The sequence below is a fragment of the Sphingomonas sp. P3_C6 genome, from assembly GCF_056402595.1.
Map to the genome: position 1 here is coordinate 1 of NZ_JBFUHB010000018.1, position 57671 is coordinate 57671.

The window sequence follows — 57671 nt, forward strand, 5'->3', positions numbered from 1 at the left end:
CCGACCCGTCCGAGGCGGAAGGGCTTCCGTCCGCACCATCCTCTTCCTCGTCGCCAATATCGCCCGCAAGTTCGACCCGACCCTGAACGACTTCCATCAACGACTCAACCCAACAGGGAAAACCAAAAATGGTCGTCCGCATCGCCCTTGCAAGAAAACTCCTCGTCAGACTCAATTCAAAGGCACGCGAAACACGCGCACAACTCGCCATCGCTCTTTGAAATCGTTGACACGCCAGATAGTCGCTCACCGTCACAGAAATGTTCGAGGATTCACCGCCGCCGAACAGCGGAAAATCATCGCAGGATCGGCATTAATTCCCGCTGTTATGGCGCCGTTTTTCCTCTGTTACGCATAACAGGGAAAATACTCCCAACCGCTTGGCAACACGTCGGAAAACTGCCTTGAAATCCAACATAACAGCGGAAGAAAAAACAAAAACGGAAAACCCGAGTCGCTATCGGAGATGTCAGTCCAGCTTGCGTCCTGCGATCCAGACCTGCTCCAGGCTGTGCGTGTTGCGGATATCGGCCAGCGGGTTGGCGCCGAGCACCAGCAGGTCGGCCTGACGGCCCGGTCGCAGCGTGCCCACCATATCGTCGATCCGCATCACCTTCGCCGCGCCCCCCGTTGCAGCGAAGATCACCTTTGCCGGGGTCATCCCGGCCTCGACCATCATCTGCATCTCCAGATGTTCGAAATAGCCCTGCCAGCGCCCGGTCGGCGCCCCCGTGTCGGTGCCCATGGCGATCTGGACGCCGGCATCGGACAGCAGCTTCAGGTTACGCTTCGCCTGTTCGAGCGCCGGCTTGATCGCCTGCGCGCTGGCGCTCGCCTTCACTTTCGCCTGCGCCTCCGGGTCGAGCAGCGGCTGAAGCGGCTCGCGATAGGCGGCCTCTTTGGTGAAGAAGGGATCGCTCACGAAATCGGGCGTCGATTCATAGACGAACACGGAAAGATCGCGGGTCAGGGTCGGGATATAGCCCACGCCGTTGGCCTTGATCGCGGCGATCAGTTCCGGATCTGCATCACGATCGCGGATGCTGTGGGCCAGGATATCGGCGCCGGCATCGACCACACCCTTGGTCTCGTCGGCGGTGAACATGTGGACGGCGATACGCAGCTTGTCGAGATGCGCCTGGTCGATCATCGCGCCATAGACGGCCGGGGTGCGGATCGGCGCGTCGGGTGGCCCTTCGAGGCGGATCTTGATGATGTCGACGCCCCGTGCCGCATTGGCCGTCACGGTCGCGCGGCCTTCCTCGGCGGTCCTGGCGGTCAGCACCGGGCCGGAGACATAGAGCCGGGCCATGCCGGGACCGAAGGGCGCGGTGCGCAACTCGTCGCGCAGCTTCACCGTCTCCACCCCGTCATCGCCCAGGCTATAGACGGTGGTGACGCCGTACCGGGCATAGAGCGCAAGTTGATCGGTCAACTGGGTGCGCGCCGGAACGGCCGATTTGGCGTCGAAGAACAGATGGCCATGCGCATTGACGATGCCGGGCATGATCGTCTTGCCGGTCACGTCGATCCGGGTGGCACCGGCAGGGACCGGGGTGCGTGCCCTGGTGCCGACGGCGACGATCTTGCCGTCGGTTACGACCACCACTCCATTTGCGATCGGCGCCTTGCCCGTGCCGTCGATCACGCGCGCACCGGTAAAGGCGATGGTTTCGGCGCCGGCCGGCACAAATGCCAGCAAAGACAATGCCCATAGGCCGAGACCGCTCAGGAACCGCATGCTCTCACCCTCATCTTGCCAAGCTCTGCCGGAGCATAGCATCACCGCCCGACTTGGGTAGCGCGACCGGTCTCTCGACCCGACCCTTCCGGCCGGATAGTGAGGGCGGGTGACCCAACCACCCCGCTCCCCCCTGATTCCCGTCGCCGAAGCCCAGGCACGCCTGTTCGCCCTTGCCGTGCCGGTAGAGGCCGAGACGGTGCCGATCCGCAGCGCGGCCGGTCGCTGGGCAGCGGCCGATATCATGGCCGTGCGGACTCAGCCGGTCAGCGACCTGTCGGCGATGGATGGCTATGCGATCCGCTTCGCCGACCTGCCCGGCCCATTTACCGTGATCGGCGAGAGCGCCGCCGGCAGCCCGTTCTCCAGCGTTGTCGCCGCGGGCGAGACGGTCCGGATCTTCACCGGCGCGGCGATGCCCGAGGGCGCCGATACCGTGCTGATCCAGGAAGAGGCCGCACGTGACGGCGACCGGATGACGCTGTCGGGCGAAGGGCCACGCGCCCGGGGCCGGAACGTCCGCCGCAAGGGCCTCGACTTCTCCACCGGCGATCTGCTCGTCGCCAGGGGTGAGCGTCTCACCCCGGCGCGCATCGCCGTGGCGGCGACCGGCGGGCATGGCGCCCTCCCAGTATGCCGCCGGCTGCGTGTCGCGATCGTCGCGACCGGGGACGAACTCGTCGCACCCGGCAGCGCCCTGACCGAGGCGGCGCTGCCTGAATCGAACGGGGCAATGATTGCCGCCCAGCTCGCCGATCTGCCGGTCGACATCATCGATCTCGGCATCCTGCCCGACCGGCTAGACACCATCACAGCAGCCTTCACCGCAGTGGACGCCGACATCCTCGTCACCACCGGCGGCGCCTCGGTCGGCGATCATGACCTGGTCCGCCCGGCGCTCGATGCGGCGGGCGGCAGCATCGATTTCTGGCGGATCGCACTCCGCCCCGGCAAGCCGATGATGGCCGGCCGGCTGCGCGACACGGTCGTGCTCGGCCTGCCCGGCAATCCGGTCTCGGCCTTCGTCACCGCCTTTCTGTTCCTTCGCCCGCTGATCGCCACCATGGCCGGCGCGCTCGATCCCTTTCCCCGGACAGCCACGGCGATCCTCGGCGATGCGCTGCCCGCGAACGATCATCGCCAGGATTATCTGCGCGCCGTCACCCGCGACGGCCATGTCTTCGCCGCCGGCACGCAGGACAGCTCGATGCTCCTCACCCTCGCCCGGGCCGACTGCCTGATCGTCCGCGTACCCAACGCGCCGGCACTCGATGCGGGCGAGCCGGTGGAAATCCTACCCTTGGCTTGACAGAGCGGCGGAACATTGCATAAACGTTCCCAGTCTGTTCCGACGGAGGAATTGGGATGCTTACCCGCAAGCAGCACGAGCTGATCTGCTTCATCAACGACCGGCTCGAGGCGAGCGGCGTTTCGCCCTCGTTCGAGGAAATGAAGGAGGCGCTCGACCTCAAGTCCAAATCGGGCGTCCACCGCCTGATCAGCGCGCTGGAGGAACGCAAGTTTATCCGCCGCCTGCCCAACCGCGCCCGTGCGCTCGAAGTGCTGCGCATGCCCGAACGACCCGAGGTCGCCGCGCGCAAGAGCGTTGCTGCCGCCGCGGCTGCCCCTGCCGGCCCCGCCCCTACCGGTAATGTGAAGAAGATCCCCGAGCCTGCCAACGACGTGATCGAGATCCCGCTGCACGGCCGGATCGCGGCCGGCGTCCCGATCGAGGCGTTCGAGGGCCAGTCGATGCTCGCGGTGCCAGCCGCACTGCTCGGCGGCGGCGAACATTATGCGCTCGAAGTCTCGGGTGACTCGATGGTCGATGCCGGCATCCTCGACGGCGACTATGCCCTTATCCGCCGCGCCGACACAGCGCGCGACGGCGAAATCGTCGTGGCGCTGATCGACGACAGCGAGGCGACGCTCAAATATTTCCGGAAGGAAGGCGCGATGATCCGCCTCGATCCGGCGAACCGCGCTTATGATCCGCAGCGCTATTCCCCGCATCAGGTGCGCGTGCAGGGTAAGCTCGCCGGCCTGCTCCGCCGCTACGTCTGACCGGCACCGGCGCCGTCACCCGCCAGGGGTGATGGTCGCCCGGCTGCAGCACGGTGGCGACATGGCCGGTGCGAAGCGTCACCGCGACCCCGCCGGTCTTCGCCAGCATGTCGCGGTCGAGCCGTAGCCAGCGCGGGCGACATCCGTCGGGCAGCCAGCGTTCGCTGACCACGATATCGGCAGTGCCGCACGCCGCGATCAGCTCGCCCGCCGGCACTAGATAGGCGCTCCGTGTTGCGAGGATTCGCCAAGTCCGACCGCCCGCCTTTTGCTCGACCAGACACAGGTCGCGGCTGCAGCGAGCCTCGGGCTGATCGGACAGGAACAAGGGCTCGCCATCCACGCCGCTATTCTCGGCAAGCATGTCCGACGTGTAATCCCCGACCCGTTCGCGCAGCAGCGCGAGCCCACTCCGCGGCGTGCGAATGGCGACATGCCGCCCATCGCCAGTGACGAGCAGGTCAGGCGCCGGCGTCGTCAGCGCCCAGGCAGCGCCCATCGCGAATGGTACGGTACCGAGCCGTCGCCAACGTGTCCGCCATAAGGCGATCCACAGCCCGCCAAATGCCATCAGCCCGAACGCCCCGCCCGGCATCGCAGGCAGTGCCGCGATCGATCCGGGTATGCTGGCGGTCGCATGGGCGATCCACAGCAGCAGGTCGAGTGAGCGCGCCGTGAGCCACCACAAGGGCGCGCCGATACCGACAAGGTCGAACAGCAGCGCCAGCGCTTCGAGCGGCATGGTGACGAAGGTGGTCAGCGGGATCGCGACGATGTTGGCGAGGGCGCCATAGATGCCGGCCTTGTGAAAATGGAACAAAGCGATCGGCATCAGCGACAGCTCGACCACCACGCCGGTCAGCAGCAGCGACAGCAAGGTCCGTCCGAACTTCTGCCACCAGGCCTGCTCGCGCGGCGCGAACCAGGCCTTCACCCGCGGATGCTCGTGCAACGCGACGATCGCCGCCACCGCGGCGAAGGAGAGCTGGAAGCTCGGCCCGGCCAGTGCCTCGGGAAAGAGCAGTAGCACGATGAACGCACCCGCCGCGACCAGCCTGAGGGTGATCGCCTCCCGCCCCATCGCCATCGCGACCAGCACCAGCAGGGCGGCGACGCAGGATCGGATCGTCGGCACCTCGGCGCCGGTCAGCAGGGTGTAGCCGATCGCCGCCACGGCTCCCGCTCCGGCGGCGATCAATGGCAGGCGAAAGCGCAGCGCGAGCCACGGACTGAGCGCCAGCAGGCGCAATACCAGCAGCATGACCGCGCCGACCACTGCGGTGATATGCAACCCGCTGACCGACAGCAGATGGGCAAGCCCGGAGCGCCGCATCGCCTCGGCATCCTCTTCCGAGATGCCGCCCTGGTCCCCCGTCGCCAGCGCCGCCGCGATGGCGCCGGCGCCACCCGGCGCGCTCGCCTGGATATGTTTCGACAGCCTTTCCCGCAGGCCGCTCGCGCCCGACGCTCCGGGTCTGACGATGGTGACAGGCCCGAACCCGCGCCCGGTGCCGCCGATCCCGTCGAACCAGGCAACACGGGCATAGTCATAAGCCCCCGGCACCGCCGGCTGGGGCGGCGGCATCAGCCGGGCCCCAAGCCTGATCGTCGCGCCTCGCGACAGCCCTCCCGGCACATCCGCCTCGGCCAGATTGACGCGGACATGCTTGGGCAGCGTCGGCAGTTCCCGCTTGCGTCCATCCTGTTTGCCGCTGCGCCGTTCGCCCTTCCGGACCGGTCGCGCGGGCACGGCAACGACGCGGACCGGCGTCAGCCGGAGCCTTACCAGATCCCGCGACGGCAACGGCTCGACCCGCTCGACCTGTGCCTCGAAGGTCGCGATCACCGGCCGGGCCAGTACCTGCGCGTCGGAGCTCGCCGCTCTCCACCAGATCAGCGCGAGGCCGGTGGCGGCGAGCAGCGCCCCTACGGCCACCACACGCCCTGCCCGTCCGCCGCGCCCAATGGCGATCGCGAGCAGCGCCACGCCCGCAAGAGAAAGCAGCGCCGTCGACCACCAGGAAGGGTCGGGCAGCACGAACCAGGCGGTGATGCCCGCCCCGAACGAGACGGGCACCCAGAGGAAAAGCTGGTCGCGTTCGGCCTCGAGCCAGAGCTCTATTGCCGCCTTCACCTTGCGCACGTGTCCAACGGCCGCCATTTGAAGCCTACGGGGTCGCGTGCTAGGGGCCTCGGCGGCTGTACTGGCCATCGATTTTCATGTCTGGGAGCAAGCGCGTTTGGGCGCAAGGTCTGATACCGCGGCGGCCGATACCGGCACGCCCGACACGTCCGCAGTGGTGACTCGCTTCGCGCCGTCACCCACCGGTTATCTGCATATTGGCGGCGCACGCACTGCGCTGTTCAACTGGCTGTTCGCGCGCCATCACGGCGGCAAGTTCCTGCTGCGCATCGAGGATACCGATCGGGCCCGCTCGACCCAGCCGGCGATCGACGCGATCATCAGCTCGATGAAGTGGCTCGCCCTCGACTGGGACGGTGATACCGTATTCCAGTTCGAGCGCGCCAAGCGTCATGCCGAGGTCGCCTATCAGATGGTCGAGCAAGGCAATGCGTATCGTTGCTACGCCACGCCCGACGAGCTGACCGCGCTGCGCGAAAGCCAGAAGGCTGCCGGCAAGCCGATGCGCTATGACGGCCGCTGGCGTGATCGCGCCCCTTCCGAGGCGCCCGAGGGCGTGCCGTTCGTCGTCCGGCTGAAGGCGCCGAAGGAAGGCGCGACGACAATCGTCGACCAGGTCCAGGGCTCGGTCACCGTGCAGAATGAAGAGATCGACGATCTCGTCCTGCTGCGGTCCGACGGCACGCCGACCTATATGCTCGCGGTGGTGGTCGATGATCACGACATGGGCGTAACTCACGTCATCCGCGGCGACGACCATCTCAACAATGCCTTCCGGCAGTTGCCGATCATCAAGGCAATGGGCTGGCCGGAGCCGGTCTACGCCCATATCCCCATGATCCATGGCAGCGACGGCGGCAAGATGTCGAAGCGCCACGGCGCTGTCGGCGTCGAATATTATCGCGACGAACTCGGCATCCTGCCCGAGGCGCTGAGCAATTATCTGCTCCGTCTCGGCTGGGGCCACGGGGATGATGAGATCATCAGCCGTGAGCAGGCGACCGAATGGTTCGACCTGGCCGACGTTGGAAAATCACCAAGTAGGTTCGATCTGAAGAAGATCGAGAACCTGAACGGGCATTATATTCGCGGTGCAGACAATGCCCGTCTGGCGGAGCTTGTGGCCCCGCGACTCGGTTTAGAAATCAGCGAATCGCAGGCCGAATTGCTTCAGCGCAGCATGGAATCGCTCAAGCCGCGCGCGGCCAATCTCAACGAGCTTACGTCCGGCGCGGCCTTTCTTTTTCGCACTCGCCCTCTGGAAATGGACGGCGATGCAGCATTGCTCGTCTCCGGCGACGCACCTGCACTGCTGGGGCGCCTGCATGCCGCTCTTGACGCGGTTGCCAACTGGGATGCAGAGGCTCTCGAAGACGCGGTCCGCCGGGTCGCGGAGGATGCGGGTGTGAAGCTTGGCCAGGTGGCACAGCCGTTGCGGGCTGCACTTACCGGGCGCAAAACGTCACCCGGGATTTTCGACGTGCTCGAGCTGCTCGGGCGCGAGGAGAGCCTGGGCCGCATCGCCGACCGGATGGCTGCCTAGGGTTCGAGAAAGGACTGATCGATGACCGACACCGCGACATCGCGTATCAATATCGGGAATCATGACTATGCGGTGATGGACGGCAGCGTTGGCCCCCAGGTCATCGACATCCGTAAGCTCTACGCCGACACGGGCATGTTCACCTACGATCCCGGCTTCACCTCGACGGCAAGCTGCGAATCCGCGCTGACCTATATCGACGGTGACGAGGGTGTGCTGCTCCACCGCGGCTATCCGATCGGTCAGCTCGCCGAACAGTCGAGCTTCATGGAAGTGTCCTATCTCCTCCTGAACGGCGAGCTTCCGTCCAAGGACGAGCTGAACCACTTCACCTACACCATCACCCGCCACACCATGCTGCACGAGCAGCTCGCGACCTTCTATCGCGGCTTCCGTCGCGACGCGCATCCGATGGCGATCATGTGCGGCATCGTCGGCGCCCTGTCGGCGTTCTACCACGATTCCGCCGATATCACCGACCCGCACCAGCGCATGATCGCCAGCCACCGGCTGATCGCGAAGATGCCGACGATCGCGGCGATGGCGTACAAATATTCGGTCGGTCAGCCCTTCCTCTACCCTGACAACAGCCTGTCCTACACCGGCAACTTCCTGCGCATGACGTTCGGCGTCCCCGCCGAGCCTTATGTCGTGAACCCGGTGGTGGAAAAGGCGCTCGACCGCATCTTCATCCTGCACGCCGACCATGAGCAGAACGCGTCGACCTCGACCGTCCGTCTCGCAGGCTCTTCGGGCGCGAACCCGTTCGCCTGCATCGCGGCCGGCATCGCCTGCCTGTGGGGCCCGGCGCATGGCGGCGCCAACGAAGCGGCGCTCAACATGCTGCGCGAGATCGGCACCGTCGATCGCATCCCGCATTATATCGAGCGCGCCAAGGACAAGAACGATCCGTTCCGCCTGATGGGCTTCGGCCACCGCGTCTATAAGAACTACGATCCGCGCGCGACCGTGATGCAGCAGACCGTACGTGAAGTGCTTGGCGCGCTGGGCGTCAACGATCCAGTGTTCGATGTGGCCCTCCACCTCGAGGAAATGGCGCTCAACGATCCGTACTTCATCGAAAAGAAGCTGTTCCCGAACGTCGATTTCTATTCGGGCGTGATCCTGTCGGCGATCGGCTTCCCGACGACGATGTTCACCGCGCTGTTCGCCCTTGCCCGCACCGTCGGCTGGGTCGCTCAGTGGAACGAGATGATCTCGGATCCCGCACAGAAGATCGGTCGCCCGCGCCAGCTCTATACCGGGCCGACGCAGCGCGATTACCAGCCGGTCGACAAGCGCTGATGCGCGCGGCAGTCACCATCTTCGGCATCCTGGTGCTGCTGATGGGGCTGCTGTGGATCGGCCAGGGCACCGGCTACATCCAGTGGCCGGCGTCCAGCTTTATGATCGACCAGCGCATCTGGGCCCTCTGGGGCGCATTGCTGGCGGTCGTCGGCATCGTCATCATCCGGATCGGACGCCGCTGATCGATCCCGCTACTCGGCGGATCGATTCAAATGACCGCAAGGTTACTGCAGGATAAGGCTGTACGGAGCATCATTGGTGCATCGTCCTGCTCCTTCTCATCGCCGGCGACCGATTGCATGTTCGAGCAGAAATTCCCTGTTACGGGGCGACAATTCCCTGTTCCGAATAACAGGGAAGTACACCATAGAGCGTTGTTATAACAATAATTCTGGAGCAAGACCTCCTGAATTCAACGCAAAATAAAAATTCCCTGTTATTTTCCCTGTTAATCGCCCGGAACAGGGAATTCGGCCCGTACACGATACCGGCCAGAATCGGCCATCGTGCCGCCCTATGATCCTGTGAGAAACGCTCATGTTTCCCTTGTTCCAGAGGCAGCATGAAGACTGTAGCGCGTTTAGCGATCGCCCTGTGTTGCGTTGTCCTTGCCGGGTCCGCCTATGAATTCTGGGCGGAACGCCGCGACAGTCAGTTATTTCCTCATCCCGGCCGCCTCGTATCGGTTGGCGATCACAGGCTCCATCTGTGGTGCGTCGGGCAAGGGACGCCTGCGGTCCTGCTGATCTCCGGCGATGGCACACCGTCGGTGACGATGTATGCGGCGCAGGACCGGATATCCAAATTCACCAGGGCGTGCAGTTATGATCGCGCGGGCCTCGGCTGGAGCGACGCGCCTGCCAGGCCGATGAGCCTGCCGGATCAGGTCAGCGATCTGCGGCAAATAATAACCAGAATCCACGCTGATGCTCCCTTGATCTTGGTGCCGGAGTCGGGTGGCAACCTGATCGCGCTGGCGCTCTTCATCCGCTCGCCCGGGACAGTCGGAGGAATGGTGATGGTGGACGGATCGGAACCCGATCTGTGGTTTCGCGGCAGTCCGGACGAGTTCACGTCAATGCGCCTGATGGATCCGCTATATCAGGCGGGTTGGCATCTGGGTTTTATACGCATCCTGCTCCCCTTGGCGGTGCCTGATTGGGTCGATGCCCTGCCGCCGAAGACACGAGGCCAGTTTGACGCGGTCTGGTCTAAACAAATGCCGAGCTACACGCGTGACGCGATCGATCGTTGGGAGCTGACTGGAGAGGCCGACCGTCCGAAGCTGGTCCCGGGACTGTTCGGAAACCGGCCGCTGGTGGTTATCCGGCACGGCAAAACGGGCGGAATGGGCATTCCGGAAAAATATGAAGCGGAATGGCCCGCGGCCCAAGCGAAGCTGGCATCCCTCTCGGCCAACGGCAGGATCGTCGTCGCGAAGGACAATCATCATCCTGTCGCGGAAGAGAATCCCGACCTTGTCAGTGAACAGGTTCGTTCCGTCGTGGATCAACTGCGTGGGAATCATCCAATCGGCCGATGATCCGGGGATTATCCGCACAGTTTCGGCGGCGGGCCGGCGCCAGACGGCGGTACTATTCCCGATAGGGCAAAGTGAACACGAACCGGGCGCCCTGCCCTGGCGCGCTGTCGACCGTAACGTCACCGCCCATCGCGCGCGCAAGCTTGCGCGCGATATAAAGCCCAAGACCGCTGCCGCCCGGCTCGCGCGGATCGACACGTTCGAACTTCTCGAAGATGCGGGCCTGATCCTCGAGCGCGATGCCCTTGCCCTGATCCGCCACGATCACCGCGGTGACACCGTTCTCGCGTTCGGCGCGGATCCACACCATGCCGTCGCGCGGCGAATAGCGCACCGCATTGCCAATCAGATTGACCAGCACCTGGAGCGCGCGGCGGAATTCACCGGTCGCGGGCAGCACGTCGAGCGGCGCCGGCTTGTCGATCCGCACCTGCGCCTCCGATGCGCGCACGCCAAGCAGCCCGGCCGCGCGCCGCGCGACATCGGCAAGGTCGAGCGGCTCCTTTGCAACGATGAAATCGGCACGCTCGATCGCCTGGAGGTCGACGAGATCGTCGACCAAGCCCATCAGGTGCCGTCCGGCGCTCGCGATATCGGCAGCATAGTCGGCATAATCCTGGCGCAGCGGCCCTTCCGACTGGGCGTTGATGCTGTCGGCATTGGCGATGATCCGGCCAAGCGGGCTGCGCAATGCCTGGTCGAGCCGCGCGGCAAAGACATCGGTGAGGTTTTCCGGACTCGCCTGGGGCTGTTTCGGGGCGACGGCTGGCGTCTCGTCGATCATGTGCACCGCGCCGACAAAGCCCGCAAAGGCGCCACCCGCATCGGTGCGTGGCGTCGCTGACAGGCGAACCGGATGACCGGTCGCCCTGATCGTCGCGCTCTGCCCGTCGAAGCGCTGGTGCATGGCAAGGCCGCCCAGGATCGGGAACGATCCTTCATTGTCTTCGCCCAGCGAGAACAGGCGGGTCAGTGGCTGGCCGAGCATCGCCGCCGAATCGAAGCCATGCCTGGCGCCGGCGCTGATCGACAGGAAGGTGAGACGCAGCGCCGAATCCGTCTCCCATGACCAGTCGCCCGCGCTGCGCAGGAAATCGCCTTCGCGTTCGCCCAGCGTCGCCTCGGGGTGCCAGGCGGAGCGGCTGCGCCAGCCGGTGATCATCAGGCGAACGCCGCGGGTTTCCGGCTCGGCACGCACCCATAATTCGACATCGTCATCGCCATCAGCCGCGACCACGCCGCGCGAGACGAGGATACCAAGGCGCTGCGCGAGCCGGGTCAGTGTCGCGATCTGCGGGATCGCGATCGGCTGACCGATCCCGCCGCCCGCACGGATGTTGAGATCCATCAGCCGCTGGTCGGCCTCGACCAGCCGGCCGGAACGATCGACCAGCCCGCGCACCGGAGGCAGCATCGGATCGGTCACGTTCATGCCCGTGAACCTCGGGCCAGGGCAAGCATGGCGCTGCGATAATCCGGATGCAGCAACAGCGGGGCGAGTGCGGCACGCGCATCTTCAGCCGGGGTGGCGGCTATATCGTCGAGCGCCTCGGCGAAGCTGTCGAGGTCCCGGCGCGGGTCGGCTTCGCTCAATGCCAGCCCGATCCGGGCGATCGATTCACGATCGAGCTCGAGCGCGCGCAGGACAAGCCACAGGCGATCGCCGGAAGGCTCGAGCACGATCTCGCGTGCGTCGGCATACTCCAGGCCCAGCGCATGGCCGATCAGTGCGACGAACAGCGACAGGCGCCGATCCGCCAGCGTCTCCACCAGCAGCGGCGCGAGTTCGTCGGCACGCGCGTCGAGTGCGGCGGCGAGGCGCATCGCCACCGCCTCGGGTCGGTCCCCTTCGTCATGCGATCCGATGCTGCGCATTGCCGCGTCGATCAGTGCCCGGTCGAACACGGGCAGGCTGTCGTCCGCCATCTCGATGAAATGCTCGCGGAGCGCAGCCGCGGTCCACCAGGTCAGGCGATGATGAAGTTCGGCCGGAAGGTCGGTTCTCGCCACCGTGTCCGGATCGCCGTGGCGGCGATTCTCGGCGGCGAGTAACGCCATGGCGGCGGCGGCGACCACGGTGTCAGGGTTCTGGATCAGCCGCGCCAGCAAGCTCGCACGGTCGGGATCTTCCGGCGCGACGACAGGCAGTGCCTCGGTCAGCACTTCCTGACGGGCACGGCCGACCAGTTCGCGCATCAGTTCACCATCCCGCAACAGCCGGGACGAGGCAAGCCGGCGCAGGACCACTGGTCCGCTGCTCGCCAGTGCCTCGGCCAGAAAAGGTGAGTCGCGGGCGGCGAGCAGGCGGGCTGCATGCTGGCTGATCGCGCTCTCGACGGCGGCGACGAGGCCGCCAAGCGCTCCCGCCAGCGCCGATCGCGAGCGTTCGTCGAGCCGTGATTCGGCGGGCAGGAAAAAATCGTCGATGGTGACCGCCAGCCTCTCGTCGGCACACAGGTCCGCTGCCGCCGCGCAAGCGAGCAGCCGGCCGACTCCCCATCGGGTGCCATCATCCATGTCGCCAACATCGCTCGACATGCGCCTCTGCTACGAGATTTGTCGTTAAGACGAGCCTAAGGCTTTTCGCGAAACGCCTCAATGGCGGCGCCAAGTGTCGTAAAAGCGTAGAGTCCTGCCGCGACCAGCGCCGCAAGCGGCTGTCCCAGGGCGATAAACGGCAGCATCACCATCGGATAGGCGGCCGGGCTCGCCCACCAGCGCCGGCGGATTCGGACATTGCCCGCCCGTTCGACCAGCCCCGCCGCCAGGATCGCGCCACCTGCGGCGATCAGGCCTGCGGTCGAATCCCGCCCGAGCAGAAGTGCCGCCAAGGCCGATACCGCCAGCATCGCCCCGTGCTGGATACGGAGCTCGATCGTCTCGTCCCGCAGGGCCGAAGCGGTGCTGCCGACCGTAAACCCCGCCAGGGCGAGGATCGTCAGCGCCAGTCCGGTGAGCGGCCAGGTGAAGAACAGGGCCGCAAACCCGGCGAACGCCAGCACAAAGCCAAGCGCCGTGACCGCGATGCTCGGAACGCTCCGCCCGACCAGATGCGGCAGCGCAAGGCGTGCGAGCGGCGCCAGCACGAACCGGTCGGCCCAGGGCGTCGGGACGGGCGCGAGCGCCGACAGGATCGCCTTGCCCCGCTCGGCCAGCCGGCGCGAATCGCGTTCGATACCGTGCGCCCCGCCAGCCGCACCAGCCGGCAGGCGAACCTGTGCCGGGCCAGCCTGTGCCGCGACCCGCAACAGGGTCGACTGGAAATCATAGTCCTTCGGCATCGCCGCCACTTCGGCGATTCGTTTCGGGTCGAGCAACGCCAGGCCGGCCCACGCGGTCAGCGCCCCGACCCGCTCGAAATGGCTGCCCCCGCCCTGATCGTCGGTGACGAGCAGGGCATCGGCACTCTCGCCCGCAAGCGACGTCACGACGTCGCCCGTCGTCATCACGCCGTCCGCGACGACCAGCACGCGGGACAAGGGGTGCAGCTTCTCCATCGCCTCGGCTGCGGTGCGCACCGCGTCGACCGATGCGCCGCGCCGTCCGATCCGGTTGATCGCGCCGAGCAACTCGGGCGTCAGGCGCGCAATCACGAGCACGATCTGCGACGCACCGGCGGCTACGAGCAGTCGCGCCTGGAACTCGATAAGGGTCAGCCCGCCGAACGGCAGGGTCGCGGCAAGCGTACCGGGCCGGTCATCGGCATCCTCGGTCGCGAAAATCAGCCCGGCCAACATGCTGGGCTGTTAGGCGGAACGACCGCCAATGGCAAAGGTGTCTGTGATCAGAGGCGTTCGGCCGCCCGGCGCAGGCGGCGAAGCAGGTTCACATCCTGCGGCACTGCATCGGCCGCCTCGGACGCGATCGCCATCAGGCGGATCGCCCCGAAGCTCGCGGCGAGGCCCTTGAGACGCGCGGCAGAGCTGCGCCATTCGTCTGCGCCGCGGGCACGCTCGAGATTGTCGAGGCCGCGTCGCACGCCGTCGAGAAAGGCTTCACGCAGCTCTGCGATAAGCTGAGGCTCGTCGCCCACCGCCGCCGCCAGAGTCGCATCGATTGCACCAGGATCATAGGCCATGCCTGTATTTCTACAGGGCAGCACTTAAGACAAGGTTTCGCTATTCGCTTCACGCAGGCCGAAATCATGGTAAACAGCTGATATGAACGGGGGTTCGCGCATCATCGATCTTCGGCCGGGTAGCGGCAGCGCTACGCCTGACGAGAATGTCTCCATGCCGTCCTCTGCCGAGGCGGAGCCGATCGAGCTTCGCCAGGCGATCGAAGACTATGATGACGACGAGCCCGAGCCACAGCGCGGTCGCTGGGTCATCCCCGCCTTCGGCGTGCTGGTATCGCTCGGCTGGATCGCCGGCATGCTCTGGTTCGCCTGGCCGAGCCTGCAACGCGCCCTGCCGATCGAACTCACCGGTTTCATCGCTGCCCTGTGTGTGCCCCCCGCCCTGATCGGCATCCTGATGCTGCTTGCCCTGCGCACCAGCACCGCCGAGGCGCAGCGTTTCGGCCGCACCGCCCGCGCCATGCGCGCCGAAGCGGCCAGCCTCGAACGCACGGTCGCTGCCCTGTCGCAGGCGATAGAGACCAACCGCGCCAACCTCGCCGAACAAACCGCCAGCCTGCTGGCAATGGGCGACGGTGCAGTGGCGAAGCTGGCCCAGATCGGCAACGGTGTCGCGGAACAGATCGACCTCGCCGATGAGCGCGCCCAGCAGCTCGCGACCGCAGCAGCCGCGACGCAAAACAACCTCGGCGTCCTGATCGCCACATTACCGAAGGCCCATCGTGAAACTGAGGCTCTGGCCCGGCTGCTCCATGAAACCGGGATCTCCGCCGGCCAGCATGCCAGCGCGCTCGACGCCCAGATCGTCGCTCTCGCCGAGCGCGGACGTGAAGCGGATTCGGTCGCGGGCGGCGCTGCCCAGCGGCTCGCCGCGCATATCACGCGCATGGAAGCAACCAGCGAGACCGCCGGAACGCGACTCGAATCGGTCACCGGCGAAATGTCGGCCGCCGTCGATGGTCTGCTCGGCCGCACCGCCAATGCGGTAGACGAGGCCCGCAAAGGCATTGCCGCCCAGGGCGAGGCCATGCTGGCGATGCTCGGCACCAACCAGGCTGCGCTCGACAGCGTCAGCCGCGACAGCGCGGAAGCTCTCGCCACGCGTATCGGCGCGATCGAGGTGATCATCGACCGGATCGCCGCGCGGCTCGGAGAGCAGCGAGTCGCGAGCGAGATGGTGATCGGCGAACTCGACACCGGCCTTACCCGGGTATCGCGCCAGCTCGACGCGCTTCATGCCCAGGGCATCGACCGTACCCAGACCCTTGCGGCGTCGATCAGCGCGCTTGGCGGGTCGGCGGACGCGATGACGGAGGCGTTGAAGACCGGCGACGCCATCGCGACCACCGCGATCGACACGACCGAAAGGCTGCTGCTCGCGCTCGACGCCGCCGCACGCGAGATCGACGAGACGCTGCCCGATGCCCTGGCCCGACTCGACGCCCGCATCGCCGACAGCCGGCAGGTGGTCGGCGATGCGAAACCGGAACTGCTTGCCCTCGTCACCGCCGCGGAAAGCACGCACGACGCGATCGAGGCGATCGCTCATGTCATTGCCGGCCAGCGCGACACGCTCGACAAGCTGTCGAGCAAGCTGATCGAGACGCTCAACAGCGGCCGCACCAAGGCCGATGCACTGGGCGAGATGGTCGAGGAAACGATCGGCCGCACGCACCGCTTCGCCGAGGAAGCAGCGCCCCGCCTGGTCGAAGCACTGCTCCGGGTTCGCGACACGGCAAGCGCCGCTGCCGACCGGGCCCGCGAGACGCTCGCGGCCGTCATTCCGGAGGCGGCGCTGGCACTGGAGAATGCCAGTGCCGAGGCGATGCGACGTGCATCATCGGTCGCGCTTGAACATAAGATCGCCTCGATCATCGATGCAGGCGATGCCGCAGCCGAGGCGGCACAGCGCACCTCCGAACGGCTGACCCGGCAGATGCTCGCCATCGCCGATTCGACTGCCGCGGTGGAGAGCCGGATCGAGGGAGCCCGTGCCGAGCGCGAGAATGCCGACAAGGACAGCTTCGCCCGCCGCGTCTCGCTGCTGATCGAAGCGCTTAATTCCGCGTCGATCGACATCACCAAGTCCTTCTCGACAGAAGTCTCGGACAGCGCCTGGTCTGCCTATCTCAAGGGGGATCGCGGTGTGTTCACCCGGCGCGCGGTCCGGCTGATCGACGCCGGTGAAGCGCGCGAGATCGCCCGGCTGTACGACGACGACGATGCCTTCCGCGAGCAGGTCAATCGCTACATCCACGATTTCGAGGCGATGCTGCGCACGATCCTGGCGCAACGCGATGGGTCGCCGCTCGGGGTTACCTTGTTGTCGTCGGATATGGGCAAGCTCTACGTCGCGCTCGCCCAGGCGATCGAGCGCCTGAGGAGTTAGCTCAGCGCGCGGCGGCCGAATGTAGGTCCGCGCTCGACCAGCGGGTTCGATTCGCGCTCGAGCATCTCGAGCGTCTTGTCGAACAGCGGACGGAGTTCGACGACCCATTCGAGCGCCTCATCCGGCGTATCTCGATTCTCGACACAGTCGCGCGCGATAGTCTCGATCTTCTCGGCAACCGCGCCGAGCGGTTCGGCACCGAACTGGCGGGCCTCGCCCTTCAGCGTGTGCGCCGGCAGCACCATGGCAGCTGCGTTGAGCGCCCGCATGGCAGTCTCAATCGCCGCGACAGACTTTACGCCGTCTTCCCGGAAATATCCCAGGATACGCACAAAGCCTGCCCCCAGTTCGGTGCGAGCTTGCGAAAACACCGTCCAGTCGATCAGGCCGCGATCTTCGAATGACACCGTAATCTCCCACTTCGGGGTCACCAAGACCGCGAAGGATATACCCTGCTTATAAGTTAACGGGGTAAAGGATGAGTTGACGTATCAGTGCCTAATCGACCGGATGATCGGTGAATGCTCGTTTAATCCAGTTTTGGTCGCGGAGCCGTTTTTTACTTATCGAACGGATTTTTCGGTGCGCGCAGGGTAAGGCGCACCGGCACGGCACCAAAGCCGAGATCGCGGCGGATGCCGTTGATCAAGTAGCGCTGATAGCTCATCGGCAGCTGATCGACCCGGGTGCCGAACAGCACGAAGCCCGGCGGACGGGTTTTCGCCTGGGTGAGATAGCGCAGCTTGATGCGCTTGCCGCCCGGCGCGGGCGGCGGGTTGGCCTCGACCGCCTTTTCGAACCAGCGATTGAGCTCGCCCGTGCCGACCCGGCGCGACCATGCCTCGCGCGTCTCGAAGGCGACCTTGAGAAGCGTGTCGATGCCTTTGCCCGTCGCTGCCGAGACGGTGAGCACCGGGATGCCCTTAACCTGCGAGAGTCCCTCTTCCAGCGCGCCACGGATACCGTTGAACAGGCTGCTGGCATTCTCCGCCACATCCCATTTGTTGATCGCTACGACCAGCGCTCGGCCTTCCTGCAGGGCCGCATCGGCGATGCGCAGGTCCTGCGCCTCGAGTCCGCGGGTGGCGTCCAGCAGTAGGACGACAACCTCGGCGAAGTCGATCGCGTGGAGCGCGTCGGCAACCGAGAGCTTCTCCAGCTTGTCCTGCACATTGGCGCGCTTGCGCATGCCCGCGGTGTCGATCAGCCGGACCGCGCGCGGCTCGCCCTCCTCATCGTGCCAGGTCCAGTCGATCGCGATCGAATCGCGCGTGATCCCTGCTTCGGGGCCAGTGATCAGCCGCTCCTCGCCGAGCATGCGGTTGATCAGGGTCGATTTGCCCGCATTGGGGCGGCCGATGATCGCCAGCTTGAGCGGGGCGTCGAGGCTGTCCTCGTCTTCCTCGACCGCCTCGGCCTCTTCGTCCTTCTCTATGTGAGGAAGCAGCGCCTCGAAGAGCTCAACCATTCCCTCGCCATGCTCGGCCGACAGTGCGACCGGGTCGCCGAAGCCAAGGGACAACGATTCTAGGATGCCGCTCTCGCCGGCGCGGCCTTCGGCCTTGTTGGCGACCAGGATGACCGGCGTCTTCGATCCGCGAAGCCAGCGAGCGATCTCCTCCTCAAGCGGGACGAGACCGACCCGGGCATCGATCAGGAACAGCGCGACATCGGCCTGGGCGACGGCGGCCTCGGTCTGGGCGCGCATCCGACCGGGCAGCGAGGCGGCGTCCTGATCCTCATAGCCAGCGGTGTCGATGACGCGGAATTCCATGCCGACCAGCGTTGCATCGCCTTCGCGACGGTCGCGCGTGACACCGGGCCGGTCGTCGACCAGCGCGAGTTTCTTGCCGACAAGGCGGTTGAACAGAGTCGATTTGCCGACGTTGGGCCGGCCGATGATCGCGACCACGGGAAGATTGGGCATGGCGCGCCTTAGCCTGCCGAGCAGCATTCGTCACCCCGGAGTCGTGTCGGGGTGACAAAGCAGGCATATCGATCAGCGATAGGCCGATATCCGACCCTTCTGGTCGAGCACATACAGGGTCGAATTGGCGACGATCGGCGGCAGGCTGTACGACTTGCCTTCCTCGATCGTATTACCGACCTCCCCGGTATCGGGCGATGCGAAGACGATCTCGCCACGCGAGTTCGTCAGGATCAGGCGGTTGCCCGCGAGCACCGGGCCATACCAGGTGATCGGGTTCTTTTTCTTCTTCTCGCTGCCATAATGGCGGAGCTGCTGGATCCACCGCACCTTGCCGGTCGCGCGGGCAAGACAGACGAGACGGGCGTCGTCCGTGACGAGGAACAGCCATTCGCCCGCGACCCAGGGGGTCGAGATGCCGGCGAAATTCTGTTCCCAGATACGCTGGCCGGACACGATCTCGAGCGCGACCATGCGACCGCCCTGGCCGACCGCGAACACGAGACCGCGGTCGATGACCGGCGACGCGTCGATATCGGCGAGCGAGGAAACCGATGTCGAGATGCTGGAGCGCGACAGCGCGTCCTGCCACAAGGTGCGGCCATTTTCGTACCGATAGGCGTTGAGTTCACCCGAGGAGAAACCGGCGATCACCGTGCCCTGGCCAACCGCCGGCGCCGCGACGCCGAACACGCCCTGCGTTTCGAGCGAGCCGGACTGGGTCCAGACGACCGAGCCATTTGCCTTGGACAGCGCGAAGAGCTGGTTGTCCTGGCTCAGCACATAGATGTTGTCATTGTCGATGGTCGGGGCGCCGCGTAGCGGGCCGCCCGGCTTGACGCGCCACGTCTGGGCCCCCGTCGCAGCGTCGAGCGCCACGACGTCGCCAAGTCCGTCGGTCGCATAGACCTTTCCGTCATCGAAGCTGACACCACCGCCAAAACGGGCGCTGCGCGTCTTCTTGTCTTCCTTGGCGATGTCGACCGACCAGAGCTTCGCCCCGGTGTCGGCTGCAAAGGCATGGACATTGGCCTCGACATCGATCGCATAGAGCTTGCCGCCGGCAACGACCGGTGCAGCGGCGAGGCGCTGGCGGTTGGAGCCACCGTCGATCGATGCAGTCCATGCCCGCGTGAGCGTGGCGCCAAGGGCGACCTGCCCCAGCGACTTGTCGGCACTGCCGCCAGGCTGTGGCCAATCCGCATTGACCTCGGCGGGGGGCAGCAGCACCTGCACGTCGGCCAGGCTCTTGTCGGAGGTCACTTCGCTTTCCGACATGAGGATCGGCACGCGATCGCCCAACACCGGCGTCTTCTTGCCGCCGCCCTTGAAAATACCGCAGCCGCTAAGCGCGAGGAGCGCGGCGCCAGCCAGCAGCACCCGGTTCTTGTACATCATTGCGCTTTCTTTTCCTCAACCGGGCCGACCGCGTCGACGCCCATGGTGCCAGCGATCTGAACCGCGCGTTGACGGATCGTGTCGGGTACCGTCTCGTCCCGGGCGATCTGCCCGAACAGCGGTCCCGCGAGATCGGGCTTGTTCATCTGGAGATAGGCCGACGCGACGAGCTCGCCCGCGCTGCCGAACCAGGGATTGCCCTTCACCGCCAGCGGCCGCAGCCGATTGACGACGACATCGGGCTTCAACGTATCGAACTCGGCAGCGGTCTGACGGATCAGCGCCAGGTCGCGGAGCGGCTGGCCGACCGAGCTGTCGCCAGCGACGGCGGCGAATTTGCCGGCGGCGCCCTTCAGGTCATCCTTCTGCAGCAGCAGATCGGCCTGAGTGAACAAGGCCAGCGTGCGATAGCCGGCGACCTTCGACCCGGCGAGCGCGACGAGCTCCTTCTCGGCGCTACCGACCTTCTGCGCGCCGAGATCGTCATAGACAGCCTGAAGCTTCTCGCCCTGCTCGCCTGCGACCTGCGTGGTATGGTGCTCCCAGTAAAGGAAGCCGCCGAACGCAGCGAGGCCCACAATGATCGCGCCGATCAGCCAACGGCCATAGCGCGTCCATATGTTCGCGAACTGATCGCGGCGAAGTTCCTCATCGACCTCACGCAGGAATGCTTCGTCGGTATTCGGCGTAACGGCCAAGGGGTGCTCCATGTGGAAGGCTGGAAAGGCGCGGACCTTAGCGATGGCCGCGAATAAACGGAAGGATCAATCCTTGGGGGCGTAGGTCTGGTCGGGCCCTGGAAAGCTGCGTGATCGGACATCGGTTGCATAGGTTTCAACCGCGGCGGAAATGCGGCCGGCCATGTCGTCGAACTTCTTCACGAAGCGCGCCGTGCGCTCGAACAGGCCCAGCATGTCCTCGGCGACCAGCACCTGCCCATCGCACTGCGCCGAGGCACCGATACCGATGGTGGGGCACGCCACCTTCTGCGTGATCTCGATCGCGATCGGCTCGACCACACCCTCGATCACGATCGAGAAGGCGCCGGCCTCGGCCACGGCGACCGCATCGGCAACGATCTTGGCCGCTTCCTCGGGCGTGCGGCCGCGCGCGCCATAGCCACCAAGTACATTCACCGCCTGCGGCGTGAGGCCGACATGGCCCATCACGGGAATGCCGCGCTCGACGAGGAAACGGACAGTGGGCGCCATCGCCTCGCCCCCTTCCATCTTCACCGCCGCAGCGCCGGTCTGCTTGAGCAGCCAGGCAGCGCTCTCGAACGCCTTTTCGGGCGAGGCCTCGTAGCTGCCGAACGGCATGTCGATGATCACCACCGAGTGATAACTGCCCCGCACCACCGCAGCGCCGTGCGCGGCCATCATCTCCAGCGTGACCGGCACGGTAGAGGGCAGGCCGTAGACCACCTGGCCGAGGCTGTCGCCGACCAGCAGCATGTCGCAATGCGGATCGAGCAGCTGTGCCGTGCGCACCGTATAGGCCGTCAGCATCACCAGCGGCGTGCCACCCTTGGCCCTGCGCAACGCCGGGATGGTGAGCCGCTTCATCGGCGCCGGCGTGGGATTCGCGCGGCTGGTCGAGGTGTCGATCGTGAAGGTCGTGGACATGGCCCCGCTGTTAGCGCCGCCGCTGATGGGACGCCAGCCACAGCGGGCATCCGGAACATGACAATGTTCTCACGATTTGACTTCATGTTATATATACTTCACATAGAGTCGCATAAGGCGGACATTGGAGGCCGGGAATGGCGTTTCGGGAAAAAATGATGTGGGGGTCGGTCGCGGCGACGATCCTGATCTGGGGCTGGTATTTTCTGGGGTTCATGCGGGCGCTGGAGGGGCCGAGTTTCGATGTCGGCATTGAACTGGGTCATTTCATCTTCGCGGTGTTCGCCCTCACGGTCGTGCAGGTGGTGGTCGCGATCGTGCTGGCGATCCTGTCTCCCTGGGATGCGAGTGCGCCGACTGACGACCGGGACCGGGAGTTCGCGTTACGCGCGGCCCGGCCGGCTTATGCGGTGCTGAGCATTCTGGTCGCATCGCTAACGGTGATCGCACCGCTGACCATTTCGTCAGCACCGGCATGGCTGGACGGCAAGCCGGCCACGCTGGTGCCGATCGTCATCAGCAACGCGCTGTTGCTCGCGCTGGTGCTGGCCGAACTGGCAAGAGCCGGCACCCTGTTGTTACTCTATCGTCGGGGGAGCTGAGATGACGGCACGACCGATGGGCATTCCGGGCGCGGACATCAGCCCGCATCGTCGAGGCCGACATGGCTAATGTCCCGATCGTGAACCAGATCCGCACCCTGCGCTTCATGGCGGGGGAAATGACCCAGGCAGAGCTGGGCGCCCATATCGGAATGACCCGCCAGACGATTGCCGCGATCGAGGCCGGGAAATATTCGCCGACCCTCGAAGCTGCGTTCCGCATCGCCCAAGTATTCGGCAAGCCGCTCGACGAAGTGTTCCAGTGGGAGGAGTAAACGCTCCTCCCACTCGCTTACTAAAGTCCCACCGGCTCCATCAGGGGCGCAGATATTCCCGCTTCTTCGCAAAGCCGGCGAACCAGACCGAGAAGATGCCGATGACAATGATCAGGATCGGGAAAGGCAGCGCCATGCCTGCCCCCTTGTGGGCGATGATGTCGGTCGTCGTGAAGAGGTAGCCGAACTGGACGACCGCAGCGATCAGCGAGACGATGAACAGGATCCGCATCGCCCGCGACCGGGTGAGCAGGCCGATCGCGCCGAGCAGACCAGTCAGCACCGCGAGGGCAAAGACATAATTGTACCAGCTAGGCAGGCCTGCGTAGAGTTGAAGATCATATTCCGTCGCCGGGCCCATCGCCTCGGCACCGTGAATGAACTGCATATAGCAGAAAAAACAGCCGATCGCGCTCCAGAGCGCCAGTGCGCCGCCAACGACATAATACCATACAGGGGGCTGTTCGCCTTCCTCTGTCATGACCTGTCTCCCCTCCATTGGTGAGGAGAGAAGGATGCTCCATTCAGCGCAAAATGGCAATACTTACAGCCGAATCGGACCCAATCCAGAGACTATCCCGCCTGTTCCAATCATCACCCTGAACTCGTTTCGGCGAATAGCCTATTCGACTGTCACGCCCTTCCAGAAGGCGAAGCGGTCTTTGATTTCGGCCGCAGCTGGCAAGGGATCGGGGTAGAACCAGGCAGCATCGGGATTGCGCTTCCCGTCCACCATGATCGACTTGTAGCTCGCCACGCCCTTCCACGGGCAGGTGGTATGCGACGGGCTCGCTTCGAGCAGCGCCTCGTTCACGCTGTCGGCCGGGAAATAATGATTGCCCTCGACGACGACGGTGTCGTCAGATTCAGCGATGATCGCTCCGTTCCAGCGTGCAACCGGCATTGATCTGTTCCAACCTTACCCAAGCCCAGCCGCATCATAGATGCCCGGCTTGAAACCGACCAGCAGCTTGCTGCCGATATCGAGCACGGGCCGCTTGATCATGGAGGGGTTGGCCAGCATCAGCCTGATCGCCTTGTCTTCGTCGATGTCCGCCTTGTCTGCATCCGGCAGCGCGCGGAAAGTGGTGCCGGCGCGGTTGAGCAGGATTTCCCACCCCAGCTGCCCGGCCCAGCCGCGCAGAGTCGGCTCGTCGATTCCGGCCTTTTTGTAATCGTGGAAATCATAGGCGACGCCGTGCGCATCGAGCCAGGTCCAGGCCTTCTTCATCGTGTCGCAGTTCTTGATCCCGTAGAGCGTGGCAGCCATTATCGTCAGTCCTTCAGGAATTTGCCGAGCGTCACGACCTTTTGCCGTTCGAGCCCGAGCGCTTCGTAGAAACCCAGCGCGGCGTGATTGTCGTCGCGCACCATGAGCTGGATCTTTGGCGCGCCGCGGGTGCGGAGCCATGTTTCCGCGGCATCCATCAGCTTGCGACCGAGGCCGTGCCGCCGGCGATCGGGCGCAACCGCGAGATAATAGACCCACCCGCGATGTCCGTCGAACCCGACCATGACAGAGCCGGCGAGCGCCTCCCCCTGCCCCGCGATCAGGACGGTCGACGTCGTTCCGGCGAGTGCCTGCGCGAAGTCAGCCAGCGGATCGTTCCATGGACGGGTGAGGCCACACGCTTGCCAGAGCGCGACGACCGATGATGCATCGGCGGCGGTCGCCTCGCGGAGGATCGGATCGCAAAGGTCAGGCATGGACGCGCTCTCGCTCAGCAGCGCGCGCGGCGCAAGATGGTGGCAAGACCCATGTCGACCTGCGTCCCAGCGAACAGCAGGGGAATGGCGCGAACATGATGGTGCAGGTCGGCGGCGACGGTTTCAACGGGCCTAACCGATTCACCTTCCTGTTTGAAGGCAGGCAACGGAGCAAATTGGGCCCTTGAGCGGTTGAGGTCCTGGATGCACGCCAGCCGGCGGCGCCCCTCCTTCGGAGACTCATGTGAACCTGACCGAGCACCGGGATCTTCGTGGTGGCCGCTCATGCTGGTTGGCCAGCGACGCCAATACCATGAGGGCCGATCCACTCCCTTCGGCAAAGACCGATATCGCGATCATCGGTGCCGGGGTGATGGGAGCGATGCTCGCCGAAAGGCTGTCCGGCGAGGGCCGGCGCGTGCTGCTGCTCGATCGACGACCGCCGGCGCATGGCAGCACGGCAGCCTCCACGGCACTCGTGATGTGGGCCGCCGATGTGCCGCTGACGCGGCTTGGCAAAATGATCGGCCCGGCGGAAGCGGCACGGCGCTGGCGGCGAATACTCGCAGCGGTCGCCGGGCTCGCTGAACGTATCGACGCAATCGGCATCGAGTGTGGCCGGATCGATCGGCCGGAGCTGTATCTGGCGGGAACATTGCTGGACGAGGCCGCGCTCGAAGCCGAAGGTGCTGCGCGACGCGCCGCGGGATTGCCATCCGACTATCTCGACTCGGCGGCGGTGGCCGAGCGGTTCGATATCGCGCCCCGGGCGGCGTTGCTCTCGGCCGGGAGTTATGAGGTCGATCCGGTGCGGCTGACGCTGGGGTTGCTCGAGCGAGCCCGGGCCAGTGGAGCCTTGGCATGCTTCCCGTTCGATGTGGCACGGATCGAACAGGTGCATGGCGAATCAGTGTTGCACGGCGCGGACGGGCGTCGGGTCGAGGCGGCGCAAATGATCCTGGCGCCGGGCTATGAGCGCGCGAACTGGTTCCTGCCCGCCGCTTTCTCGGTCGGATCGAGCTATGCGATCGCCTCCCCGCCGGGTCAGGCGCCGCTGTGGCGGGAGAATGCGATGATCTGGGAGGCGTCCTCGCCCTATCTCTATGCGCGCGCCACCGCCGACGGGCGGGTGATCGCCGGCGGCGAGGATGAGGATTTCGACGACGCCCGGCAGCGCGACGCCCTCGTCCAGTCCAAGGGCGGTACGATCCGGGCAAAGCTGGCGGCGATGATCGCAGTGGAGGACGTCGAACTCGATTGCGTCTGGGCGGCGGCTTTCGGATCGTCGCCCGACGGGTTACCCGCGATCGGGCGGGCCAGGAACCATGAAGGCCTGTGGCTGGCGAGCGGTTTCGGCGGAAACGGCGTCAGCTTCGCAGCCCTTGGGGCCGAACTGATTGCGGCCGAGCTTGGCGGATCGGCAGATCCGGATGCGGCCTGTTTCGACCCGTATCGGTTCGGATAGCCCTTCCCGCCCCAGCCATCGGTACCGCGACCCCGACCGACAAACCATCGTATAATGTTTCGGCCATCATGGACCGCCTACCTAATATTCATCGGGAACGATGGATGCGGTGATGAACGAGATCAGCGCCGACACCGCTTCTGATGGGCGCCTTCATAACTAGCACCAGTTTACCAGATAGTACTGCGTAATTCATTCTCTCTTTACGTGACAAACAGGCGGGAACACCATGATTGGGCAAAATATTACTTTGTCACGACGCGCGGCCATTGCTGGAACTGCCAGCGTCGTCGCGGCGACCTGTCTTCCGGCGGCGGTCCTCGCCGCACCTAATTCCACCCAAATCCTCAGAGGAGATACCAAGATGAGCAGCGGATTCGTCAAGACCAAGGACGGCACTGAAATCTTCTACAAGGATTGGGGGCCAAAGGACGCCCAGCCGATCGTGTTCCATCATGGCTGGCCGCTATCGGCTGACGATTGGGACGCGCAGATGCTGTTCTTCCTCGCCAATGGCTATCGGGTCGTGGCGCATGACCGTCGCGGCCATGGCCGGTCGTCGCAGGTCGATACCGGCAACGACATGGATCATTATGCGGCCGATGCATCGGCCGTTGTAGAGCATCTCGACCTGCGCAACGCAGTCCATATCGGCCATTCGACCGGCGGTGGCGAAGTCGCCCGCTATGTCGCGCAATTTGGCCAGCCCCAGGGCCGGGTCGCCAAGGCGGTGCTGGTCAGTTCGGTGCCGCCGCTGATGGTGAAGACCCCCACAAATCCCGGTGGGACGCCAATCTCGGTCTTCGACGGTTTCCGCAGCGCCCTCGCGGCCAACCGTGCCGAATTCTATACGGCGGTCGCCTCGGGGCCGTTCTATGGTTTCAACCGGCCGGGCGCCAAGGTATCACAACCTGTCATCGACAATTGGTGGCGCCAGGGCATGATGGGCGGCGCGCTGGCTCATTATGAAGGCATCAAGGCCTTTTCGGAAACCGACCAGACCGAGGATCTGAAGGCGATCACCGTACCGGTGCTGGTGATGCAGGGCGACGACGATCAGGTCGTACCCTATGCCGATGCGGCGCTGCTTCAGGCCAAGCTGCTGAAGAACAGCACGCTGAAGATCTACAAGGGCTATCCGCACGGCATGCTGACCGTCCATGCCGATGTCCTCAATCCGGACCTGCTCGCCTTCGTGAAGGGCTGATCCGGGCCGCCACACAGCGTGGCGGATCGAGGGAGGGCGGACGATCTCCGCCCTCCTTTGTTCCATACCGGGCATGTCCTTCCAGGACGACAGTTCGGCGGCGACCTCGACCATGCTCGGGACGACTTTCTTCCAGCCCTGGCCCATCTTTGAAGGCGCTTTCCTTCTTCGGCAGTTCGAAGTCGGAATGGACCATATGAACCCGAGTGCCGCCCTCGGCCCGGGTCAACGTCCGGGTGGCAACCGTGTCGAGCAGTGAGTCACAACCGAGATCGCCCACACGCCCGTCCTTATGGTCGATGCGGCCAGGGCGATAGCGCACCACCTGGTTGAATCCGGGGTAGATTTACCCGTTGCTTCGACCCGGTTGCCGAATGGCCGCACGCTTCTGAACGGCGACGAAACGAACGACATTGGCGATCAAATCCTATCGAACCAGCTTGCCGCCCTTCATGACGTGATCGATCCTTTCCAGCGCGCCGATATCGGCGAGCGGATCGCCCGCTACTGCGATCATATCGGCATAATGGCCGGGCGAGATCGCGCCGACATCGCCCGATTTGCCCATCAGCGCGGCCGCGCTGGTCGTGGCTGACTGGATCGCCTGAATCGGCGTCATGCCGTAACGGACCATGTAGCGAAACTGGCGCGCGTTCAGGCCGTGCGGGTACACCCCGGCATCGGTGCCGTAAGCGATCTTCACGCCGGCACGGACCGCCTTGCCAAAGCCTTGGCGCTGGGCGTCGGTGGTTTCGGTGTTCTTGCGCAGGATATCGGCGGGCCAGCCGTCGCGCCTGCCGACCTGGTCGATATAATCGCCATTGTAGATATCCATCACCAGCCACACGCCCTTCGCTTTGGCCATGGCGATGCCCTCGTCATCGATCAGCGAGGCATGTTCGATCGAGCGCACGCCGGCGCGGATCGCCAGCTTGATACCCTCGGCGCCATGCGCATGGGCGGTGGCATAGCTGCCGTTGCGGGCTGCTTCGGCGACCGCGGCGTGCATCTCCTCCTCGGTCAGTTCGGGCGCACCGGGCTCGGTGCCGGCGGCGAGGACGGCGCCGGTTGCGATCAGCTTCAGGAAATTCGCACCGCCTTGGAAGAGACGACGGGCCTTGACCGTCATGTCGGCGGGGCCAGTGACGACGCCCATGCGCATGATCGCAGGAACCTCGACGTCCGGCGCAAGGCCGGTGACCTCGCCGCCACCGCCCGGTACGGTGAGATAGGCGCCAGCGACGCTCATCCGTGGGCCATCGACGAACCCGGCGTCGATCGCTTTGCGCAGCGACACATCGCCGTACGCGCGAAAGGTGCCGACGTCCCGAACGCTGGTAAATCCTGCGGCAAGTGTATCGCGGGCATGTTTCGCACCGAGCAGCGCTATATCGGCACCCGAATGGAGCAGCGGTTCGGCGACGTTCGCCGACTGCTCGGTGTCCACCAGATGCGTGTGCATGTCGATCAGCCCAGGCAGCACGGTGAACGCGCTCCAGTCGATGACCGGAGTGCCCGACGGGGGCGGCGACCAAGGTGTCACTCCGGTGACCCGGCCATCATCGATGCGGATCAGCCGGTCGGTGAGGACTACGCCCTTTTCGGTATCGACCAGCTTTCCGGCACGGACGTAGAGGGTTTCAGCCAGCGCTGCTGACGATGCCGTTGTCAGGGCGGCAAGCCCCAGGATGCACTTGACCAGCCTGGATGACATCATACCCTCCCGCTTTCCGCTATTGCCCCTCACTGTTGGACGATCGTCAAACAGGAAATCACCGGACAGCGATATGCGTCTTTTGCGGTTTTAGCGAGGCGAGATAGGCGGCGAGATTGAGCATGTCCGTCTGGCGCATCGAGACGACGACAGCCTGCATCGCCTCGGCCGAGGGGCCGGAACGTGCGCCTGAGCGGAAGTCGTGAAGTTGCCGGACGATATAGGTAGGCGACTTGCCGGCGAGCGACGGGATCTCGTCGGTGCCGCCGAGATCGTCACCATGGCAGGCGGCGCAGGCGGGGATACCCCTGGCGTCACTTCCATGCGCCAAGACCTTGCCTTTGGCGATGCTGCCGACGGGGACATAAGCGAGGATCGGGACATGGGCATCGCGCTGCTCGAAGCGTTCGAGATCGGCGGGCGTCTCGACGATACGCTCACCCAGTGGCTCGGTCCCACCATTCGGCACGATCGTGAGTAGCCACCCCTTTGCTACCGTGCGCGGAACGGTGGCGGTTTCGACAACGGACAGATGGGAACGCAGCGGCAGCTTCGCGAAATAGGCGGCGGCGCTTCGTATCTCCTCATCGCTCATTGCCTTGCCGATCGTTGCCATCCAGTCGGTTGGCAGCCGGTGCGGGACCGACGAGGTGCGAGCACCGCTTTTGAAGTCAGTCAATTGCCGGGTGATATACGCTTCCGGCAGGCCCGCGAGCGGCGCGTTTTCTGGCCGGCCTTCCCCGCCCGGAAGGTGACAATAGCCGCAGGCTCGCACCTCGGGCGAGCGCCCATGGACGACCACCTCGGGCAAGGCGGGATGTTCTTCGGGATACCAGTCAGCCACCGCGAACAGGTTGTGCAGATCCTTGCGGGCGAAGGATATCGTACTGCCGGGTACGCGGACTTGCTGGTTAACGTCCTGTGGCGGCTGCGCCGGGCCTGGAACATTGCCCGGATAGGCCCAGTCGGGCGGAGACACGGCGGCCGGCACGTCCATACCGGCCGAGACCGCCAGCGCGCAGGCTACCAGCCCAACGGACAATAGCGCATTGCGCCACTTGATCTGCATTCAAGCCCCTCCGAATGCTCTGGCCTAAGCCAATCGGGGGCGGGCAGCAATCAGGCCGGTGCGGACGCGGGCAGCATATGGCCGAGTTCCCGGCTAATCCTCCCGGTAGTTTCGCGAACCTCAGCAGCCAGCTGGTCCATGCGATCCTCGCTCATATAATGCGCCACGCTCGACACACTCACGGCAGCCACGATCTGGCCCGAGGCATTGCGGACCGGTGCCGCCACACCGCGAACGTCATCGTCATTCTCGGCAAGGCCATAGGCGCAACCGGCTCGGGCAAAGCCGCGCATCCGTTCCAGCCAGACCGGCGGATCTACATCTGGCCGCCCCGCCGCGACATCGGCGGCAAGCCGGGTCAGCCAGCGGCTTTCCGGGTCGTCGAGCATCAGCACCTTGCCGGCGCTGGTCGAGGTCAGGGGCTGCGAATCACCGGGCCGGTTGGCGATAGTGATGCGCCGGCTGCCGGGCACCACGTCGATATAGACGACATGCTCATTCTGCAGCACGCCGAGCCGGACCGTATCCTCGGTCGCCTTGGACAGGCTTTCGAGATGCGGCCGCGCGACCTGGATCATGTCAGTCTGCGACTGGGCGACGAAACCGAGCTCGAGCAGCTTGGGACCGAGGCGATAGCCGTGCCGCGGCGTGGCAGCGAGATAACCCCGCTCGACCAACCCGCTGGCGAGGCGGTGCGCAGTACTCCTGGTAAGGCCGAGCTTTTCGGAAAGCTCGACATAGCCCGCCATGCCGTTGGCCACGGCCTCGATCAGATCGAGGCCACGCATCATCGCCTGGCGCCCCCTGCGCGATTCCCCCGTCTCGCTGCGGGCGTCGCCGATCATGGCACCTGCGCCGTACCCACCACGTCGATCTCGCGCTCGGCGCGGATATCATCCGAGGCGCTGCCTATCAGAAGCTTGTATTTCCCGGGTTTCACAACCCAGGCGGCGGTCGCGACATCGTAGCTGGCGAATGCCCGCACGCCGAGATCGAGACGCGCGGTCCGCTCGGCACCCGCCGGGATGGCCAGCTTGGCAAAGGCCTTGAGCTGCTTGACCGGCTCGCCCGGCGCGACGGCGAGCGGGGCGACATAGAGCTGCACTACTTCCCTGCCCTCGCGCTTGCCCGTGTTGCGTACCCGGATCGACACCGCGGCCTTCGCCCCTGCCTTGATCCGTGCCGGCGCGGTGGCAGCGCTATAATCGAAGCTGGTGTAGGAAAGTCCGTGGCCGAAGGCGAAGAGCGGCTTCACCCCGCGTGCATCGAAGCTGCGATATCCAACGAGCAAGCCCTCGCCATAGGTCGCCGTGCCGGATTCGAGCTTCACCGCCTCGTCGCCATCGGCCATCGGGAATGTCACGGGCAGCTTGCCCGAAGGGTTGACCTTGCCGCGGAGGATATCGGCGAGCGCAGCCGGCCCCGCCTGGCCGGGGAGCCACATGTCGAGGATCGCGCCGACCTGATCCTTCCACGGCATGGTCATCGCGGCGCCGGCATTCATCACCACGGCGGTCTTCGGATTAGCCGCGGCGATGGCGGTGACAAGTCCGTTCTGATCGCCCGGCAAGTCGATCGAACTGCGGTCATAGCCTTCGCCCTCGGTCAGCCCGTTCGAACCGACGAGCAGGATCACTGCATCGGCCTTCTTCGCGGCCGCAACCGCCGCATCGAGCGATGGCCGCGGCAGGCGCACGCCGAAGCTGAGCGATTCATAGAGCGACTTGCCGTTCGAATAATCGAGTTTGATCGGGTAGCCCTTGCCTGCCTCCAGCTGAACCGTGACCGTGCGCCGCGGCACCGGGAAGCCGATGACGTCGCGGATATCGGGTGTCGATGCCGTAGCCTTGTCGAGGATCGTCTTGCCGTCGAATTCGATCGATCCAGTGCCGGTACCCCGGATGCTGAATTCATACGGGCCCGAGACGGGCGGCCAGAACATCCCCTCCCAGCGAAGCGAGAGGTAGCTGATCGTTTCCGCGCCTGCGACATTGCCGCTGATCCGCTTCACGAATGCGGTGACGATATCGGTCGCGACCGGCGTGCCGGTCCGGTCCGCAGTGGAATAATAGGTCTGGGTGAGCCCCTTGCCGTCGCGCGCCGCGTCCGGACTGAACATCGCCGCTTTTGCGGCGGGCGGGACCTCGTCGCTGTCGACGCCCTTTTCATACGTGATCGTCGCACCGGGAAAGGCAGCGCGAATTGCGTCGAGCGGGGTCGCGATCGCATCGAAAGGCTGGACGGCCGAACTGCCGCTGCCCTGGATGCGGGCCTCGGTCGCATTGGGCCCGATCACCGCAAGTGTACGGATGGCGGGATCGAGCGGCAACAACCCCTTGTTGGCGAGCAGCACGATCGCCTCCTCGGCGGCACGGCGCGAGACGGCGGCGTGGGCGGCACCGCCAACCTCCCCGCCCTTGCCCGCAGTCCCGTCGATGACGCCGCTGCGAACCAGCAGGCGGACCATGCGCCGGGCATTCTCGTCGATCTGTGCCGTGCTCACCTCGCCAGCGGCAACTGCCTTGACCAGCTTGGGCCCGAAATGCTCGGGCGGCCCCGGCATCTCCATGTCGAGCCCGGCATTGACGGCCTTGGCCGTGCTGTGGGTGGCGCCCCAGTCGGAGACGACGAAGCCTTTGAAGCCCCATTGTTTCTTCAGCACATCCGTCAGCAGCCAGGGATTTTCGCTCGCATAGGTACCGTTGAGCTTGTTGTAGGAGGCCATGACGGACCAGGGCTCGGCCGTCTTCACGACCGTCTCGAACGCAGGCAGGTACAGCTCGCGCATCGTCCGTTCGTCGACTGCGGAGTTGACGAAGAAGCGGTTGGTCTCCTGGTTGTTCGCCGCGAAATGCTTGATCGAGACGCCCACACCCTTGGACTGGACGCCATTGACGTAGCCGAGCGCCATCTGGCCGGTCAGCCAGGGGTCCTCGGAATAGGTCTCGAAGTTGCGGCCCCAGCGCGGCATCCGCACGATGTTGACGGTCGGCGCGAGCAGTACCGATGCGCCGTAACCACGCGCCTCCTCGGCGATGGCGCCCCCCACTTCCCCGGCGAGTGCGGGATTCCAGGTCGCGGCGATGGCGACACCGACCGGGAAGACGGTTGCGGGCTTGCCCTCGGGCGAGCGCACGCCGGTCGGGCCATCGGTCATCTTCAGTTCGGGAATGCCGAGCCGGGGAATCGCATGGGCCGTCATCGAGGTCGCCCCGGCAAGAAGCGAGATCTTCTCGTCGAGCGTCAGGCGGGACATCAGGTCGGCGACGCGCACCTCGAGCGGCGCGGCCTTGTCGCGAAAGACCATGCTGTCCTTGCCTTGTGCGCCAGCCGGCACCGTGACCATCACGCTGCCGGTCATCATCATCGTCCGCACCAGGCGCACGCCACGAGAAGACCGCATGCTCATTCCTTGATCGCCGCCAGATCGGTCGCGACCTTTGCGAGCATCTCGGGAGTCAGCTTGCCGTCCGAAAAGGGCGCGACCTGGTTGAGGCTGGCGCCCTTGAAGGATTCGAACGAATCGAGCGTGGTCAGGCCGGGAAGGTCCTTGTCGATCACCGCCTTCGCGGCCGGATTTGCGACGAGTTCGGCGAGCGGCGTGTCGAGCGTGAATTTTGCGCCCGTGGCAGGGGCCGGCGCAGCGGTGGTCGGTGCCGGCGCAGGCGCGGGAGTTGGCGCCGTCTGGGCTTGGGCGGTGGTAGCAAACATCGTCAGCGCAGCGAAGGTGGCAACAAATTTCATCGGAATACCTTTCATCATTGGTGTCGGGAATTGGTCTTGGCGGGCGGTTGCCCGTCAGATGCGAGTTCGGCGATCATGGCGTCGCGGATCACGTACTTCTGGATCTTGCCGGTAACCGTCGTCGGGAAGCTCTCGACGAAGCGGATATGGCGCGGGATCTTGTAATGGGCGATCCGGTCCCGGCAGAAGGCGCGGATTTCCTCCGCCTCGCCGGTCGCGCCTTCGCGCAGCCGGATCCAGGCGCATAGCTCTTCGCCCATCCGGTCATCAGGCACGCCGACCACCGCCACATCCTCGATGGCGGGGTGACGGTAGAGGAATTCCTCGATCTCGCGCGGCGAGATATTCTCCCCGCCGCGGATGACCATGTCCTTCAGGCGCCCGACGATCCGGCCGTACCCGGCCTCGTCGATCACCGCAAGATCGCCACTGTGCATCCAGCCATCGGCGTCGATCACCTCGGCCGTCTTCTCCGGATCATCCCAATACCCGAGCATGACGGAGTAGCCGCGCGTGCAAAGCTCGCCGATCTCACCCGGCGCAACGGTCACGCCATCGGCGTCGACGATCTTGCATTCGAGATGCGGCAGGACCCGGCCGACGGTGGAGACGCGCGCCTCGAGGCTATCGTCAAGCCCGGTCTGGAAACTGACCGGGCTGGTCTCGGTCATACCGTACGCGATCGTCACGTCGCGCATGTTCATACGGTCGATCACCTGGCGCATCACCAGTTCGGGGCAACTTGCGCCCGCCATGACGCCGGTGCGGAGTGAGGACAGGTCGGCGGTTGTGCGGTCGAGCTCGGCCAGTGCAGCGATGAACATCGTGGGCACGCCGTAGAGCGCCGTACAGCGTTCGGTCTCGACGGTGCGGAGCACTGCGGCGGGATCGAATGACTGGCCGGGATAAACCATCGCAGCGCCCAAAGTGACGCTCGCCAGATTGCCCATGACCATGCCGAAGCAGTGATACAGCGGCACCGGGATGCAGATCCGGTCCTCCGGCCCGAGCGCCATCGAACGCCCGACGAAATAGCCGTTGTTGAGGATGTTACGATGCGAGAGCGTCGCGCCCTTGGGCAGGCCGGTGGTGCCGCTGGTGAACTGGACGTTGATCGCGTCGTGCGGATCGAGCAGCGCGCCGATCGCCACGAGCCGGGCCGTATCCGCAGTGCTGGCGAGCCCGGCGACATCCTCGAAATCAATCCAGCCGGGCCGGGCCTGCCCGCCGATCCTGATCGTGATGGCAAGGCTGGGTAGTCCGGCCGCGATCAGGCCGCCCGGCGCGCATGCGGCCAGTTCGGGGCAGAGCCGTTCGACCATACCGACATAGTCGCTTGTCTTGAATTCAGCCGCCACCACCAGCGCGCGAAGCCCCGTCTTGGCGATGGTGAAGGCGGCTTCCTCGGCGCGATAAGCCGGATTGATCGTGACAAGGACAAGCCCGGCACGCGCGGCGGCAAACTGGGTGACAGTCCATTCGGCACAATTGGGCGCCCAGATGCCGATCCGGTCGCCACGCTCCATGCCCAGCGCGAGCAGCCCCGCAGCAAAGGCATCGGCGCGCTGCAGCAGCTCTGCAAAACTCCAGCGCAGGCCCTGCGCGACCGAGACGAGCGCATCGCGATCCCCCCAGCGATCGGCCGCCAGCGCCAGCGCCGCGCCGATCGTGTGCCCGATCAGCGGCGGTGCATCGGCGCCCCGGGAATGGGCATGGGTGAGCGGCACCGTCACGGGATCAGCCCGGCACGACGCAGCTGAAATTGGCGGCGTCGTCAGTCGAGCCCTTGCCGCTCCAACGCGCGACCTTGGGATAGGGGCAGAGCGGGCGCGTGCCGAGCGGCTTCGCCGGCAGGCCCAGATAGCCGAACAGCGGCACATCGTACCGGGTTGCGACGATTCTTTCGGGAGCCACTCCGCTCTTCTTCCATCCGTCGATCGCGGTCAGCGCGTCGAACACGTTCGCGCCGGGCCCACTGAGGCAATGCGACATGCCGGGGACCATGAACAGGCGGACCGAGGATGCCGCCTCGCGCGGACGCTTGCGCTGCACCGCCTCATAATAAGCGACCGTGGCGCCGGGCGGGAGCGCGGCATCGTTCCAGCCATGATAAAGGATCAGCTTGCCGCCGTGCGCGTAGAAGCCGCTCAGGTCAGGATTGTCGGCGTCGAGAATGCTGGCGTACATCCTCCGCGCCAGCGCCGGGTCGCGGACCGGATCATAGTCGGTTGCTTGCCAGGCCTTGTTCGAATGCACCATGTTGCGGAAGAATTCGGTCGCGAACCTGCCGTGCTGCGCGTTCGGCCCGGTGAGCCAGAGATCCCATGCCCCGGCCACGGCCTCGCCGCCGGGCAGATAGCCCGGATAGAGCGACTTGCCCGCCCGATCGACCTGCCCGCGGTACAGCGCGCGCGCCGTCTCGACCTGCGGTGCGGTCAGGCAATCCGGGCCATCGCCTGCCTTGCATTGCAGGGCAGCGAGATCGATGCGGCACTGCCGCGGATCGTCGATCACTCCGTCTGCAACGCCGTCCTTCGCATCGCATTGAGCGAGCGCTGCGTTCTGCAGCAGTTTCAGCTTCGCGTTCGGGATGGTCGATTCGGGCTTGCTGAAAGCAGCGATATGATCGGCCATGAAACCGCGCATCATGCCGGTCCACGGGCTGGCGGGCGCGCCGGCGATGATCGCGTCATAATCGCGTGGATAGTGCTGCGCCTCGATCAGCGCCTCGCGGCCACCATCCGAACAGCCGTGAAAATAGGAAGCGGCGAGCGGCGATGGATAATAGGCCGCGACGACCTGCTTGGCGACGAGCGCGGCGAGGTGATTGGCGCGGTATGCCCAGTCCCTGATCTTCTCCGGCTCGTTCAGCGCCCAGCTCGCATCGACATCACCACTGCCGACATGGCCCATGTCGCTGCCGGCCGCAGCATAGCCCTTGGCGACGCCACCGCGCATCGTCAGAGCCGGCAACGTCATCGAGCCGCCATAGCCGCCATTGCCTGCACCGAGCAGCTTGCCGTTCCAGGCGGCCTGTTCGGGCAGCCAGACTTCTACCTGGATCGCCGATCTGGGCGTAGGCTTGAGCGTCGCCGACACGCGGCAGAATGCTGCCGGCGCGGGAAGGCCGGGCTTGCCCGCTTCGGTGACGATCGTCTCGCCCGGTTTCACCAGCACAGCCTTGTCGATGCTGCCCGTCTCGACCGTCCGGCCGGCCAGTGCCTCGCAGCCATTGGCGGCCTGGGGCGGTGCGCCCGTGACGGGTGTGAGGGCGGCGGCGGCGCAGACGCCCGCGATCCCGCCGCCGAGCAGCGCGAAGCCAATTCTTGCCTTCATTTCCGCAGCAGTCCTTTCGCATCGAGCCATGACTGGAGGTGCTTCGTCCAGCCGTCCGACTCCTTGCCGTTCTTCGTCATGCCGAAACCATGGCCGCCGGTGGCGACGGTCACGAACGTCGTGTCCGCGCCGGCTGCCTTCCAGGCGGCCTGGAGACGTTCGGCCTCGGGGCGGACGATCGGGTCGTCATTGGCGACGAGATCGAACAGAGGCGGCGCCTTGGCCGGCACCTTCAGCGGGCCGTCCGTGAGGCCCGGGTAAATGGTCACCAGGTAATCGGGCCGGCTGTCAGGATGATCAGCAAGCGTCGTCCACACGGAGACCGCCCCGCCGGCCGAAAAGCCGAGCATGCCGACACGATCGCGCCTGACCCCATATCGTTTCGCATTGGCTCGCACGAAGCGCACCGCGGCCTCGCCATCCGCGGTCGCCAACGGCTTCAGGGGCTCGATCGCGGCGAGCAGTTCCTTCCAGTTGAACAGCTTGCGCATCAGCGCGATCTGCACGTCATCGCCGGTCGCGATCAGGCGGTATTTGAGTACGAAGCAGGTGATGCCGAGGCTGTTGAGCCATTTGGCGACATCGATGCCTTCATTCTCGATCGTCAGCATATGAAATCCCCCGCCGGGCGCGATGATCATCGCGGTTCCGGTCGCGATCTTCGGATCGGCCGGATAGACCAGGATCGACGGCTCGGTAACGTTCCGGACGATCGGGCCGGGATTGGGCGGGCGCCGTTCGGTCACCTCGGGCGGCATGTTGGGCAAAACGCCCGGCGCGCCCTTCGGGAACAGCTTGATCCCCGGCCGGTCGAGGCTGACCGGATCAGCCCCTGCGGAGAGCGACAATGCTGCGATGGCGGCAACGATGAAACCCTTCATCATTTCTTCTCCGTCACGGGAACGTCGCGCAATCGCGAAAGAGCATCGAGGGCGGCATCGCTGGCCGGTTGCATGGCGGTCCCGGTGATACCGATCGCCAGCGCCTGCTGCCTGCCCGTAGCGACGCGGTTCCACACCGGCCGGCCCGAGCGATTGGGATCGCCGGTCTTTGCGAAATCGCTCCAGTAATCGGCGACCATCGTCGCGGCGGCCTGATCGGCTGCGCTCGGCGCCGGTTTCGTCAAGGCGAGCGTATCGAATTCGTACGGGACGTCGGACGCGTGCCCTGCGCCCTTCCCGTCCTCGCGCTTGCCCTCGGCTACATAGCCGAAACGGTAGAGCCAGGTCGGCGCGCCGTTCGCCGCATGCCGGCGCGCAAGCGCGACGGACGGTTCGACGAACACGACGTCGCCGGCGATGCGACGATCATAAGCGTCGCCATAGGCTGCCTTGATCGGGCCGATGTCCCCGAGCGGCTTGACGATGCCGGCGGTGACCATGCCGCGAAAGACGGCCGGAACGAAGCCGAGTTCATCATCGTTCGCGCCGACGATATAGGGGATTTGGGCTTCCTTCCCCGCAGTGAAAACGGCATCGACGCTGTCGGTCACGATCTGCCCGTCGGTGATGCCGCCCGAGAACCGCTTCTCGTCTCGCGCCAGCATGGTGATCTTGCCGCTCGCCTGCTCGGCCGGGATCGCGCGCAAGGCGGCGACATCGTCGCCGGCGCCCTGGGATTTGGCGAAGGCGACGCCGATCTCCTCCGCAGCAGCCAGGCTCGGCCATTTGTCGCGCCCGCCGCCCGAGGACGAAATCGCCCGAGCAAAGAGACCGCGCGACGCAGGCGACGCCATCAGCCGGTTGACCGATTCACCGCCTGCCGATTCGCCAAAGATCGTAACCTTGTCCGGATCGCCGCCGAACGACGCGATGTTGCGCTTCACCCATTGGAGCGCCGCGATCTGGTCCATCAGCCCCCAATTGCCGGTCGGACCACCGGCCGCCTCGCGGGTCAACGCCGGATGCGCGAAAAAGCCTAGGCGACCGACCCGATAGTTGAAGGTGACGACGACCACGCCGCGCTTCGCCAACCTCGTCCCCTCATAGGGCAAGGCAGCGCCCGATCCGTTCACGAAACCGCCGCCATAGATCCAGAGCATGACTGGCAGGCCCTTGGCCTGCTTGCCCGGCTTTACCGTCCAGACATTGGCGTAGAGGCAGTCCTCGCTCATCGGCTGACCGCTGTTCGCGACGTCGTCGGGCATCCAGGTCTGCAGGCAGTCATTGCCGAATTTGGTTGCGTCGCGTGGCGCCGTCCAGACGGCGGCAGGGCGTGGCGCGCGCCAGCGCAGGTCCCCGACCGGCGGGGCAGCATAGGGAACGCCGCGAAAGACCGCCACACCATCCTTCTCCGCGCCAACCAGCGGACCGGTATCGATCGTCGCTATTGGGGCGGTCTGGGCGCCGGCCGAGGCAGGCATGGCGAGCGCGAGCAGGATGGCGGGAATACGCGGGTAAAGCGACATTATCGGGCGACCCCTGCTTCGAAGACATGAGTTCCCGCCGCGACGGTGTAGATAGCGGCCGTCGCCGTGGTGCGGAGCAGCCGCGCACCGGGCGCTTCCTTGCGGACCGGGCCGAAACGCAGCGGCACCCAAATCTCGCCGGTCGCATTGGGCGGCACCTCGGCGGTGAGCGTCAGGCGATCATGATCGACCGCCCAGCCCGACATGGCCCGCCCGCGGACCGTCTCCATCGTCGCCGAGGCGGAAGCGAGCCCGGCCGGGATCTCGGGACGGACCAATATCGTCGCATAACCCGGCTGCCCCGGCCGCAGCCCCGCAAGCCTTTGCCGCATCCAGTCGGCGATCGAGCCGAAATAATGATGGTCGCGCGATCGGCTATCGAGGCCCCAGCTCTCGAACATAGATCCATGGCCGTTCCTGATCCACCAGCCCCAGCTCGGTTCGTCGGTGCGCGTCGCGATGCGATAGGCGAGATCGGCATGGCCGTGGTCGCTCAACATATCGAGCAGGTAACGGGTGCCATATACTCCGGTGGTAAAACCGTTGCGGCCGATATCGGCGGCGATAGTGTCAGCCACCGACTGAGCCCGATCGTCGGGCACCATGCCGAAAGCCAGAGGCAACACATTCTGGATCTGGGTCGGCGGCCCCGCCACGCCCTTCCCATCGATGGTCCGGTACCAGCCATGGGCGCCGTCCCAATAGCGCCGATTATAGGCGTCGCGGATAGCGGCCGCGAGCGTCGCGTAGCGCGCAGCATCCGCTTCCTCGCCGATCACGGCGGAGGATTTCGCGAGCAGGTCGGCCTCGAGGAAATAATATGCGGCGACTACCGCATCGATCCCGCCGCCACGCGCATTGGCGAAATCCGCCGGCCCCGGCGGCGACCATTCGCTCAGCCCGAAACCCTCCCGCTTGTAATCGGGCGCCTTGAACCAGCCGCCAGTATAATCGACCAGCCTGGTCTGCACCTTGTGCATCCGCTCCAGGATGCGCGTGTCGCCATAGGTGGTGTAGAGTTCCCAGGGCAGGATCATCGTCGCCACGTCCCAGGGCGGCGTCGGGCCCCAGATCATGTTCCAGCCGGGCGTCTTGTCATAACCGTAATAGGGCGTTGCCGGGACTATCTCCGGTATCTCGCCGGCGGGCGACTGAGCGTCCCGGAAGTCGGCCAGCCATTTCGTCCAGACCCGCGCGACATCGAGGCTGCGCACGGCGGCCCCGGCCGAGGCCTGGGCGTCACCGGTCCAGCCGTTCTTTTCATAGGTGGGCGTGTCGGTCTGAAAGCCGTGCATGTTGTTCTGGATGGTCGCGATCGCCGCCGCATCGATCTGCATCAGCAGCGGGTCGCTCGTCGTGAAGCCGCCGGTGCGGCGGACCGCACTATGGGCAATGCGCGCCGTCAAGGTCGCCACGGTCGGCGTGCCAGTCAGCCCGTCGAGTTGGGCGTAACGGAAGCCGCGATAGCCGAAGCTCGGTTCCCACTGCTCGCTGCCGGTACCTGCCAGGGTGTAGCGATCGGTCTGGAGTTGCGCGTCGATCAAGCCCGCCGCGGGAATCACGCGCCCGCCGTCGCCGATACGTTCACCCGCCACGATCGAGACGGTGCTGCCGCGCGGTCCGCTGGTGTCGAGCGCAGTCCAGCCAGCGACGATCCGTCCGAAATCGAAAACCCAGCTTCCCGGCCCCACCTGCTTGATCGAAACGGGTTTGATCGCGGCGACGGGGGCGATCGGCTCGACATTGGCCGCGACCAGCATGCCGGCAGGCCCGGCGACCGTCCGCGCCGGGGCCCATTGGCGATCGGCATAACCGGCCCGGTTCCAGCCGGTCGGGCGCAATCGCGCGTCATAACGCTCGCCGCGATAGACCGAGTCGCCGAGGGTGGGGCCGGACCGCGCCTTCCAGCCGGGACCGGTCGCGATCCGCTGGTGCGTGCCGTCGGCAAAGACGATTTCCAGCTGGGCGCGAACCGCCGGCTCGCCGTGCCAGGGCGCCGATTGCCAATACCATTCATTGGGGTCGGTCACGCCGTACCAGCCGCGCCCGAGTTCAGCGCCGATCGCATTGGCTCCGGCGCGCAGGGAGGCCGTCACGTCGTAAGTCTGATAGAGGACGCGTTTGTCATAGGCGGTGTAGCCGCTGGCCATCGCCGAGGTGCCGATGATGCGCCCGTTGAGGCTGATTTTCGGCCAGCCGGCGCCCGCGACATAGAGGCGCGCGGTGGCGATGGGTTTGGCCGGCAGCGTGAAGCCGTGGCGGACCAGAGGTGCGGGTGCCTCGATCGGCAGCACGATATCTACCCCGCGCACACCGCCGGGAACGGCCAGCCCGGCGCTGCCGACATCACCCCCGGTGAAGGGATTGTCGTTGGCGGCAAAGCGGGTTTCGAAATTGGCCCCGCCGGTCACCGCGACACGATGGATGGTCGCGGCACGCGGCTCTTTTCCTACGAAACCGATAGTTCCGTGCGTGACCGAGCCGTCGACCAGGGTATCGACGACCGCACCATTCACGCTCGTCGTCAGGCGATCACCATCTGCGACGATGTCGATCCGGTAGCGATCCTGCATGGGCAGCACCACACGCTTGAGTTCGGTCGTCTTCACCGCCGAAGACGTTCCACCGGGATAGTGCCTGACCTGCTCGATCAGCGCCGTCCCCTTGTCGGTCCGCGCGATGGTCCAGACATAGGCCTCGCCATAGGTCTTGCCGATGGGCTGAGCCCGGAACAGCAGGTCGATGGATTTGCCGGTGAGCGTGAGGTCGGTCGAGAAAGTCAGGTCGCGCCAGTCATGGTCGCGCCGGTCGGGGCCCGCAATCCACTGCGCGGTCCAGTCAGAGGRCGCGAGCAGGCCCATCTCCCACCAGCCCGGCTTGCTCCAGCCGGTCGCGCGCCCGGCATCGTCCCACAACATCACCTGCCAGACATAGCGCTGCGCCGATTTCAACCGCGGGCCGGCATAGGCGATCTGGGCATTGGCCGACGATGCGATCTTCCCGCTGTCCCAAACCGTCTCGCCACGCGCCAGCGCCCGCATGCTGGTGCCGACACGCAGACGATAGGCGGTCTGGCGCGATACCCCCGGCAACCAGAACAGGCGCGGCGCGGGTTCGTCGATGCCGAGCGGTTCGGCGCTATATTCGACACGCAGCCCGGTCGCCGCGACCGGGCCGGTAGCACGCGTTTGACCGGTGGCCGCTCCCCCAAGCAGGAGGAGCGACACCAGGCCCAGAATTTCGCGCGACCGCTTCATCCTGTCTCTCAAAACTTCGTGCGAATCCCGAACGAGATCAACCGTCCCAGCGTACCGCCATTGGTATAACCCGGGGCAGCGTTGAGGTAAGGTGGATCCTGATCGAAAAGATTATCCACGTTCAGGGTCAGTGACGTGTCCTTCAGTAACCGGGAAAGGTCGTAGGAAAGGAAGAGGTCGACCGTGTTGAACGACGACACGTTCGTCTGCGGCAGGACCCCGCCGATCGGAAAGCCGCTGCGATGGTTGAGTTGGGCACGCGCGGTGAAGTCGCTCACCTTGCCACCCAGTGTCGCGACGAAAGACAGGCGCCCGGTGCCGTTGGCGAGATCGTCGCTGAACGGCCCGCCCTTGATGGTCTGGGTCTTGCGGTTAAGCGTATAGGTCCCGGCGAAACTAGCGTTGAGCCAGCCGAAACCGGTCTGGCGGGTATAGGCCAGATTGAAGTCGATGCCGTCGGTGTGAACGGCGCCGAGGTTCGCGCGCTGCGCCAGGAACAGCACATACGGTGAGCTGACGGCGAACAGCGCGGCCAGGCTGGGCACGCCATCGAGACGCAGATTGCCTGCCGCCGCGGTGGCCTGTGCCAGGGTCGGGTTCACGATGTAGAAGCTCGAATAATTGGGATCCGAGAACAGGATCGGCGAGGTGAACGGCGGTACGGCGATCGCGTCCTCGAACCGCACATTGTAATAGGTAGCGCTCGCGACGAAGCCCGGAAGCCCAGTTGGCTTGAGATCGACGCCGATCGACCAGGTGTCGGCCTTTTCAGGCTGCAGATTGGCGTTGCCGCCCGCGATGGCGATGGTCGGCCGCAGGATGTCGAAGGGCGAGCTGCTCGCCGCCCGGAACGGGCTGAACGGGATGACCTGAACCCGCGCATCGACCGAATTGCCCAGATCGGCGAGGCTGGGCGCATGGAACGAAGTGCCGTAGTTGCCGCGGAAGGTCAGCGCCTCGACCGGCTTCCAGGTGACGCCGACCTTGGGATTGGTGGTGCCGCCGACGTCGCTGTAATCGTCGTAGCGGGCCGAGCCCGACAGTTCGAGGCTGTAGATGCCGGGGACGCGATTGTCCGCCCCGACGATCGGGATCAGCAACTCGCCATAGGCCGATTTGACCTCGCGGCTGGCAAAGGAACTGCCGCCAGTGATCTTCGCAACCGGGCCACTGCCGGTGAAGGAGCGGATATTCTCGTAGTGATATTCGGCACCCACCGCGAGGCGGACATCGCCGCCCGACATATGGAACAAGGGACCGTCGATCACCGCACGGCCTTCGGCCAGTTCCTGATCGGCGTCGCCGTAATTCACATAGTCGTTGATCGTCGCGAGCAATGCAGGCGAGGTCGCACCGATATTATAGGGGTTCAGCGCGGTCGCTGCGGTGGTGCCGTTCAGCGCCGCGGTGACGGCCGCGGCGTTGATCGAATCCTCGGTCGTGGTGTTCCCGCTGCGCCCGAAATTGGCGAGCGTGCGAAGCTGCCAGCCGCCGCCAAGCTCGAAATCCATGGTCGGCGTCAGGCCGTAGGAAGTGAACGTCGCCGGGCTCACATTACTCGGGCCGAACACCTGGTCGAACGCGATGGCGACGGTGTGCGATAATTCGGTGCCGAGCGGCCTGAAATAGGGGTTCAGGATCGAGATCGTATCGCTCTGGCTGCTCTGCGCCGTGCGGGTAACGGTGTGGCGGCGCGACCAATAGGCGGTCATGTAGAAGCTTACGCTGTCATTCAGCTGCTGAGTCAGGCTGGCCAGCACATTGTGCCGCTCTTCCCGCGGATAGATATCCGCATAGTCGGTTTGATCGCAGCGGTTGAGCGTTCCCGGCACACGGCCCGGCAGCGCATAGGGAATGTTGTTGGCGATGATGTTGCCTGGCGAGCAGGCGGTGCCGCGATTGTCCGCACCGCCCCGCGCACGATTGTCCGCGGTCACATAGCCGCGGTCGATGCCCAGGATATTGTCGTGCCAGGCATAGGAATAGGAGACGAACAGCGATCCGCTGCCCCAGTCCTTGCCGGCGATCGCGCTCGCATCGACGGTGCGATAATTATCGGCGAAACCGTAACGCGCATTGACCCCGATCCCGTCGAAACGCTTGCGCGTGATGAAGTTGATGACCCCGCCGATCGCGTCGGAACCGTAAATCGAGGAGCCGCCGTCAGGAATGACCTCGACCCGCTCGATCGCGTCGGGCGGGATGATCGAGGGATCGACCGACGTCTGCAGGATGCCCGCGCCGACCAGCCGGTGGCCGTTCAGCAGGACAAGCGTGGTGGCGCCACCCGAGGCGCCTAGATTACGAATATTCGGTCGGACGATCGGATTGCTGTAATTGCCCGCACCGACCGGGACAGTTCCGAAATTCCCGACTTGCGGGATCGAGGCGAGCAGATCGTTGGTGTTTGCGGCGCCCGTCGCGACGATATCGCTTCGGCTTACCCCGATCACATTGGTGCCAACGGGTGCGACGCCGCGCAGCAGCGTGCCGGTGACGATGATGTCCTTCTCAACGCCCGCTTGCGGCTGGTCTCCGATATCGGCCGGTGTCGAAACAGCCGGCGCGTCAGGACCGGCCTGAGCGAAGGCAGGTACGCTCATCGTGCCGATGACGAGCGCAATGGCGGAGACGCCCGCGCGAAATGCGATGTTTTCCGGAAAGGCAATGCTTGTCCCAAACCGCGTGCTCATTCGATCCTCCCCTATCGGTGGGCCACTAGCCCCCGCCTGTTTTTGGGGTCGGGCACTGCCCGGCCGCCTGTTGCTTGCGACGTGCCGACGCGTTGTTCGCGCTCGGTCGATCCTGAATTCGGCCCGCCGGCCATATCTGAATACGTCCGTTGTCAGTTATTGCTCTGTTGCCCCCCTTGTGTCAATGCTGTGTCATGAATGGTTCCAGGAGACCCTATGGCGGCGTCGCCGAAACGGAGCGCCGCAGCGAAAGACGCGAGCGGCTGATGCAAGCGGCTATCGAGGTCTATTCGGAGCATGGTTATCGCGGTGCGACGGTCAGGATGATCTGCGATCGCGCCGGCCTGACGAGCCGCTATTTCTACGAGTCGTTCGAAGGCGCCGAACAGTTGTTCGCAGCCTGTTATGTTCGGATCGTGGCCGAGCTATTCGGCAATCTCGCCCACGCCGCCGAGGGCGGCTACGATCCCGAAGACCACGCCTTCCTGATCCGGGAATATTTCGCGGAATTGCAGCGGTCGCCGATGCTGTCGAAGGTCTTCCTGCTCGAGCTCACCGGCATAACGCCCGAACTCGACCGACTGACGAACGAGGTGCTGCACCGCGTCGTCGCGCTTTTCGCGGCCGATGTGGCGGTGCGCCAGCCGGCCGACCCGTGGGTCGAGGAAACGGTGCGCGCCGCCTGGATCAGCGGCGTCGTGTGGATTGCCCGGCAATGGGTCGCGCAGGATTTCGTCACCCCGTTCGATCAGGTAGTGGCCGCCGCGCACCGCGTCTTTCCGACCCGGCCACCGGGCATGCCGGTCGCGCCGAGCGGGCTGGATCGGCAGGATTGAAGGGGCGCTGCGCCGTTCCCGCCATCGATCAAGCGCTCGCCCCGTAAGGCCGACGGCGAAGCCCGATATGGGTTACTTCGGCGTCACGCGGAACATGCCGCCTGGCTTGGCATCTTCAAGCATCCAGATCGCCCCATCAGGCGCGACCTCGACGTCGCGGACCCGCTTGCCGACATCCCACCGCTCCGCAGCAGTCGCGGTATCGCCCTTGATGACGACCCTGTTGAGCGTCTTGCTCGCCATCCCGCCAATCAGCGCAGACCCTTCCCATCCCTTGAACAGGGTGCCGTTGTAGAAGGTGAGGTTGCCGGGCGCGATGACCGGGTTCCAGTAGAGTTTCGGCTTTTCGAACTCGGGCCGGCTGTCGTGGCTAGGATTGGGCACGTCGTTATAGTTGGTGCAGTAGCACACCTCCGGCCAGCCATAATTCTTCGTCGGCAGGATCAGGTTGAGCTCGTCGCCGCCCTTCGGACCATGCTCCACCTCCCACAGCTTGCCGTCAGGCGCGAAGGCAAGGCCATAAGGCGTGCGGTGGCCACTCGACCAGACTTCCGACGGCGTCGGATTGGTCCCAGGGTAGGTATAGGTTTTCAGTACCGGCGCGGTCTTTGCGGCGACCGTGTCTTTAGGCGGCGCGATCAGGGTGACCTGCTTGGCGCCCGTCTTTCCTGCACCCGGATTTCCGGGGGCCGGTTTGCCGTCGAGGGTGAGACGCAAGATCTTGCCCAGTTCCTGGTTCGGATCCTGTGCCGGAGTCATCCGCTGACGATCGCCCACGGTCAGGAACAGATAGTTGCCATCTGGCGAGAAGGCGATCGCGGCGCCGAACTGACCGCCCTGCCCCTTCGGCATCTGCCGCCAGATGACCTCGAGGCCCTCCAGGCTCGCCGTTGCGCCCTTGATGACCAGTTTGCCACGGGCCAGGGCGAGGCTCGATGCGCCCTCGCCGTCGGCCGGAACGCCGGGTTCGGCATAGGTCAGGTAGACACTCTGGTCAGTCGCATATTTTGGCGAGACATAGACGCCAAGCATCCCGCCCTGTCCGCGATAGACCACCGCGGGCACGCCGGTGAGCCGCGTCTTTTTGCCCTCCGGCGTGACGAGCCACACCGGACCTACCTTTTCAGTCACCAGCATGCGGCCGTCGGGCAGGAATGCCATGCGCCATGGAAGATCGAAAGACGCCACCTGAGTCATGGTGAAGGGCAGACCGGCCTCCGCAGCCTGCGACCCGAGATTGACCTGGGCGCTGCCCGCGGTCGAGAGCAGCGTCGCGAGCAATGCGGTCGTTACCATCTTCATCAAATCGTTCCTTCAATACTCGACCACAGCGCCTTGAGGACGCCTGGAGGGGTTCGGTCGCGAACTATATTTGACCGGGCAAGCCGCGCAATATGAATGAGGCGACCAGCATCATTGAGCAACGATTCAAAATTGTTCAGCCCGAGGCTTCGGCAATCTACGAGCTCGAAATTGAGACATCGGTCGCCGGCTGTACGTAGGGCTAGGACGGGCGGCGGTTGCGAAAAATGCGCCTACCAAGTCCACCGTGGCAGCTACTCTCATTCCCACTCGATTGTTCATGCGCCCGTAACCAACTGATTTAAAACGCGAAAAATATTTTTCGTGATTATCTGCCGCTAGTAGGGCCGTCAAAAAGCCAAGCTCCTGATTCCATTCGGGAGTTTTGGCCGCTCTTCAGAAGCCACATTTCGAAGACAATCGGTACGGCTAACCAGCGGACCACGCCTGAGGTTACGCGCCGAAAGCCAGCGCGTCAGCTCCGAAAATACCGTGGATCGACCGCATCGCCGATGTGGGTTCGTGGAACCTGCGATCTCGCCGCATCTCTATTAGCGATAGAGAGCAAGCATGACAAAGACACCAACACGTGTCCGCATCCTCATGACACCTAGTCTAACAGGGGACACGAAGATGATGATCGACCGCAGGCCTACGCAGGCCCGGCCACGGTCTTAACGGGCCTACCGCGGATGATCAGACGGCATGAGCTGCAATTGATCGTCCCGTTGGCCGACAGCACGATCTTCGAGATGGAGAAACGAGGCGAGTTCCCTCCCCGCTCCAACCTCTCGCCCCGTTGTCTGGGACTTGGCAGAGGTCGAGGCGTGGCTTGAATAGCGTCGCTCTGCGTATTTCGCAGGCGAAGCAGATGTCGCCTCCACGGTCGACGTGCGCCATCGCAAATGGCGCCCGGTGAGCCCAAGGGCTGATCCGGATCGACTCCTCGTCGCCGGGCAAACGTCCGTCGACGAGGCAGGCGAGGTCGATACGTGGTACGGTTAGCTGACCGAGCCCAACGGCTGCCGCGGATTACGAACCCAGCGCGCTGAAGCCGGGGTGATCTTCCGGACGGCGAGCCAGAGGCCAATGATAAAGATGCTCGGTCTCGCCGATCGGCAGATCATTGATGTCTGCGATACGTCTGCGCATCAGGTCTTGCTCGTCAAATACCCAATTCTCGTTGCCGTATGAAAGGCTGTATGGGAAATCGGGAAAAGGAATCCCGGCTGTGGCGCGATATGATCAAAGCTTGGGATGTGGGTCAAGCAGAGTCAGGGCCGAACGGCCGAGATTGCCAAGAAGACCAAGCGCTATCCGTCTGATGTGACGGACGAGGAATGGGAACGTTCTGCGCGGCTGGTGCCCTAGCCCGGTCAACGTGGGAGGCCGCACGAGGTGGATTTTCTCGAGGTGATCAGGGCGGTGCGATTACAAATGGAGATATTATGAGCGATCCGTGTAAGGAATTTCCTCATATTTGCCTTGGCAAAAAGCCAGAGTCTGCTCCGGCGCAGACCGTCGATTTCTATTCGGACGGGTCCCTCATCACCTTTGCAGCTGCCGGCACCGATAAAGCGAACGCTTTGATCGTTCCAAATCTGAAGCAGGCGAAGGGTTCGGTCGTCGTCGTGGATCCCGACGGGGGGTATTACCGTGCGACAGCCGACGCGCGGCGATCTCAAGGACAGCGAGTATATCGCGTCGATCCCTTCAGGGTGCTAGGCGAAGCGACCGATGCGATTGATCCGTTCAATTTCATGACTCTTCCCGAACAGGACCAGGGCACGGCCGGTCAGACTCTTGCGAACCTGATCTTTCCCAGCAGCGACTGCGCCAACCATGCCGATGCTCTTGGCCTGGAACTCCTAATCGCCGTCTTGGGCTACTGCGCCACGGTTCCGGAGAAGCGCTCGCTTAAGGCAGCGGTATCCGTATTCTACAGTGACGACGTCATATATAATCTAGCGGTGGTCCTAGACACGATCGGCGGCAAGCTTCCGAAAAGCGTCTATGCATCGATTTCCGCTTTTCTCCAATATTCCGATCAGAAGAGAACGGAAATAATCCAGGCAGTGCATAGTCGTATAGCGCTCCTGGCCGATTTGAGTGAGGACAGCCTGGCGAGCATCTCCCCATCATCCACGCCTCTCGGAGGTTTACTGGAAGGACCGCCTTTCTCGATCTATCTTGTGCTACCCTCGAACCGGCTGCGGTCGCATGCCATGCTCCTTCGACTCTGGATCGGCGTCATGCTCCATGGCTTGGCGAGTTTGGCCGACCAGCGGAGCGTCCTGTTCCTGTTGGACGAGTGCCAGGAGATCGCCCCATTTCCCGACTTCGAAGCCGCCATGAGTTTGCGATGGCCGGCGCGCGCCCTGCTGTGGTCGATCTGGAAGAGTCCCGCGCAACTGCGCGCGCGGCATCCGCAGGCCTGGACGGAGATGCTGGAGAATAGTGGGGCGCTACAGGTTATTGGACCCGTCAGCTTCACGATGGATGCGGAGATCGAGGCCCTGTTCCAAACCGAGCCGGGCACCGCCGCTTCGCTGGTCAAGGGAGAACAGCTGGTCCGGCTCGATCGCAACCTGATGCGACTGCAGACACTGGCAAACTGAAAACGCTGAGGAAACGACCCTCAGAAATTGCCCACGGCGAGCGCCGCATCGTATAGGATTCGATCCAGCCTGCCTTCACTGCTGAACCCCATCGGCCCTCTGGTGGCGTCATCCTGTAGATAGACCGCCTGAACATTCCCTCGAGCCGCCGTCATTTGAAGGTCGCGGAATATCTGCCTGCGATCGACGAACTCCCCGTCCCCTTGGGAAATCGCCACGAGGAAGCGAGCGGCGGATGCGGCCACGCTAGCACTGGGGCTATCGAGAAGGCACATGACCGCCGGAAGAATATCACCCTCCACTTTGCGGAAGCGTTTCGCCGCTTCGTGCGCGGCGCGTTGCACATAGTCGATGTCACGGATCGCAGACGACAGCGCCGGAATCAGCCGATCGGTCACCAGCCGCAATCTACCGAGCAACTGTATCGCTGCCATGCGGCCGGTCCAATGGGGAAGGAATTCCGCCCAGTCCGCGAGGATGGGCTCCCAATGGACCGGATCGATCAAGAGCCAGACCGCCTCCCGCTTGATCGTTCGCGCCACGGTTTCCACCGCGGTCAGCAGATTGGAAATCAGGACGGGGTCGGGCGTAGTCGCGCGCTCCGCGTTCAGCCAAGTTAGCAGAAAGGCCAATGCTTCCTGAGGCTTCTTGATATCCGCCGCAGCGTTTTCCGCATCGGACCAGTATCGCTCAAGATAGACATAGCTAGCGGCACCGATGGCACTCAGGCGCGCGCTTATCTTGTCCGGCGCGGACAACGTCTCGTCGTCGAGCCACTGAAATTCGCTGTCGTAGACGGCACGGGCGGCATCGAGCCGGTCAGGCGCCTGCTCGAAAAGTTCGGACCGGATACATGCTCGCACGGCCTGTGCTGCGCCGCCCTTCATATGCCCCGCCGCACGCCGGATGCCGGCCGGTATAACGGCGAGCCAACTGAGATCATCCCGCCAGGATTTCTCACGACGATGCATTGCGCGGCTTACCCCCTGAAGCAGGTTCGTACGGAGCGCGGCATTGCCGCCGCGCAATGCCTCCAGCATCCGTGTAAGCACGTGATCTTCCGCATAGTCGAGATAGCGCAGAATCCACTGGGCATGCACATGACCGGCGGAGTTCCCCGCTTCGGCGATCCATCGGCTCATAGCCTCCGCGTCGTCGTGGTTTACGGTCTTGGACACCCAGGACAGGGTGGAACGGACCGCCTGCGTCGCATGGGGGTCGCAGGCCCTGCGCGCCACTATGTCCAGCGCCTCTGGCCCCTCCCGTCGAAGCGACCACCGCTGATGCGCCGGATAGCCGATTCCGTAACCGTGGAGAGCCAAGGCCGCTCGGAGGCGCAGCCGGTCGGCCGGCGCCTCAAGGAGGTCGAGGGTAGTCCCGACCACGACCGGATCGCGCGTGCCGGCCTCTGCCAGCGACAGCCGTGCCCAGCTGCGCGCGGGTCCGTCCCCATCCGCCCACCGTTTGACGATCGCATCTGCCGCTCCATCGGCCTCGAACAGCGGCCAAAGATCCTGAACGATGTCCGCCCTGCCCTGCTGGATGAGCTGTTCGAGGATCATCGCCTCTCGGACACCGAGCCTGATCCCGTGAAGGGAGCCGGTCGAGGCGAGCGCCTCCGCGGACTTCAATGCGTTTGCTTTGTCGGCTCTCGGATCCGATAGCACCAGCCAAGCGGCCTCCGCGGAGGCCCTGATATTCCGAAGCGCGCCGACCTCACGAGCGACGGCAGACAGATAGATCGCTCCCCAGACGAGCCCGCCCGATGTCCCTGCGGCCCGGAAAGTGATCTTGCCGCCGGCTTTGCCGTTCACGCGCCAAACCAGCGGTCTGGCCTCAAACGCCGTCCGATGCGTTTCGATCATGCGCGAGACCCGCTCCATTGCCAAGCTTCGCGACCATGATTCCCCGATTTCGGACGCTGCTGCATCGAGTTGTCGGACGACCTCAACGTCATATTGCCAGAAGAGGCGTGCTTCACGGATCAGCTGACTTCGCGCCTCCTCGTCGGCAACCTCGCGGATAAGGGACAGCCCGGCAGCCAACAGGGATTCTCGTCGTCCGCCATGCTCTCCGTAAGCCAAGGCCAACAGCAATCGTGCGTAATCGTCCGCCGGCAGTTCGGAAGACACCATGATCGCTTGATGATTTCCGCCGGTTGCCAAGGCTGCTGTCGCCGCCATTATGCGCTTAGATCCCACCAAGGCCCGCCGGTCGAAGATCGTCCCCGTGGCGCTTCGAATGGACGAGGCGAAACGATGTTCAGCCGACAGGGAGCCATCATCGAGAGGGTCGACGAACACCACTTTGGCTGCCTGTTCTAACAGCTCATCGCGCCCGGACGCCCCCATCTCGGCCAGTTCCTCAGGCGCGATCCAGAAAAGAATCTCGGCACCATACACGTCCCAATCCGCCTCCATCGCCTCCTTTGCGATTGCAGCAAAGGCACCGCCCGTTCGAAAGCGTTCGGCCTTGAAGGTCACGATCAGGTCGGCAATCGCGGGCGGCACCGTTTGGCGTATTGATGCGATGGCGAGGTCCGTGATTCGCACGTCGCCCGCAGCGAAGCGAAAGCCGGCGCGAAAATCATCCTCGCAGCGGATAAGCAGAGAAGCCGTTTCGAAATACAGTTCTGCATCGTCGCAAATATCGTTCAGGCAGCTCCCGAGCGCCCGGCCGGCAAGGAAGCCGTGCTTGCCGCGTGGCATCGTCCACATCGTATCCAGCATCGCGATATAGTGGTCGCGAAACCCTTCTTGGCCGGGCACGGGGATAGGCAGCGACCATTTGCCCAAACATCCAGCGCGAAACGCACTCGTTCGGGAAAGGTTTTCCCAAGCGTCGACCGCTTCCTTGCCCTTGCTCGGCATCAACGACGCCGTTTCGACACCGTCGGCCTCGACATTGCCGCTCAGGGCGAATGCCCATTGTTCGGCATTGAGCATCTTGTGGGTTACGGGATCGGTCGGTGTGACCGGACTGGCCGCGATAGCGCGCGCCAGCAAACGCGGCGATGCGCCGGCCGCCAGAAGCACCTCGGCAGCCGCGCCCAGCAGATGAAGCGTTTCGCGCTCCGAGGCCTCGATCGGTAGCGTAAGCATAGCCAGTCCCCCACCATGGCACAAAAGTGGCCGCAACGAGCGGTTGATCCATGCGAAGCGTTCGATTGCGAGTGCTACGCGGCGTCCCCGATCCTGCGTTCCCAAACTCGTGCGAAGGATCGGTACTATATCGCGGCCCAATGCGGCCATCGCGACCAGAACCTCGCCCTGACAATGCGGATCGTCGCGGCTCCACATTTCATCGAGGGCGGGAAGCAAACTCCGCGCCGCCCTGCGTTCGGAAAGCGCCCGTCCTATCAACGTGGCTAATGGTGTATGGAGCAGATCGCTAACAATGGTTCTGGGATCGAACGTCGGCTGACCCATCCTGAAGTCGTCTGCGGAGTCCCCGGCCAGACCCGCGCCGACAGCCTGCTCCTCCACGGTCTCGGGCTGGAACCTGACACCGCCATACAGCGCAATGATTAGCCAGAGCCAGTCATTGTCCTTTTCGATCCACTGCTTCAGAAACGGATCACTGACGATGCGCTGCCGCATGGGAAGGCGCCTGGCAATCCGGTCGGCGAGCGGAGGTGCTGCGGGATGATCGGCATCGCCCGTCTCGACGATCGCCCGGGCCAACATCTGACGGATCGGCCAATCGAGTTCCGGACGATCATGCGGCAGCGCATCGAGCATCGCTTCGACAATGGTCGGGCCAAGCCAATTCAGACTCCCGAGGAGAACAGCGACTGTGGCGGCGCTTTCCCGTGTGCGCAGGCCACTCAATAAAGCCCTATCGACCAAGTCTGCATAGGAACTGGATCTCAGGCGCCTGAATGCCTGCAGAATATCTATCTGAAGTCGCTGGCTGCTGCCCGATTCGATGCATCGACCGTAAGACGCCAGCAGCCGTTCGACCGTGTGTTCGATAATGGTAGGGGAAATTCCTGGCATGCCGGGCAGTGCGGCAACGAGCGTCATTCCCGCGCGCGGAATGAGAATGCCCTCGTGATCCGCCGCTAGTATGTCCGTGAGAAGCTGCGTCCGAGCCTCTGGCCCCCACCCCGCCCCGTCGATCGTCAGAAATTCGAGTGCAAGCAGCAGCGGTTCGCGCCAGAGCGGATCGTCGAGATGCTCGCGGATCCGCGTGGCGGCTTCCTGCGGATTCGCCAGGAGATGCCGCGCCGCGAGGAATTCGCGAAAGGATGCGTGAAAGAAGGTATAGATGCCGGCACTCTGCTCCGCGAGAAGGCCGACCTGTTTCTGGATCGTCGATAACAGCGTGTCGCGCAGCGCCAGGAATCGCGGATCGTGAGGATCCTGTCGCCGCATATGCGCGAGCGGAGGAGACATAATCTCCCAGATGCGTTGCGTGCCGATCAGAGCGTTGGCAGCCGAACTTTGCTGAAGGGAAGCCGCCAAGGGTTGGAGAGCGGCATGAAGTTCGGCTGGTTGCAACTTGTGGGCCCAGCATTCGGGCCGTCGCAACCAGATGCTTAGCAGATTCTCGGTCAGCCGATGATAGAGCCCAGCCCGCTGCTCCGGGAGATGGCGGTCGAGATAGAAGACGATCGCCATGAGCGTCACGAGCAGTGGATTGCGGGCTAGGTCCCGTACCCGGATACCATCGCCCCCGTCGTATATTTCGGCGAGCAGCCCCTCGGCATCAAATAGCGGGCGGCCTTTGAGAGTCAGCTCGGCATTGACCGCTACGCCCCAGGACCTGGCAAACCGTTCGACCGCCGACCGCAGCATCGGCTCGATCCGAAAATGCGCACAGCCCGCCTGGACAGGCGCGAGTTCATAGCCGACGTTACGGCTCGTAATCAGTATCTGGTTGCCGCCCGAGACATGCGGCGCCGGCCCGTCAGCCGCTATGCAAAGTCGGATAAACTCGTGAACTTCGCGCACGACGGCGCGGCGATTGGCATCCGCGAGTTCGTCGAGGCCATCGAGAATGACCACCGCACGCTGCCCGGCGACTAGCTGCTGGAAGGTCGCATTGAGCTGATCGGCCGTCAGATTGTCCGCCAGGCCGAGCGTGTCAGGGTCCCGCCCCAGATAACGCAGCAGGCTCATCGGTGGTTCACGGGCATCCTGCAGCCGGGCGAGTTCGCGCGCATAGTGGGACACGCTCAGAAAAATTGGCAGGCGTGCCGGCCCGAGGTCGACCAACTCATCGGCAACGGCACTCTGAACGGGTTCGAAATCGACATGGTCTCTCGGCACCTTCACGCGTGCAGGGGTGCCGGACCGCATCTCCTCGAGCAGGTGGCGCGCGCACTGAAGGGCGATCCACTGCCCCAATATCGATTTACCGGTGCCCGGCCCGCCGAGAATGACGAGCTTGCGAATGTCACGAAACAATTGTCCGACGCTGTGGACATCGTCGTCCACCGAGTCCTGGTCGGGCCGAAATCCGGCACGGACGACTTCGGCATCGATTTCGCTCAACGTTTCCGGAGAAATGGTGTCTAACGGTTTGCGGGCGATGTCCTCGACTTCCGCCGAATGAAGGCGTTGGCGCACTCCGAGGCTGGCGTCATCGTCACGCTCGGCGCGAAGCGCGACGTAGACCCGCTCGAGCTCGATCTCAAGCGGGGTCTCGTCTACGCCGTGCAGGGGAAGAAGCCTGAATTTGGCGATCAGGCGCTCGAGATAGGGCTCCAGCCGTCGGTCGAGTTGGGGAACGGCCGTGTCCGCCGGCTCCGAATGATGGCTCAGGGCATCCAATGGCCTGAGCGGCCCTCGACCCAGCTCGCTCACGTGGCTCTTCGGCTTTTCCGGTTTGCGAGACCGGAAATCCTTCCGGCCGGTAAGCCTGATCAGCTCAGCCCATTTCCGATCGAGGTCATCGTCGAACGGTTTTTGCTTCAGCAAATTATAGATGAAGGGTATCCACTCCATTTCCTTGGGCAGGTTTTCTGTTTCTTCGTGCCAGCGATTCAGCTTTCTCTGAATTGACGAGACCTGCGGCCGCTTTGTCCCCCAAGGTAGTTCACTGGCGCTGCTGTCAAAATTCGGAGGCGGGGTCGCCAAGCCGACGAAGATCAGATCGGCCATCTTCTTGATGTCGGCCTTGCTTGTCATCGCGGCGCGGAGAAGCTCCACCCATAGCCGCAGCGCGGTTTCATAATCCCGAACCCTCGATCGGGCCTCTTCGCGATCGCGAAAAGAACGCAATTCGTCACGTGGCATGGCGCGCCCCATCTATATTTGGGATAATGTCGCAGACGCTGATTTGCGCCAAGTTCTTCGTTACGATGCTGAGCAAAAATCACCTACGGAATCGATTTTTCTTCATAGGTCCGTTTCTCTCGACCTCGGGGCCATGGGATTGGGCGCCGCCAGTTTCGCCAGCGCCGGATCGAGTACGTAGTCGATTCGCCGGGCGAGCCGCGTGCGTCGGCCGTGCTGGCGAATAGCCAACATGTCGGACGGCATGTTGAACAGCGCCTCGGGTCCGATGTCGCCAAGCAGCTGGGAGACCTCGTTCGACATCGCCAGCCCGGTATGCCCGAAGGTCAGCACGGTCGCGCAATTGTTGACGATCGTCGCCGAGTCGGTCGGGAACATCGCCTTGAGCTGGCTGAGATCCTGGACGACGAGCATCGCCTTGAGCCCGTAGGACCGCATCAGCGTCACCGCGGGCCGCAGCAGCGGGAAGGATCCAAGCTGGGCCAGTTCATCGAGTATGAAGAGGGTCGGCAGGTCGGGCGGCGCGGTGCGTTGCATGATCAGCGACATCAGCATCGAGACCCATAGGCGGATCAGAGCGCCATAGGCCTCCAGCCGCGCGGGCGGCACGATCAGGAAGATCGTGATCGGCTCGCCCGCGATGAAGTCCGCCAGCGGGAAGCTGGTCTCGTTGATCGCGGGGCCGAGCTCGGGCTCGGCGAAGATGCTCAGATGCTGGACAGCGGTGCTGCGAACGGACGTGCGCACCTTTTCGCCTTCATGGGCCAGGAAGTTCATGAATTCCTCAACGGCGGGCCCGGTCTTGCCCGACAGTTCGGTGTCGAGCGCGACTGCGATCTTGTAGGATAGATCGGCGTCGCATAGGAATCGGCGGATCGCGGCCAGATTGCGGTCATGGACCGGCCGATATTCGACGAAATACGCGAACACCCCGACCAGGAAATCCTCGGCGGTCTGCTCCCAGAACCGGTCGATCAGCGCCGGGATACCCCCCGTCAGCGCGCGCACCGCGGCACGCAGGTTCGAACTGTAATCCCGCGCGCGGGGATCGAGATGCCCCAACGGGTTGATGCCATGGCGACTGCCACGCGCCGCGAAGGGTTCGATATAATAGACCCTCTGCCCCATGGCCCGCCGTTGTTCGCCGGTCACCACCGCGGCCTCGCCCTTGGGATCCACTACGATCATCGATCCCCGGTAGGTCAGCGCATTCGGGATGATCACGTGTCGGCCCTTGCCCGCGCCGGTGGGCGCCAGCAGCAGGCAGTGTCCCTCGATCGTATCGGCGATGAACTCCGGGCAGGGGGTTTCGGGTAGTCCGGGCGCCTGGAAGCCGCAAGGGTGATTGACGACCGCGCCAGCGCGGCCCAGCAGCAGGCGGTTGGACGAGGTATCGCCCCGATCGAGATAGGCCACGGCCGTCATGCGTCGGGCCCTC

The 57671-nt window shown here is 64.6% G+C and carries 44 protein-coding genes and 2 pseudogenes (1 of these 46 running past the window's edge); 15 read left to right on the plus strand and 31 right to left on the minus strand.

The window, feature by feature from the left end:
• Positions 1 to 221: pseudogene (locus AC1DT7_RS16360) on the plus strand (IS110 family transposase); the annotation flags it as partial.
• Positions 222 to 469: 248 nt separating this feature from the next.
• On the opposite strand, the gene AC1DT7_RS16365 reads toward AC1DT7_RS16360, so the two are convergent.
• Complete coding sequence (locus AC1DT7_RS16365; protein ID WP_478037098.1) at positions 470 to 1741, minus strand: amidohydrolase family protein; 1272 nt, start codon at positions 1739 to 1741, stop codon at positions 470 to 472.
• Between the two features lie 109 nt (positions 1742 to 1850).
• On the opposite strand from AC1DT7_RS16365, the gene AC1DT7_RS16370 reads away from it, so the two are divergent.
• Together AC1DT7_RS16370 and lexA are read left to right on the plus strand one after the other, a co-directional pair.
• The gene (locus AC1DT7_RS16370; protein WP_478037099.1) at positions 1851 to 3050 is read left to right on the plus strand and encodes a molybdopterin molybdotransferase MoeA; all 1200 of its coding nucleotides are present in this window, start codon (positions 1851 to 1853) and stop codon (positions 3048 to 3050) included.
• A 56-nt stretch (positions 3051 to 3106) separates the two neighbouring features.
• Positions 3107 to 3805 (plus strand): transcriptional repressor LexA, encoded by a 699-nt coding sequence (lexA, locus tag AC1DT7_RS16375; RefSeq protein ID WP_478037100.1) that lies wholly within the window; start codon positions 3107 to 3109, stop codon positions 3803 to 3805.
• Here lexA and AC1DT7_RS16380 read toward each other — a convergent pair.
• Positions 3777 to 5966, minus strand: a pseudogene (locus AC1DT7_RS16380) (ComEC/Rec2 family competence protein); the annotation flags it as partial. The gene lexA and the pseudogene AC1DT7_RS16380 overlap by 29 nt on opposite strands.
• A 79-nt stretch (positions 5967 to 6045) precedes the next feature.
• Here AC1DT7_RS16380 and gltX point away from each other — a divergent pair.
• The 4 genes from gltX to AC1DT7_RS16400 all read left to right on the plus strand — a co-directional run bounded on the left by gltX (position 6046) and on the right by AC1DT7_RS16400 (position 10342).
• Positions 6046 to 7491: a glutamate--tRNA ligase gene (gene gltX, locus AC1DT7_RS16385; protein WP_478037101.1), complete on the plus strand. Its 1446-nt coding sequence runs from the start codon at positions 6046 to 6048 to the stop codon at positions 7489 to 7491.
• A gap of 21 nt (positions 7492 to 7512) precedes the next feature.
• Positions 7513 to 8796 carry a citrate synthase gene (locus AC1DT7_RS16390; protein WP_478037102.1) on the plus strand — a complete coding sequence of 428 codons (1284 nt, stop codon included), beginning with the start codon at positions 7513 to 7515 and terminating at the stop codon, positions 8794 to 8796.
• Complete coding sequence (locus AC1DT7_RS16395) at positions 8796 to 8981, plus strand: hypothetical protein (RefSeq protein ID WP_478037103.1); 186 nt, start codon at positions 8796 to 8798, stop codon at positions 8979 to 8981. The genes AC1DT7_RS16390 and AC1DT7_RS16395 overlap by 1 nt, the downstream gene beginning before the upstream one ends.
• A gap of 380 nt (positions 8982 to 9361) precedes the next feature.
• Positions 9362 to 10342: an alpha/beta fold hydrolase gene (locus AC1DT7_RS16400; protein WP_478037104.1), complete on the plus strand. Its 981-nt coding sequence runs from the start codon at positions 9362 to 9364 to the stop codon at positions 10340 to 10342.
• A gap of 52 nt (positions 10343 to 10394) precedes the next feature.
• Here the strand turns inward: AC1DT7_RS16400 and AC1DT7_RS16405 are convergent, their stop codons facing one another.
• The 4 genes from AC1DT7_RS16405 to AC1DT7_RS16420 are packed head-to-tail and all read right to left on the minus strand — an operon-like array spanning position 10395 to position 14420.
• Positions 10395 to 11774: a sensor histidine kinase gene (locus AC1DT7_RS16405; RefSeq protein ID WP_478037105.1), complete on the minus strand. Its 1380-nt coding sequence runs from the start codon at positions 11772 to 11774 to the stop codon at positions 10395 to 10397.
• Positions 11771 to 12880, minus strand: a complete 1110-nt coding sequence (locus tag AC1DT7_RS16410) for a DUF2336 domain-containing protein (RefSeq protein ID WP_478037106.1) — start codon at positions 12878 to 12880, stop codon at positions 11771 to 11773. The genes AC1DT7_RS16405 and AC1DT7_RS16410 overlap by 4 nt, the downstream gene beginning before the upstream one ends.
• 35 nt (positions 12881 to 12915) lie before the next feature.
• Positions 12916 to 14079 (minus strand): hypothetical protein, encoded by a 1164-nt coding sequence (locus tag AC1DT7_RS16415; RefSeq protein ID WP_478037107.1) that lies wholly within the window; start codon positions 14077 to 14079, stop codon positions 12916 to 12918.
• Between the two features lie 47 nt (positions 14080 to 14126).
• Positions 14127 to 14420, minus strand: a complete 294-nt coding sequence (locus tag AC1DT7_RS16420; RefSeq protein WP_478037108.1) for an Hpt domain-containing protein — start codon at positions 14418 to 14420, stop codon at positions 14127 to 14129.
• Between the two features lie 82 nt (positions 14421 to 14502).
• Between AC1DT7_RS16420 and AC1DT7_RS16425 the strand changes: the two genes are divergently transcribed.
• Positions 14503 to 16809 carry a coiled-coil domain-containing protein gene (locus AC1DT7_RS16425; protein WP_478037109.1) on the plus strand — a complete coding sequence of 769 codons (2307 nt, stop codon included), beginning with the start codon at positions 14503 to 14505 and terminating at the stop codon, positions 16807 to 16809.
• Here AC1DT7_RS16425 and AC1DT7_RS16430 read toward each other — a convergent pair.
• The 5 genes from AC1DT7_RS16430 to panB all read right to left on the minus strand — a co-directional run bounded on the left by AC1DT7_RS16430 (position 16806) and on the right by panB (position 21759).
• Positions 16806 to 17216, minus strand: a complete 411-nt coding sequence (locus AC1DT7_RS16430) for an Hpt domain-containing protein (protein WP_478037110.1) — start codon at positions 17214 to 17216, stop codon at positions 16806 to 16808. The two genes, AC1DT7_RS16425 and AC1DT7_RS16430, sit on opposite strands and share 4 nt — an antisense overlap.
• 152 nt (positions 17217 to 17368) lie before the next feature.
• Positions 17369 to 18736: a ribosome biogenesis GTPase Der gene (der, locus tag AC1DT7_RS16435; RefSeq protein WP_478037111.1), complete on the minus strand. Its 1368-nt coding sequence runs from the start codon at positions 18734 to 18736 to the stop codon at positions 17369 to 17371.
• Positions 18737 to 18808: 72 nt separating this feature from the next.
• A complete protein-coding gene (locus AC1DT7_RS16440; RefSeq protein WP_478037112.1) occupies positions 18809 to 20134 on the minus strand; it encodes an outer membrane protein assembly factor BamB family protein in 1326 nt (441 codons plus the stop codon).
• A complete protein-coding gene (locus AC1DT7_RS16445) occupies positions 20131 to 20832 on the minus strand; it encodes a tetratricopeptide repeat protein (RefSeq protein ID WP_478037113.1) in 702 nt (233 codons plus the stop codon). The genes AC1DT7_RS16440 and AC1DT7_RS16445 overlap by 4 nt, the downstream gene beginning before the upstream one ends.
• Positions 20833 to 20898: 66 nt before the next feature.
• Positions 20899 to 21759: a 3-methyl-2-oxobutanoate hydroxymethyltransferase gene (gene panB / locus AC1DT7_RS16450; RefSeq protein WP_478037114.1), complete on the minus strand. Its 861-nt coding sequence runs from the start codon at positions 21757 to 21759 to the stop codon at positions 20899 to 20901.
• Between the two features lie 137 nt (positions 21760 to 21896).
• Between panB and AC1DT7_RS16455 the strand changes: the two genes are divergently transcribed.
• Together AC1DT7_RS16455 and AC1DT7_RS16460 are read left to right on the plus strand one after the other, a co-directional pair.
• Positions 21897 to 22361, plus strand: a complete 465-nt coding sequence (locus tag AC1DT7_RS16455) for a hypothetical protein (RefSeq protein ID WP_478037115.1) — start codon at positions 21897 to 21899, stop codon at positions 22359 to 22361.
• 62 nt (positions 22362 to 22423) lie between these two features.
• Positions 22424 to 22636 carry a helix-turn-helix transcriptional regulator gene (locus tag AC1DT7_RS16460; protein ID WP_478037116.1) on the plus strand — a complete coding sequence of 71 codons (213 nt, stop codon included), beginning with the start codon at positions 22424 to 22426 and terminating at the stop codon, positions 22634 to 22636.
• Between the two features lie 40 nt (positions 22637 to 22676).
• Here the strand turns inward: AC1DT7_RS16460 and AC1DT7_RS16465 are convergent, their stop codons facing one another.
• From AC1DT7_RS16465 to AC1DT7_RS16480, 4 genes are all read right to left on the minus strand, one after another.
• The gene (locus tag AC1DT7_RS16465; protein WP_478037117.1) at positions 22677 to 23117 is read right to left on the minus strand and encodes a hypothetical protein; all 441 of its coding nucleotides are present in this window, start codon (positions 23115 to 23117) and stop codon (positions 22677 to 22679) included.
• A gap of 141 nt (positions 23118 to 23258) precedes the next feature.
• Complete coding sequence (locus tag AC1DT7_RS16470) at positions 23259 to 23540, minus strand: DUF427 domain-containing protein (RefSeq protein ID WP_478037118.1); 282 nt, start codon at positions 23538 to 23540, stop codon at positions 23259 to 23261.
• Between the two features lie 15 nt (positions 23541 to 23555).
• Complete coding sequence (locus tag AC1DT7_RS16475; RefSeq protein WP_478037119.1) at positions 23556 to 23906, minus strand: ArsC family reductase; 351 nt, start codon at positions 23904 to 23906, stop codon at positions 23556 to 23558.
• Between the two features lie 5 nt (positions 23907 to 23911).
• Positions 23912 to 24343, minus strand: coding sequence for a GNAT family acetyltransferase (locus tag AC1DT7_RS16480; protein WP_478037120.1), 432 nt, complete (start codon positions 24341 to 24343; stop codon positions 23912 to 23914).
• 313 nt (positions 24344 to 24656) lie between these two features.
• On the opposite strand from AC1DT7_RS16480, the gene AC1DT7_RS16485 reads away from it, so the two are divergent.
• Together AC1DT7_RS16485 and AC1DT7_RS16490 are read left to right on the plus strand one after the other, a co-directional pair.
• A complete protein-coding gene (locus AC1DT7_RS16485; RefSeq protein ID WP_478037121.1) occupies positions 24657 to 25808 on the plus strand; it encodes an NAD(P)/FAD-dependent oxidoreductase in 1152 nt (383 codons plus the stop codon).
• Between the two features lie 364 nt (positions 25809 to 26172).
• Positions 26173 to 27015 carry an alpha/beta fold hydrolase gene (locus AC1DT7_RS16490; protein WP_478037122.1) on the plus strand — a complete coding sequence of 281 codons (843 nt, stop codon included), beginning with the start codon at positions 26173 to 26175 and terminating at the stop codon, positions 27013 to 27015.
• Positions 27016 to 27442: 427 nt separating this feature from the next.
• On the opposite strand, the gene AC1DT7_RS16495 is transcribed toward AC1DT7_RS16490, so the two are convergent.
• Genes AC1DT7_RS16495 through AC1DT7_RS16545 form a run of 11 tightly spaced genes read right to left on the minus strand, consistent with a single transcriptional unit; the run spans position 27443 to position 45235 of the window.
• The gene (locus tag AC1DT7_RS16495; protein ID WP_478037166.1) at positions 27443 to 28729 is read right to left on the minus strand and encodes a Xaa-Pro dipeptidase; all 1287 of its coding nucleotides are present in this window, start codon (positions 28727 to 28729) and stop codon (positions 27443 to 27445) included.
• Between the two features lie 58 nt (positions 28730 to 28787).
• Positions 28788 to 29798 carry a c-type cytochrome gene (locus AC1DT7_RS16500; protein WP_478037123.1) on the minus strand — a complete coding sequence of 337 codons (1011 nt, stop codon included), beginning with the start codon at positions 29796 to 29798 and terminating at the stop codon, positions 28788 to 28790.
• Positions 29799 to 29848: 50 nt separating this feature from the next.
• Positions 29849 to 30643 (minus strand): IclR family transcriptional regulator, encoded by a 795-nt coding sequence (locus AC1DT7_RS16505; protein WP_478037124.1) that lies wholly within the window; start codon positions 30641 to 30643, stop codon positions 29849 to 29851.
• A complete protein-coding gene (locus tag AC1DT7_RS16510) occupies positions 30640 to 33201 on the minus strand; it encodes a glycoside hydrolase family 3 C-terminal domain-containing protein (RefSeq protein WP_478037125.1) in 2562 nt (853 codons plus the stop codon). Before AC1DT7_RS16510 ends, AC1DT7_RS16505 begins: the two co-directional genes overlap by 4 nt.
• 2 nt (positions 33202 to 33203) lie before the next feature.
• Positions 33204 to 33542 carry a hypothetical protein gene (locus AC1DT7_RS16515; RefSeq protein ID WP_478037126.1) on the minus strand — a complete coding sequence of 113 codons (339 nt, stop codon included), beginning with the start codon at positions 33540 to 33542 and terminating at the stop codon, positions 33204 to 33206.
• A gap of 14 nt (positions 33543 to 33556) precedes the next feature.
• The gene (locus tag AC1DT7_RS16520) at positions 33557 to 35275 is read right to left on the minus strand and encodes an AMP-binding protein (RefSeq protein WP_478037127.1); all 1719 of its coding nucleotides are present in this window, start codon (positions 35273 to 35275) and stop codon (positions 33557 to 33559) included.
• 4 nt (positions 35276 to 35279) lie between these two features.
• Entirely contained in the window at positions 35280 to 36878 is a 1599-nt protein-coding gene (locus AC1DT7_RS16525; protein ID WP_478037128.1) for a tannase/feruloyl esterase family alpha/beta hydrolase, read from the minus strand.
• The gene (locus AC1DT7_RS16530) at positions 36875 to 37762 is read right to left on the minus strand and encodes an alpha/beta hydrolase (protein WP_478037129.1); all 888 of its coding nucleotides are present in this window, start codon (positions 37760 to 37762) and stop codon (positions 36875 to 36877) included. The genes AC1DT7_RS16525 and AC1DT7_RS16530 overlap by 4 nt, the downstream gene beginning before the upstream one ends.
• Entirely contained in the window at positions 37759 to 39285 is a 1527-nt protein-coding gene (locus tag AC1DT7_RS16535) for a carboxylesterase/lipase family protein (protein WP_478037130.1), read from the minus strand. The genes AC1DT7_RS16530 and AC1DT7_RS16535 overlap by 4 nt, the downstream gene beginning before the upstream one ends.
• Positions 39285 to 42542, minus strand: a complete 3258-nt coding sequence (locus tag AC1DT7_RS16540) for a family 78 glycoside hydrolase catalytic domain (RefSeq protein WP_478037131.1) — start codon at positions 42540 to 42542, stop codon at positions 39285 to 39287. The genes AC1DT7_RS16535 and AC1DT7_RS16540 overlap by 1 nt, the downstream gene beginning before the upstream one ends.
• A gap of 8 nt (positions 42543 to 42550) precedes the next feature.
• The gene (locus AC1DT7_RS16545; protein ID WP_478037132.1) at positions 42551 to 45235 is read right to left on the minus strand and encodes a TonB-dependent receptor; all 2685 of its coding nucleotides are present in this window, start codon (positions 45233 to 45235) and stop codon (positions 42551 to 42553) included.
• Between the two features lie 266 nt (positions 45236 to 45501).
• Here AC1DT7_RS16545 and AC1DT7_RS16550 point away from each other — a divergent pair, with 266 nt between their 5' ends.
• On the plus strand, positions 45502 to 46071 hold the full coding sequence (locus AC1DT7_RS16550) for a TetR/AcrR family transcriptional regulator (RefSeq protein WP_478037133.1): 570 nt from the start codon (positions 45502 to 45504) through the stop codon (positions 46069 to 46071).
• A 72-nt stretch (positions 46072 to 46143) separates the two neighbouring features.
• On the opposite strand, the gene AC1DT7_RS16555 is transcribed toward AC1DT7_RS16550, so the two are convergent.
• A complete protein-coding gene (locus AC1DT7_RS16555; protein ID WP_478037134.1) occupies positions 46144 to 47373 on the minus strand; it encodes a PQQ-dependent sugar dehydrogenase in 1230 nt (409 codons plus the stop codon).
• A gap of 692 nt (positions 47374 to 48065) precedes the next feature.
• On the opposite strand from AC1DT7_RS16555, the gene AC1DT7_RS16560 reads away from it, so the two are divergent.
• Positions 48066 to 48209: a helix-turn-helix transcriptional regulator gene (locus AC1DT7_RS16560; protein WP_478037135.1), complete on the plus strand. Its 144-nt coding sequence runs from the start codon at positions 48066 to 48068 to the stop codon at positions 48207 to 48209.
• 196 nt (positions 48210 to 48405) lie between these two features.
• Here the strand turns inward: AC1DT7_RS16560 and AC1DT7_RS16565 are convergent, their stop codons facing one another.
• On the minus strand, positions 48406 to 48597 hold the full coding sequence (locus AC1DT7_RS16565; protein WP_478037167.1) for a DUF1348 family protein: 192 nt from the start codon (positions 48595 to 48597) through the stop codon (positions 48406 to 48408).
• A 224-nt stretch (positions 48598 to 48821) separates the two neighbouring features.
• Here AC1DT7_RS16565 and AC1DT7_RS16570 point away from each other — a divergent pair, with 224 nt between their 5' ends.
• On the plus strand, positions 48822 to 49991 hold the full coding sequence (locus AC1DT7_RS16570; protein ID WP_478037136.1) for a type IV secretory system conjugative DNA transfer family protein: 1170 nt from the start codon (positions 48822 to 48824) through the stop codon (positions 49989 to 49991).
• 20 nt (positions 49992 to 50011) lie between these two features.
• On the opposite strand, the gene AC1DT7_RS16575 is transcribed toward AC1DT7_RS16570, so the two are convergent.
• From AC1DT7_RS16575 to AC1DT7_RS16585, 3 genes are all read right to left on the minus strand, one after another.
• Positions 50012 to 56233, minus strand: coding sequence for a hypothetical protein (locus tag AC1DT7_RS16575; RefSeq protein WP_478037137.1), 6222 nt, complete (start codon positions 56231 to 56233; stop codon positions 50012 to 50014).
• A 102-nt stretch (positions 56234 to 56335) separates the two neighbouring features.
• Entirely contained in the window at positions 56336 to 57658 is a 1323-nt protein-coding gene (locus AC1DT7_RS16580; protein ID WP_478037138.1) for a type IV secretory system conjugative DNA transfer family protein, read from the minus strand.
• Positions 57655 to 57671, minus strand: the 3' end of a protein-coding gene (locus tag AC1DT7_RS16585) for a hypothetical protein (protein WP_478037139.1). 1033 nt of this gene lie beyond the right edge of the window; 17 of the gene's 1050 nt are visible here — the last part of the coding sequence; the start codon falls outside the window, past its right edge; its stop codon occupies positions 57655 to 57657. The genes AC1DT7_RS16580 and AC1DT7_RS16585 overlap by 4 nt, the downstream gene beginning before the upstream one ends.

What these genes read in the sequence shown, in the direction of transcription:
- AC1DT7_RS16475 (WP_478037119.1), bottom strand. Translation starts at nt 23,906, where the DNA reads ATGGCTGCCACGCTCTACGGGATCAAGAACTGCGACACGATGAAGAAG.
- AC1DT7_RS16505 (WP_478037124.1), bottom strand. Translation starts at nt 30,643, where the DNA reads ATGATCGGCGACGCCCGCAGCGAGACGGGGGAATCGCGCAGGGGGCGC.
- AC1DT7_RS16550 (WP_478037133.1), top strand. Translation starts at nt 45,502, where the DNA reads ATGCAAGCGGCTATCGAGGTCTATTCGGAGCATGGTTATCGCGGTGCG.
- AC1DT7_RS16490 (WP_478037122.1), top strand. Translation starts at nt 26,173, where the DNA reads ATGAGCAGCGGATTCGTCAAGACCAAGGACGGCACTGAAATCTTCTAC.
- AC1DT7_RS16400 (WP_478037104.1), top strand. Translation starts at nt 9,362, where the DNA reads ATGAAGACTGTAGCGCGTTTAGCGATCGCCCTGTGTTGCGTTGTCCTT.
- AC1DT7_RS16465 (WP_478037117.1), bottom strand. Translation starts at nt 23,117, where the DNA reads ATGACAGAGGAAGGCGAACAGCCCCCTGTATGGTATTATGTCGTTGGC.
- AC1DT7_RS16580 (WP_478037138.1), bottom strand. Translation starts at nt 57,658, where the DNA reads ATGACGGCCGTGGCCTATCTCGATCGGGGCGATACCTCGTCCAACCGC.
- AC1DT7_RS16530 (WP_478037129.1), bottom strand. Translation starts at nt 37,762, where the DNA reads ATGATGAAGGGTTTCATCGTTGCCGCCATCGCAGCATTGTCGCTCTCC.
- AC1DT7_RS16535 (WP_478037130.1), bottom strand. Translation starts at nt 39,285, where the DNA reads ATGTCGCTTTACCCGCGTATTCCCGCCATCCTGCTCGCGCTCGCCATG.
- AC1DT7_RS16510 (WP_478037125.1), bottom strand. Translation starts at nt 33,201, where the DNA reads ATGCGGTCTTCTCGTGGCGTGCGCCTGGTGCGGACGATGATGATGACC.
- AC1DT7_RS16425 (WP_478037109.1), top strand. Translation starts at nt 14,503, where the DNA reads ATGAACGGGGGTTCGCGCATCATCGATCTTCGGCCGGGTAGCGGCAGC.
- AC1DT7_RS16415 (WP_478037107.1), bottom strand. Translation starts at nt 14,079, where the DNA reads ATGTTGGCCGGGCTGATTTTCGCGACCGAGGATGCCGATGACCGGCCC.
- AC1DT7_RS16480 (WP_478037120.1), bottom strand. Translation starts at nt 24,343, where the DNA reads ATGCCTGACCTTTGCGATCCGATCCTCCGCGAGGCGACCGCCGCCGAT.
- der (WP_478037111.1), bottom strand. Translation starts at nt 18,736, where the DNA reads ATGCCCAATCTTCCCGTGGTCGCGATCATCGGCCGGCCCAACGTCGGC.
- panB (WP_478037114.1), bottom strand. Translation starts at nt 21,759, where the DNA reads ATGTCCACGACCTTCACGATCGACACCTCGACCAGCCGCGCGAATCCC.
- AC1DT7_RS16410 (WP_478037106.1), bottom strand. Translation starts at nt 12,880, where the DNA reads ATGTCGAGCGATGTTGGCGACATGGATGATGGCACCCGATGGGGAGTC.
- AC1DT7_RS16440 (WP_478037112.1), bottom strand. Translation starts at nt 20,134, where the DNA reads ATGATGTACAAGAACCGGGTGCTGCTGGCTGGCGCCGCGCTCCTCGCG.
- AC1DT7_RS16525 (WP_478037128.1), bottom strand. Translation starts at nt 36,878, where the DNA reads ATGAAGGCAAGAATTGGCTTCGCGCTGCTCGGCGGCGGGATCGCGGGC.
- AC1DT7_RS16555 (WP_478037134.1), bottom strand. Translation starts at nt 47,373, where the DNA reads ATGAAGATGGTAACGACCGCATTGCTCGCGACGCTGCTCTCGACCGCG.
- AC1DT7_RS16545 (WP_478037132.1), bottom strand. Translation starts at nt 45,235, where the DNA reads ATGAGCACGCGGTTTGGGACAAGCATTGCCTTTCCGGAAAACATCGCA.
- AC1DT7_RS16500 (WP_478037123.1), bottom strand. Translation starts at nt 29,798, where the DNA reads ATGCAGATCAAGTGGCGCAATGCGCTATTGTCCGTTGGGCTGGTAGCC.
- lexA (WP_478037100.1), top strand. Translation starts at nt 3,107, where the DNA reads ATGCTTACCCGCAAGCAGCACGAGCTGATCTGCTTCATCAACGACCGG.
- AC1DT7_RS16570 (WP_478037136.1), top strand. Translation starts at nt 48,822, where the DNA reads ATGAGCGATCCGTGTAAGGAATTTCCTCATATTTGCCTTGGCAAAAAG.
- AC1DT7_RS16390 (WP_478037102.1), top strand. Translation starts at nt 7,513, where the DNA reads ATGACCGACACCGCGACATCGCGTATCAATATCGGGAATCATGACTAT.
- AC1DT7_RS16470 (WP_478037118.1), bottom strand. Translation starts at nt 23,540, where the DNA reads ATGCCGGTTGCACGCTGGAACGGAGCGATCATCGCTGAATCTGACGAC.
- AC1DT7_RS16420 (WP_478037108.1), bottom strand. Translation starts at nt 14,420, where the DNA reads ATGGCCTATGATCCTGGTGCAATCGATGCGACTCTGGCGGCGGCGGTG.
- AC1DT7_RS16515 (WP_478037126.1), bottom strand. Translation starts at nt 33,542, where the DNA reads ATGAAATTTGTTGCCACCTTCGCTGCGCTGACGATGTTTGCTACCACC.
- AC1DT7_RS16405 (WP_478037105.1), bottom strand. Translation starts at nt 11,774, where the DNA reads ATGAACGTGACCGATCCGATGCTGCCTCCGGTGCGCGGGCTGGTCGAT.
- AC1DT7_RS16485 (WP_478037121.1), top strand. Translation starts at nt 24,657, where the DNA reads ATGAGGGCCGATCCACTCCCTTCGGCAAAGACCGATATCGCGATCATC.
- AC1DT7_RS16455 (WP_478037115.1), top strand. Translation starts at nt 21,897, where the DNA reads ATGGCGTTTCGGGAAAAAATGATGTGGGGGTCGGTCGCGGCGACGATC.
- AC1DT7_RS16395 (WP_478037103.1), top strand. Translation starts at nt 8,796, where the DNA reads ATGCGCGCGGCAGTCACCATCTTCGGCATCCTGGTGCTGCTGATGGGG.
- AC1DT7_RS16495 (WP_478037166.1), bottom strand. Translation starts at nt 28,729, where the DNA reads ATGTCATCCAGGCTGGTCAAGTGCATCCTGGGGCTTGCCGCCCTGACA.
- AC1DT7_RS16575 (WP_478037137.1), bottom strand. Translation starts at nt 56,233, where the DNA reads ATGCCACGTGACGAATTGCGTTCTTTTCGCGATCGCGAAGAGGCCCGA.
- AC1DT7_RS16560 (WP_478037135.1), top strand. Translation starts at nt 48,066, where the DNA reads ATGATCAGACGGCATGAGCTGCAATTGATCGTCCCGTTGGCCGACAGC.
- AC1DT7_RS16460 (WP_478037116.1), top strand. Translation starts at nt 22,424, where the DNA reads ATGGCTAATGTCCCGATCGTGAACCAGATCCGCACCCTGCGCTTCATG.
- AC1DT7_RS16365 (WP_478037098.1), bottom strand. Translation starts at nt 1,741, where the DNA reads ATGCGGTTCCTGAGCGGTCTCGGCCTATGGGCATTGTCTTTGCTGGCA.